The sequence below is a fragment of the Cupriavidus oxalaticus genome (genome assembly GCF_038900635.1).
Lineage (GTDB): Bacteria > Pseudomonadota > Gammaproteobacteria > Burkholderiales > Burkholderiaceae > Cupriavidus > Cupriavidus oxalaticus_B.
In genome coordinates, this window is sequence record NZ_JAYMRX010000007.1 from 113,934 (window position 1) to 169,141 (window position 55,208).

53 protein-coding genes (2 of these 53 cut by a window edge) are annotated in these 55,208 nt (G+C 68.4%); 25 read left to right on the top strand and 28 right to left on the bottom strand.

The features are described 5' to 3' along the window. Positions 1-128, bottom strand: partial view of a carboxylate--amine ligase gene (locus tag VSR71_RS14030; protein WP_342914464.1) — the beginning only. Its footprint begins 1,243 nt before the window's first position; the window shows 128 of its 1,371 coding nt (coding positions 1-128); it begins with the start codon at positions 126-128; the stop codon falls past the left edge of the window. Positions 129-293: 165 nt separating this feature from the next. On the opposite strand from VSR71_RS14030, the gene VSR71_RS14035 reads away from it, so the two are divergent. Next, complete coding sequence (locus VSR71_RS14035) at positions 294-1,862, top strand: glucosamine inositolphosphorylceramide transferase family protein (protein WP_342914465.1); 1,569 nt, start codon at positions 294-296, stop codon at positions 1,860-1,862. Here the strand turns inward: VSR71_RS14035 and VSR71_RS14040 are convergent. From VSR71_RS14040 to VSR71_RS14070, 7 genes are all read right to left on the bottom strand, one after another. After that, complete coding sequence (locus tag VSR71_RS14040; protein ID WP_342914466.1) at positions 1,825-2,943, bottom strand: glycosyltransferase family 4 protein; 1,119 nt, start codon at positions 2,941-2,943, stop codon at positions 1,825-1,827. The two genes, VSR71_RS14035 and VSR71_RS14040, sit on opposite strands and share 38 nt — an antisense overlap. A 12-nt stretch (positions 2,944-2,955) precedes the next feature. Further along, positions 2,956-4,974, bottom strand: a complete 2,019-nt coding sequence (asnB, locus tag VSR71_RS14045) for an asparagine synthase (glutamine-hydrolyzing) (RefSeq protein ID WP_342914467.1) — start codon at positions 4,972-4,974, stop codon at positions 2,956-2,958. A 43-nt stretch (positions 4,975-5,017) separates the two neighbouring features. Further along, positions 5,018-6,103, bottom strand: a complete 1,086-nt coding sequence (locus VSR71_RS14050) for an NAD-dependent epimerase/dehydratase family protein (RefSeq protein WP_342914618.1) — start codon at positions 6,101-6,103, stop codon at positions 5,018-5,020. 48 nt (positions 6,104-6,151) lie between these two features. After that, on the bottom strand, positions 6,152-7,429 hold the full coding sequence (tviB, locus tag VSR71_RS14055; RefSeq protein ID WP_342914468.1) for a Vi polysaccharide biosynthesis UDP-N-acetylglucosamine C-6 dehydrogenase TviB: 1,278 nt from the start codon (positions 7,427-7,429) through the stop codon (positions 6,152-6,154). 151 nt (positions 7,430-7,580) lie between these two features. Then, positions 7,581-8,744, bottom strand: a complete 1,164-nt coding sequence (locus tag VSR71_RS14060; RefSeq protein WP_342914469.1) for a glycosyltransferase family 4 protein — start codon at positions 8,742-8,744, stop codon at positions 7,581-7,583. Continuing rightward, entirely contained in the window at positions 8,722-9,861 is a 1,140-nt protein-coding gene (locus VSR71_RS14065; protein WP_428979403.1) for a glycosyltransferase, read from the bottom strand. The genes VSR71_RS14060 and VSR71_RS14065 overlap by 23 nt, the downstream gene beginning before the upstream one ends. A 176-nt stretch (positions 9,862-10,037) precedes the next feature. After that, entirely contained in the window at positions 10,038-11,273 is a 1,236-nt protein-coding gene (locus tag VSR71_RS14070) for a glycosyltransferase (protein WP_342914471.1), read from the bottom strand. A gap of 198 nt (positions 11,274-11,471) precedes the next feature. Between VSR71_RS14070 and VSR71_RS14075 the strand changes: the two genes are divergently transcribed. From VSR71_RS14075 to VSR71_RS14095, 5 genes are all read left to right on the top strand, one after another. Next, the gene (locus tag VSR71_RS14075) at positions 11,472-12,071 is read left to right on the top strand and encodes a sugar transferase (protein ID WP_342914472.1); all 600 of its coding nucleotides are present in this window, start codon (positions 11,472-11,474) and stop codon (positions 12,069-12,071) included. A gap of 36 nt (positions 12,072-12,107) precedes the next feature. After that, positions 12,108-13,292 (top strand): DegT/DnrJ/EryC1/StrS aminotransferase family protein, encoded by a 1,185-nt coding sequence (locus tag VSR71_RS14080; protein ID WP_342914473.1) that lies wholly within the window; start codon positions 12,108-12,110, stop codon positions 13,290-13,292. After that, positions 13,292-13,960, top strand: coding sequence for a phosphatase (locus VSR71_RS14085; RefSeq protein WP_342914474.1), 669 nt, complete (start codon positions 13,292-13,294; stop codon positions 13,958-13,960). Before VSR71_RS14080 ends, VSR71_RS14085 begins: the two co-directional genes overlap by 1 nt. An 84-nt stretch (positions 13,961-14,044) precedes the next feature. Continuing rightward, on the top strand, positions 14,045-15,085 hold the full coding sequence (locus tag VSR71_RS14090) for a hypothetical protein (RefSeq protein ID WP_342914475.1): 1,041 nt from the start codon (positions 14,045-14,047) through the stop codon (positions 15,083-15,085). A 2-nt stretch (positions 15,086-15,087) separates the two neighbouring features. Then, entirely contained in the window at positions 15,088-16,119 is a 1,032-nt protein-coding gene (locus tag VSR71_RS14095; RefSeq protein ID WP_342914476.1) for a GNAT family N-acetyltransferase, read from the top strand. Between the two features lie 137 nt (positions 16,120-16,256). Here VSR71_RS14095 and VSR71_RS14100 read toward each other — a convergent pair whose 3' ends face one another. From VSR71_RS14100 to VSR71_RS14120, 5 genes are all read right to left on the bottom strand, one after another. After that, entirely contained in the window at positions 16,257-18,299 is a 2,043-nt protein-coding gene (locus VSR71_RS14100) for a nucleoside-diphosphate sugar epimerase/dehydratase (RefSeq protein ID WP_342914477.1), read from the bottom strand. A 517-nt stretch (positions 18,300-18,816) separates the two neighbouring features. Next, a complete protein-coding gene (locus VSR71_RS14105; RefSeq protein WP_342914478.1) occupies positions 18,817-19,764 on the bottom strand; it encodes a glycosyltransferase family A protein in 948 nt (315 codons plus the stop codon). Between the two features lie 85 nt (positions 19,765-19,849). Next, complete coding sequence (locus VSR71_RS14110) at positions 19,850-20,800, bottom strand: helix-turn-helix transcriptional regulator (protein ID WP_342914479.1); 951 nt, start codon at positions 20,798-20,800, stop codon at positions 19,850-19,852. A gap of 713 nt (positions 20,801-21,513) precedes the next feature. Continuing rightward, positions 21,514-21,831 carry a hypothetical protein gene (locus tag VSR71_RS14115; RefSeq protein WP_342914480.1) on the bottom strand — a complete coding sequence of 106 codons (318 nt, stop codon included), beginning with the start codon at positions 21,829-21,831 and terminating at the stop codon, positions 21,514-21,516. Between the two features lie 63 nt (positions 21,832-21,894). Next, on the bottom strand, positions 21,895-22,020 hold the full coding sequence (locus VSR71_RS14120) for a hypothetical protein (RefSeq protein WP_255519748.1): 126 nt from the start codon (positions 22,018-22,020) through the stop codon (positions 21,895-21,897). Positions 22,021-22,597: 577 nt separating this feature from the next. On the opposite strand from VSR71_RS14120, the gene VSR71_RS14125 reads away from it, so the two are divergent. Both VSR71_RS14125 and cynS read left to right on the top strand, forming a co-directional pair. Continuing rightward, complete coding sequence (locus VSR71_RS14125) at positions 22,598-22,735, top strand: hypothetical protein (RefSeq protein WP_165971554.1); 138 nt, start codon at positions 22,598-22,600, stop codon at positions 22,733-22,735. A gap of 67 nt (positions 22,736-22,802) precedes the next feature. Then, positions 22,803-23,246 carry a cyanase gene (gene cynS / locus VSR71_RS14130; protein WP_342914481.1) on the top strand — a complete coding sequence of 148 codons (444 nt, stop codon included), beginning with the start codon at positions 22,803-22,805 and terminating at the stop codon, positions 23,244-23,246. On the opposite strand, the gene VSR71_RS14135 is transcribed toward cynS, so the two are convergent. Together VSR71_RS14135 and VSR71_RS14140 are read right to left on the bottom strand one after the other, a co-directional pair. Further along, the gene (locus tag VSR71_RS14135) at positions 23,240-24,547 is read right to left on the bottom strand and encodes a cyanate transporter (protein WP_342914619.1); all 1,308 of its coding nucleotides are present in this window, start codon (positions 24,545-24,547) and stop codon (positions 23,240-23,242) included. The genes cynS and VSR71_RS14135 overlap by 7 nt on opposite strands. A 10-nt stretch (positions 24,548-24,557) precedes the next feature. Further along, positions 24,558-25,016, bottom strand: coding sequence for a nucleoside deaminase (locus tag VSR71_RS14140; RefSeq protein WP_342914482.1), 459 nt, complete (start codon positions 25,014-25,016; stop codon positions 24,558-24,560). 150 nt (positions 25,017-25,166) lie between these two features. Between VSR71_RS14140 and VSR71_RS14145 the strand changes: the two genes are divergently transcribed. Beyond that, positions 25,167-26,057 (top strand): LysR family transcriptional regulator, encoded by an 891-nt coding sequence (locus VSR71_RS14145; RefSeq protein WP_029045097.1) that lies wholly within the window; start codon positions 25,167-25,169, stop codon positions 26,055-26,057. 8 nt (positions 26,058-26,065) lie between these two features. Here VSR71_RS14145 and VSR71_RS14150 read toward each other — a convergent pair whose 3' ends face one another. Further along, entirely contained in the window at positions 26,066-26,245 is a 180-nt protein-coding gene (locus VSR71_RS14150) for a hypothetical protein (protein ID WP_342914483.1), read from the bottom strand. A gap of 268 nt (positions 26,246-26,513) precedes the next feature. Here VSR71_RS14150 and VSR71_RS14155 point away from each other — a divergent pair, with 268 nt between their 5' ends. Then, positions 26,514-27,209, top strand: a complete 696-nt coding sequence (locus VSR71_RS14155) for a phosphoribosyltransferase (protein WP_342914484.1) — start codon at positions 26,514-26,516, stop codon at positions 27,207-27,209. A 16-nt stretch (positions 27,210-27,225) separates the two neighbouring features. On the opposite strand, the gene VSR71_RS14160 is transcribed toward VSR71_RS14155, so the two are convergent. The 4 genes from VSR71_RS14160 to VSR71_RS14175 form a co-directional block, all read right to left on the bottom strand. Next, entirely contained in the window at positions 27,226-27,759 is a 534-nt protein-coding gene (locus VSR71_RS14160) for a 3-isopropylmalate dehydratase (RefSeq protein ID WP_342914485.1), read from the bottom strand. A 59-nt stretch (positions 27,760-27,818) separates the two neighbouring features. Beyond that, complete coding sequence (locus VSR71_RS14165) at positions 27,819-29,138, bottom strand: 3-isopropylmalate dehydratase large subunit (RefSeq protein WP_342914486.1); 1,320 nt, start codon at positions 29,136-29,138, stop codon at positions 27,819-27,821. Continuing rightward, complete coding sequence (locus VSR71_RS14170; protein ID WP_342914487.1) at positions 29,135-30,178, bottom strand: tripartite tricarboxylate transporter substrate binding protein; 1,044 nt, start codon at positions 30,176-30,178, stop codon at positions 29,135-29,137. The genes VSR71_RS14165 and VSR71_RS14170 overlap by 4 nt, the downstream gene beginning before the upstream one ends. Before the next feature lie 90 nt (positions 30,179-30,268). Beyond that, positions 30,269-31,051 (bottom strand): GntR family transcriptional regulator, encoded by a 783-nt coding sequence (locus tag VSR71_RS14175; RefSeq protein ID WP_342914488.1) that lies wholly within the window; start codon positions 31,049-31,051, stop codon positions 30,269-30,271. A gap of 712 nt (positions 31,052-31,763) precedes the next feature. On the opposite strand from VSR71_RS14175, the gene VSR71_RS14180 reads away from it, so the two are divergent. From VSR71_RS14180 to VSR71_RS14215, 8 genes are all read left to right on the top strand, one after another. Next, positions 31,764-33,284: a hypothetical protein gene (locus tag VSR71_RS14180; RefSeq protein WP_342914489.1), complete on the top strand. Its 1,521-nt coding sequence runs from the start codon at positions 31,764-31,766 to the stop codon at positions 33,282-33,284. Between the two features lie 180 nt (positions 33,285-33,464). Then, positions 33,465-33,899, top strand: a complete 435-nt coding sequence (locus VSR71_RS14185) for a hypothetical protein (RefSeq protein ID WP_342914490.1) — start codon at positions 33,465-33,467, stop codon at positions 33,897-33,899. Next, complete coding sequence (locus VSR71_RS14190) at positions 33,896-34,594, top strand: C39 family peptidase (protein WP_342914491.1); 699 nt, start codon at positions 33,896-33,898, stop codon at positions 34,592-34,594. The genes VSR71_RS14185 and VSR71_RS14190 overlap by 4 nt, the downstream gene beginning before the upstream one ends. A gap of 10 nt (positions 34,595-34,604) precedes the next feature. Beyond that, positions 34,605-35,510 (top strand): flagellin, encoded by a 906-nt coding sequence (locus tag VSR71_RS14195; RefSeq protein ID WP_342914492.1) that lies wholly within the window; start codon positions 34,605-34,607, stop codon positions 35,508-35,510. Between the two features lie 76 nt (positions 35,511-35,586). Next, entirely contained in the window at positions 35,587-37,023 is a 1,437-nt protein-coding gene (locus VSR71_RS14200) for an acetate kinase (RefSeq protein ID WP_342914493.1), read from the top strand. A 226-nt stretch (positions 37,024-37,249) separates the two neighbouring features. After that, positions 37,250-37,762 carry a DUF1269 domain-containing protein gene (locus VSR71_RS14205; protein ID WP_133097127.1) on the top strand — a complete coding sequence of 171 codons (513 nt, stop codon included), beginning with the start codon at positions 37,250-37,252 and terminating at the stop codon, positions 37,760-37,762. 273 nt (positions 37,763-38,035) lie between these two features. Continuing rightward, positions 38,036-39,172 (top strand): ABC transporter substrate-binding protein, encoded by a 1,137-nt coding sequence (locus tag VSR71_RS14210; RefSeq protein ID WP_342914620.1) that lies wholly within the window; start codon positions 38,036-38,038, stop codon positions 39,170-39,172. Between the two features lie 71 nt (positions 39,173-39,243). Beyond that, the gene (locus VSR71_RS14215) at positions 39,244-40,044 is read left to right on the top strand and encodes an SDR family oxidoreductase (RefSeq protein ID WP_342914494.1); all 801 of its coding nucleotides are present in this window, start codon (positions 39,244-39,246) and stop codon (positions 40,042-40,044) included. Positions 40,045-40,108: 64 nt separating this feature from the next. Here the strand turns inward: VSR71_RS14215 and VSR71_RS14220 are convergent, their stop codons facing one another. Then, on the bottom strand, positions 40,109-41,014 hold the full coding sequence (locus VSR71_RS14220) for a LysR family transcriptional regulator (RefSeq protein WP_342914621.1): 906 nt from the start codon (positions 41,012-41,014) through the stop codon (positions 40,109-40,111). Positions 41,015-41,129: 115 nt separating this feature from the next. Here VSR71_RS14220 and VSR71_RS14225 point away from each other — a divergent pair, with 115 nt between their 5' ends. The 5 genes from VSR71_RS14225 to VSR71_RS14245 all read left to right on the top strand — a co-directional run bounded on the left by VSR71_RS14225 (position 41,130) and on the right by VSR71_RS14245 (position 46,038). Then, a complete protein-coding gene (locus VSR71_RS14225; RefSeq protein WP_342914495.1) occupies positions 41,130-42,491 on the top strand; it encodes an acyclic terpene utilization AtuA family protein in 1,362 nt (453 codons plus the stop codon). A 10-nt stretch (positions 42,492-42,501) separates the two neighbouring features. Continuing rightward, positions 42,502-42,858: an AtuA-related protein gene (locus VSR71_RS14230; RefSeq protein ID WP_342914496.1), complete on the top strand. Its 357-nt coding sequence runs from the start codon at positions 42,502-42,504 to the stop codon at positions 42,856-42,858. Between the two features lie 61 nt (positions 42,859-42,919). Then, positions 42,920-43,888: a tripartite tricarboxylate transporter substrate binding protein gene (locus VSR71_RS14235; protein WP_342914497.1), complete on the top strand. Its 969-nt coding sequence runs from the start codon at positions 42,920-42,922 to the stop codon at positions 43,886-43,888. Between the two features lie 289 nt (positions 43,889-44,177). Further along, complete coding sequence (locus VSR71_RS14240) at positions 44,178-45,170, top strand: MBL fold metallo-hydrolase (RefSeq protein WP_428979404.1); 993 nt, start codon at positions 44,178-44,180, stop codon at positions 45,168-45,170. 106 nt (positions 45,171-45,276) lie between these two features. Continuing rightward, on the top strand, positions 45,277-46,038 hold the full coding sequence (locus tag VSR71_RS14245; protein ID WP_342914498.1) for an NADPH-dependent F420 reductase: 762 nt from the start codon (positions 45,277-45,279) through the stop codon (positions 46,036-46,038). 54 nt (positions 46,039-46,092) lie between these two features. Here the strand turns inward: VSR71_RS14245 and VSR71_RS14250 are convergent, their stop codons facing one another. Continuing rightward, positions 46,093-46,482: a GNAT family N-acetyltransferase gene (locus VSR71_RS14250; RefSeq protein ID WP_342914499.1), complete on the bottom strand. Its 390-nt coding sequence runs from the start codon at positions 46,480-46,482 to the stop codon at positions 46,093-46,095. A 188-nt stretch (positions 46,483-46,670) separates the two neighbouring features. Here VSR71_RS14250 and VSR71_RS14255 point away from each other — a divergent pair, with 188 nt between their 5' ends. Beyond that, entirely contained in the window at positions 46,671-48,158 is a 1,488-nt protein-coding gene (locus VSR71_RS14255; protein ID WP_342914500.1) for an AMP nucleosidase, read from the top strand. A gap of 63 nt (positions 48,159-48,221) precedes the next feature. Here VSR71_RS14255 and VSR71_RS14260 read toward each other — a convergent pair whose 3' ends face one another. Then, entirely contained in the window at positions 48,222-48,866 is a 645-nt protein-coding gene (locus VSR71_RS14260) for an OmpW family protein (RefSeq protein WP_342914501.1), read from the bottom strand. A gap of 339 nt (positions 48,867-49,205) precedes the next feature. Then, positions 49,206-49,361, bottom strand: a complete 156-nt coding sequence (locus VSR71_RS14265; RefSeq protein WP_342914626.1) for a hypothetical protein — start codon at positions 49,359-49,361, stop codon at positions 49,206-49,208. A gap of 255 nt (positions 49,362-49,616) precedes the next feature. On the opposite strand from VSR71_RS14265, the gene VSR71_RS14270 reads away from it, so the two are divergent. Further along, a complete protein-coding gene (locus VSR71_RS14270; protein ID WP_342914502.1) occupies positions 49,617-50,927 on the top strand; it encodes a hypothetical protein in 1,311 nt (436 codons plus the stop codon). Between the two features lie 477 nt (positions 50,928-51,404). Here VSR71_RS14270 and VSR71_RS14275 read toward each other — a convergent pair whose 3' ends face one another. From VSR71_RS14275 to VSR71_RS14290, 4 genes are all read right to left on the bottom strand, one after another. Beyond that, positions 51,405-51,719 (bottom strand): DUF6587 family protein, encoded by a 315-nt coding sequence (locus tag VSR71_RS14275; protein WP_342914503.1) that lies wholly within the window; start codon positions 51,717-51,719, stop codon positions 51,405-51,407. 13 nt (positions 51,720-51,732) lie between these two features. Further along, complete coding sequence (gene feoB / locus VSR71_RS14280; RefSeq protein ID WP_342914504.1) at positions 51,733-53,592, bottom strand: ferrous iron transport protein B; 1,860 nt, start codon at positions 53,590-53,592, stop codon at positions 51,733-51,735. 13 nt (positions 53,593-53,605) lie between these two features. Next, positions 53,606-53,935 (bottom strand): FeoA family protein, encoded by a 330-nt coding sequence (locus tag VSR71_RS14285; protein ID WP_342914623.1) that lies wholly within the window; start codon positions 53,933-53,935, stop codon positions 53,606-53,608. A gap of 397 nt (positions 53,936-54,332) precedes the next feature. Beyond that, on the bottom strand, positions 54,333-55,208 hold the 3' portion of the coding sequence (locus VSR71_RS14290) for a LysR substrate-binding domain-containing protein (protein WP_342914505.1). It continues 75 nt past the right edge of the window; 876 of the gene's 951 nt are visible here — the last part of the coding sequence; its start codon lies beyond the right edge, outside the window; its stop codon occupies positions 54,333-54,335.

Sequence of the window (55,208 nt, forward strand, 5' to 3'; positions counted from 1 at the left end):
CAGGTGCGCAGAGGAATGCCGGATCTGATCCGAGCGCCCGTCGGCCGCACACGCTGGAAGGGTGTGCGCCGGGCCGACACCGCAAATCTAGATCGACGCAATCGGGGTATCCGTACGGGGCCCCACATACCCCGGCTTCGCCACGGCAACACGACGCCGCGTGCGCGCCTTGCCGGCCGGCCTCATACCTACCGAAGCATGAATGCGGTTCCACCCTAAGGCTAGTGTTGGCGCCGTGCATGATGGAGCTAAATGCATGCAGTGGCGTTGCACAGTATCGCCAGGGGGAAGACATGTCCGGTCAGTTTCCAGAGGCCGCTGCGCCGCAGGGCCTGGTCATCGTGGTCGCGGCGACCGCGCACGAGCCGGCAGGCTGGGAGGCATCCGTGATACGGCGTCTGCGCGCCTCCGGCACCAGCCGCGTCATCGTGCGCGCGCCGGAAGCGATGCGTCTGCCTGGCAAGCCCGGCGATGCCCCCGATGGCGCGCAGCAGGTGTCCGGGCCGTTGATGTCGCCCGTGGCAATCGTCGATCTCACCGGCGAGCTCGATACGGGCTGGCGCGGCCACGCCGTCGAGGGCATGTGGCGCCTCTGCGACGGGCGGGGGCTCCCGCCGGGTGATCCGCACCACGGCCTGGAGACCCACGCCAACGGCGCCGGCATCGTGCTGGAACTGGTGGCCTGGAAGGACGCGGGCGTGTTCCTGCTTGACACGGCCCGCGGCTATGCCGAACCCTGCGAGAAGATTCCGCAAGAACGCCTTGCCGTCATGGGCGCGTCGCTGCTCGACGGTGCGCTGCGCGAGATCCGTGCCCTTGGCGGCCTGGCAGCGCGTGCGCCGTGGCCGGGTGAGCGGCGAGCGCACGCGCGCCCCGCCGCATGGCAGCGCCTGCTCTGGCGCACGCGCGCGCTCGCCGCCCACGCTGCCATCCAGGTCAAGGGTTTCCTGCTGGTCGAGCACTGGATGATCGGGCTCGTCGACATGACCTTTGCCGAGGCCGTGCGCGCGCAGCGGCTGACGGTGCGCTGGCTCGGCACGCGCGCGGATTCGCATTGCTGGGCCGATCCCTTCGGCGTGCCGGGCAGGCCGGACGAAATCTATTGCGAGGAAGTCGACCTGCGCCGGGGCCTCGGCCGCATCGTCAGGCTGAAGCTGGGCGCGCACGACGCGCCGTCCGCTGCCGGACCGATCGATCTGGGACTGCCGGGGCACCTGTCGTTTCCGTACCTGTTCCGCCACGACGGCGCGCTGTACTGCGTGGCCGAGTCGTCGCAGAGCCGGCGCTGCGTGCTGAACCGCCAGGACGAGTCAGGCGGCTGGCGGCAGGTCGCCGTGCTGCTGGAAGACGTCGCGGCGGTCGACCCGACCATTTTCGAACATGAGGGCCGCTTCTGGCTGCTCTACACCGATGTCGCGATGGGGCAGTTCGACAACGTCTGCCTGTGCCATGCCGACAACCTGCTCGGGCCATGGCAGCCGCACGCGCAGAATCCCGTCAGGTTCGACAACGGATCGGCGCGCGCGGCCGGCTCGGTCGTGCGCGCTGGCGGCCAGCTGCTGCGCGTGGCGCAGGTGTGCAAGAGCGGCTACGGGCAGGCCATCGCGGTCAACCGCATCGTGCATTGCACGCCGGAGTTCTATCGGGAAGAGACCGTGGGGCGCATCAGCCCCGAGAGCGATCGCCTCAACCCGGATGGCCTGCATACCCTGTCGGACTGGGGCGACCGCGTCGTGGTGGACGGCAAGCGCCACCTGTTCCGCGCGGGCCTGCTCTGGCACCGGATCGTGGCGCGTGCCGGCCGCGCCTTGCGCCTGCCGGCGCCTACTCGAAACCCATCTCGCGAAGCATCACGGCGTTGACCTTGTGCACGTCGTACTTGCTCTCCGCGATCTGCCGGGAGCGTTGGCCCATGCGCACGACGCGCTCCCAGTCCTCGATCAGCTGCATCATGGCCTGCTCCAGCGCGCCGACGGACTTGACCGGCACCAGCACGCCGTTGTCGCCGTCGACCACGGTCTCGCGGCAGCCGGGCGCATCGGTGGTGATGACCGGGCGACCCATTGCCATGGCTTCGAGCACCGAGCGCGGCGTGCCTTCGCCGTACGAAGGCAGCACATAGACGTTGCAGCCGGCGATGGCGGGCCGGACATCCGACAGGCGCCCGAGGTAGTCGACCGTGCCGTCTGCGATCCAGGCGTCCAGTTCATGCTGCGCAATGGCATCCGGGCTGGCGTCGATGAAGCCTGCCAGGCTGAAGCGGGCGCTGGCGCCGCGGGCCCGGACCCGCCGGGCCGCCTCGGCATACTCGCGTACGCCCTTGTCGCCAAGCAGGCGCGCGATCAGCAGGAAGCGCGGACCGTCGTCGGGCAGCGGCGCAACCTGGAAACTCCCGACGTCCACGCCCGAGCCATTGACGATGCACGAGCGCTTGCCAGGGGGCAGGATGCTCAGCCGGCGGAACAGCGCCTCGTCGTCCGGATTCTGGAAAAAGGTCGTATGCGCGCGGCTGAGCGCCAGCGCATAGAGGCGCTGTACCACCGCGCGCAGCCCGCTTCTGCCACTGTCCTCGCGGAACGCGTAGCCAAGCCCGGTGATCAGCGCGAAGCGGCGCGGCACGCGCGCCAGCCAGGCGGCCATCAAGCCATAGATCACCGGCTTGATGGTGTAGCACATCACGCTGTCGGGCCGGATCCGCCGCATCAGCCGATGCAGCGCGAGCATGGAGCGCGCATCGGCCAGCGGGTTCATGCCGGTGCGTTCGAGGACCACGTCATGCACGATCACGCCGCGCGACTCCAGCGCGGTGCGCACCGGTGCGCCCGCGGGCAGGCCCGGCGCCGCCACATGCATTTCCATGCCCTTTTCCTGCAAGGCAGCGATGAGCGGTCCGCGAAAATTGAGCAGTGACTCGCCGAAGCTGGCGATCATCAGGAAGCGCATGCCGGTCTCCTGCTAAGCGACGGCCTCGCAGGCCTGTTGTTGGGAGGACTGCTGCGGTGCGCGCTCGTGCGCCAGCCAGGCCTGGAACATCAGCACGCACCACAGCGGATGCTGCCAGTTGCGCCGCCCGGCGAGGTGCTCGGCCCAGCGGCCGCGGATAGGCTCCGGATTCAGGAAGCCCTCCTGGCGCAGGCGCCGCTCGTCCAGGAGATCCTCGGCCCAGTCGCGCAGCGGGCCGCGCAGCCACGCGTCGATCGGAATGCCGAAGCCCATCTTGGGGCGCTCGATCAGCGCCCTGGGCACATAGCGGTCCAGTACCTGGCGCAGCACCCATTTAGTGGTGTATCCGCCGGCTTCCTTGCGCACCTTGCACGCCAGCGGCAGGCGCCAGGCGAACTCGACCACGCGGTGATCCAGGAACGGTATGCGCGTCTCCAGGCTGTGGCGCATTGCCGCGCGGTCCACCTTGGCCAGGATGTCGTTGGGCAGGTAGCCCAGCATGTCCAGCGCCATCATGCGCTCGACATCCGCCAGTGCGCCGAGGGACTGCGCATCGTCCGGCAGCCTATCCGTCATCGTTTCCGGTTCCGTGCCGCCGATCACAAGCGCCTCCGGGTGCTGCCAGTGCGACACCATGCCCCGATACAGCTCGGTCGACGAGTGCGCGGCCATGACGCCGGCGCCCTTGTGGACCTTCTCGCCGAGATTGTTCCAGCGCGAGGCGATGGGCAGCGTGGCGGCGAGCTGGTCGATGCGCTGCGGGGAGAAACGCGTCAGTCCCCATGCCGCGGCGGCGCGCATCGGAGCGGGGATGCGCGACAGCCGTTGCCACAGCTCCGCGGTGATCTGGTAGCGGTTGTAGCCGCCGAACAGCTCGTCGCCGGCGTCGCCGGACAGCGACACGGTGACGTGGCGCCGCGCCAGCTGGCTGACCAGCAGCGTCGGGATCTGCGAGGAGTCGGCGAACGGCTCGTCGTAGCTGCCGGGCAACTCAGGGATGACCGCCATCGCGTGTTCCGGCGTGACGTATAGCTCGGTATGGCTGGTGCCCAGGTGCCGCGCGACCGCCTTGGCGTACACCGCCTCGCTGTAGTCCGAATTGTGGAAGCCGATGGAAAAGGTGCGCACCGGCTGCGGCGATTGCGCCTGCATCAGCGCCACCACGGTCGACGAATCGACGCCGCCGGACAGGAAGGCGCCGAGCGGCACGTCCGCCATCATCTGGCGGCCCACCGCGTCGCGCAGCAGCGTCTCCAGGCTGTCCACGGCTTCCTCGGGCGTGCCGGCGAACGGATGCCGCACGCCATCGAGCGCCGCCGCCGCGCCCGACCAATAGGGCCGCAGCACGGGATCAGGAGCCCGCAGCGAGAGCGTCAGCAGATGCGCGGGCGGCAGCTTGGCGATGCCCTGGTAGATCGAATGGCTGCCGGCTACATTGTTGTGGCGCATGAACAGGCACAGCGCGTCGCGGTCGATGCGACCCTCGAACGCCGGATGGCGCCGCAACGCCTTCAGCTCCGAGCCGAACAGGAAGGTACGTGCCTGGCCTGTCCCCTGCCAGCCGTAGTAAAGCGGCTTCTCGCCGAGGCGGTCGCGCGCCAGTGTCAGGGTGCCCGTCTGCCGGTCCCACAACGCAAAGGCGAACATGCCCTGCGCACGCCGCACCGTGGCATCGGCGCCCCAGGCGTCGATGCCGGCAAGCAGCGTTTCGGTGTCGGAGTGCCCCCGCCAGCGCGGGGCGGCCCCCGCACGCTCCAGCTCGGCGCGGAGTTCCAGGTGGTTGTAGACCTCGCCGTTGTACGCAATCACATAGCGGCCGCTGGCTGCCGTCATCGGCTGTTGCCCGGCAGCGGACAGGTCGACGATGGCCAGGCGCCGGTGCGCCAGGCCGAACGGCTTGTCCGGATCGCACCAGGTATCGCCGTGATCCGGTCCGCGATGGCGGATCTGCCTGGCCATCGCGGCGAGCAGCGCCGCGCGGTCGGCCGTGGGGGTGGGTGAGCCGCCGAGGAATCCTGCAAGTCCGCACATTGTCGTGTTCCGGTTGCGTGGTCGCGTGGTCGCGTGGTTGCGCTCAGGCCTTCAATGCCTGCTGCCTCTGCACGTACCAAAGCATCGCCTCGGCCAGCCCGTCGCGGATGCGGTGCGTGGGCTGGTATCCCAGCAGGCTCTGCGCCTTGCTGATGTCGGCCTGGCTGTGGCGCACGTCACCTGCCCGGAAGCCGCGATAGACCGGCTGGGTACTGGCGGGCACGCCGTAGGGCTGCAGTCCGTCGCGAAGCAGCTCGAACAGCGTGGTCAGCGTGGTGCGATCGCCGACCGCGACGTTGTAGACCTGGCTGGCCGACTCGCGGTATTCGCTGGTGGCGGCCAGCAGGTTGACCTGTACGGCGTTGGCGACGTAGCAGAAGTCGCGGCTGGTCTCGCCGTCGCCGTTGATACAGACGGCCTCGTGCCGCAGCAGCGCGGCGATCCATTTCGGAATCACGGCCGCGTAGGCACCGTTCGGATCCTGGCGCGGCCCGAACACGTTGAAATAGCGCAGGCCGACGGCATGCACGCCATAGCAGCGGTGGAACACGTCGGCGTACAGCTCGTTCGCGTACTTGGTGACCGCATAGGGGCTCAACGGCTTGCCGATCAGGTCTTCCACCTTGGGCAGGCCCGGATGGTCGCCATAGGTGCTGCTGCTGGCCGCATAGACGAAGGTCTTGACCTGCGCGTCGCGGGCGGCGACCAGCATGTTCAGGAAGCCGGTGATGTTCACGCTGTGGGTCGAGACCGGATCCTCGAGGCTGCGGGGCACGGAGCCGAGCGCCGCCTGGTGCAGCACGAAGTCCACCGGATGCAGCGCCGCGGCCGTCCCTGCGCGCGCGGGCGCACGGAACAGCATGGCGTTGCGGCAGTGCTCGGGGTTGCGGATATCCCCTTCGACGAACTGGAAGTTGGCCCACTGCCTGGGCGGCACCAGCGACTCGACCTCGCACAGGTTGCGGCGGTGCCCGGTGGAAAAGTTGTCCAGGCCGATCACGCGCTGGTCGAGCCGCAACAGCGCTTCGAGCAGGTTGCTGCCGATGAATCCGGCGACGCCGGTGATGAGCCACGTGCGCGGCGTGGCGGCCAGGCGTGTCTTCAGGTGCGCGTAGGCGCTCTCATGCATGAGCTGTGACTCCATGGCGCGGTTTTTCCGGTGGTTTTGCGTGGCAGGCTACAGGCGTCCGTCAACCTCGGTGCGCGGCAGGATGCCCTTCACGTCGAACAGCACCGCGTGCTCCTTGCCGAACGCCTTGATCGCGCGCACGCCCATGGTGACGAACTGGTGGTGCGCGACCGCCAGCACGATGGCGTCGTAGTGGTCGTGCCGTGGGGGCTGGCGCAGGCATGCCAGGCCGTATTCCTCTTCGGCGTCCTCGACATTGATCCAGGGGTCGTAGACGTCGATCTCGGCGTTGTAGCCGCGCAGCGTCGTCACGATGTCGACCGCCTTGGTGTTGCGCACGTCAGGGCAGTTTTCCTTGAACGTCAGGCCCAGCACCAGCACGCGGCTGCCAAGCACGGGAATGCCCCGGCGCAGCATCAGTTTCACCACCTCGTCGGCAACATGGATCGCCATGCGGTCGTTGATGCGCCGGCCGGCAAGGATGACCTGCGGGTGGTAGCCGACCTCCTGCGCCTTGTGCGTCAGATAGTAGGGATCGACGCCGATGCAGTGCCCGCCGACAAGGCCAGGACGGAACGGCAGGAAGTTCCACTTGGTGCCGGCGGCCTTGAGCACTTCGAGCGTGTCGATGTCGAGCTTGTGGAACAGCAGGCTGAGTTCGTTCATCAGCGCGATGTTGACGTCGCGCTGGGTGTTCTCGATGACTTTCGCGGCTTCCGCCACGCGGATGCTGCTGGCCCGGTGCGTGCCGGCCACGATGATCTTGCGGTAGAGCGCGTCGATGGCTTCGCTGACCTCGGGCGTGCTGCCGCTGGTGACCTTGCGGATATCCGGCAGCCGGTGCTCCTTGTCGCCGGGGTTGATGCGCTCCGGGCTGTATCCGCAGAAGAAGTCTTCATTGAATTTCAGGCCGCTGTGCCGCTCCAGCACCGGCACGCAGATTTCCTCGGTAGCGCCGGGATACACGGTCGATTCATAGATCACCACCGCTCCCGCCGCCATCGCCTTGCCCACGGTCTCGCTCGCCAGGATCAGCGGTGTCAGGTCGGGGCGCTTGGCCCGGTCCACCGGCGTCGGCACGGTCACGATAAAGACCTGGCAATCCTTCAGCGCGGCGGGATCGCTGCTGTAGCGCAGCTGGCGTGCGCTGCGCAGTTCGTCCGTGGTGACCTCCAGCGTGGCGTCATGGCCGTTGCGCAGTTCTTCGATGCGCGCGGCATTGATATCGAAGCCCACGACCGGCTGCTGCTTGCCGAATTCCACGGCGAGTGGCAGGCCGACATAGCCCAGCCCGATGATGGCGACTTGTGCGTGACTGAAGTCCATGACAGTGATCTTCCGAGTTTTTGCGAGCCTGCCGACGACGGCGTGAAAAGCCAGATTCGTGAAAATTATCGTGCGCGGCCAGCATGCCGTGCGCGGGGTTTCGTGCCTTGGCGTACACAGGCGCGCACGCGCGCGGGAGCCGCGGCGCGCGTCATGCCACGCCGATATTGTTGCGGCCTGCTTCTCCTGATATGCGGGACAGCAGGCCTTCCCAGCGCACGGCGATCTCGGCCGGCGCGAACTTGTGTACGTTGCGGCGGCCGGCGTCGGCCAGGCGGGCGGCAAGCTCGGGACTGTCGATGACCGCCGCGATTTCGCGCGCCAGTGCGGCGGGATCGTCGACCGGGCTGAGCCGGGCGTTCTCGCCATGGGTGAGCAAGGCCCTCACGCCCGTCTCGCAGTTGGTGGCGACGATCGGCAGGCCGTAGGCCATGGCCTCCACCAGCACCAGCGAGAAGCCCTCATACCGGGAACTGAGGCACAGCATGGCGGCGTCCCGGTACACCGATTCGATATCGCTGCGCGCCGGCTCCAGGCGCACGCATTGCTGCAGGCCAAGCCGGTCGCGCTGCTGCGTCAGCGACGCCAGCAGCTCGCCGTTTCCCACGATCCGCAGCCGCCAGTCAGGAAAGGCACGGGCAATTGGCACCCACGCCTGCAGCAGCACATCGAAACCCTTGACGTCGGTCAGGCGCCCGACGGCGACCGCGGTACGCGAGGTGCGCGCGGCGGGCTCGGCGGGGACGGGAAACGTCAGCGAATTGGGGATGACCTCGACATTGCTGCAGCGCAGGCGGCGTACCCATTTCTCGCGGTCCAGTTCGGTCAGCACCACGATGCGCTCGCACGTGCGCGCGCTCAGGCGGCGCGCAATGCGGCGCCACCACAGACCCAGGTCCTGGTCGAAGTTGCAGTGTTCCCAGGCAACGCGGCGTACCCCGAGCCCCAGGCACGCCGGCAGCGTGAACAGAGTCAGCAGCGGGTCGACTTCCACCAGCAAGGCAATGCCATGCTGCCTGATGTAGCGGCGAATGCCGGCGACGGTGTGCAGGAAGTGCGTGCGGAAGGAGGGAGACTGGTCAAACAGCGCTTCATGCCGGACCGCGGGGTCAAGCGGGAAGCAGCTGCGGCGATCGCTCAGGCTGAGGATGTGAATGCAGTGTCCGCGCCGGGCCAGCTCGTTCGCCACCGTGGCAGTCATGCGCTCGGCGCCGCCGAAGACGTTCAGCGTCCCGGTCAGGAAGCAGATCGCCGGCCTTCGTGTGGCGCCGCCTTGCGGCTGGCGGCCGGCCTCAGCGGTAGCGTGCGATGGCATCGGGAGCCTCGGATTGTGCCGGTGCGCTGGCGCGTGCAAACCTGGCGTACATGCGCAGCCAGTCGCGCGCGATGCATTCGATATTGAACTTTGTCGCAATATGCTTGTGGCGCGCTGCCTCGTCGGCGGGGCCTCCCCGGCCTTGCGAGACGGCGTCGCGAATGGCACGAGCCAGCGCTGGCGTATCGCCCCGCGGCACCAGCGTGCCGATCCCGCGGGCCATGGCGGGGACACCCGAGGCATCCGTGGCAACCACCGGGCAGCCGCTCGCCAGCGCCTCGCCCACCACCAGCGGCATGCCTTCGATCAGGGATGACAGCACGAACAGGTCCGCCGCATTCAGCAGCGCCGGCACGTCCATCCTCTTGCCAAGCAGAATCACGCGTCCGGACAGCCCGTGCTGCTCGATGCGCCGCGTCAGTGCGTCGCGCTGCGGTCCTTCGCCGGCGATCATCAGTACGGTGTCGTCCCCGAAGGATGCCTGCGCGAAGGCATCGACCAGGGTGGTCTGCGCCTTGTCCGGTACCAGCCGGCCCACGTTGAGAATGAGCCGGTGGTCCGGGCGCAGGCCGAGTTCGGCACGGGTGGCGGTGCGCTGCCCGGCGTCGGGCCGATAGCGCGTCGTATCGAAACCGTTGGGCACGTAGACGATGCGCGAGGCGGGCGCCGCACGCACGTCGATCATGCGCTGCCGGCCTTCTTCGCTGACCTGGGTGGTGAGATCGGCCCAGCGGTCTGTGAGGCGATACCCCAGCATGCGCAACGCCCCGCCCTCGAAGTAGTTGTGCGCAGTACAGATCGTCGCCGGGACCGTACACACCCGCGTCAGCAGGCGCGCCATCAGGTTGGCGTGAACCAGGTGGGAATGGACGATGTCGGGGCGCCAGTGCAGCACGAACTGCCGGATCTTCATCAGCGTGGACAGCAAGGCCGCTGGCGTCTTGCGCATGTTCAGCATCAGGATTTCGATGCCTTCCGGAAGCGTCAGCTCGCAGCCCGGCATCAGGCTCACCACAGAGACCGCGTGTCCCAGCGATCGGTACTGCATCGCGAGCGCGGCCACCTGCTGCTCGGCGCCGCCCAGTTGCAGGCAGGTAATTAGCAGCATAATTCGCATTGGGATGGCAGCGTTTGCGTTTTGACTCTGGTCCATCTGGGCTCCGGCGGGAGGGTTTGTGCAGTACCAGTTACGCTATCGCACTCGCACCGCAGCATCCGTTCGGCGTCGAACGCATGACCCGTCCGGTGTTGCGCTTTCTGTCGTGGCTGGAATGAAGGCGGCGGCGGACAGGTTCACCGTGGCGGCCAGTAAGCCGGGCGCCGCCCCGTGCGCGGGCCGGCGGAAGACGCCGGATCACGGTCCGTGCGCAGTGGCATGGGGGACGCCAGGTGGAATGCCGCGCCGGAGCGGGTGCAGTCCGCATACAGCCGCAGCCAGGTGCGGGCGATGGCCTCGATGCTGAAACCGGAATCGATGTGCCGATGCCGCGCCGCTTCGTCCGCGGCCGCACCGCGTCCACGCGCGAGCACGTCACGCATGGCCCGCGCCAGTGCGGCCGGATCCCCGCGCGGCACGACGGTGCCAACGCCGTCCACCATCGGCGCCACGCCGGCGGCGTCCGTGGCCACGACCGGGCAACCGCACGCCAGCGCTTCGCCCACCACCAGCGGCATCCCTTCGACCCGTGACGACAGCACGAACAAGTCCGCAGCGTTCAGCAGGGCCGGCACGTCGTGGCGCCTGCCCAGCAAGCGCACCCGGCCTTCCATGCCATGTCCGGCGATGCATTGCGCCAGCGTGTCGCGCAGGGGGCCGTCGCCGGCAATCATCAGCACCGTGCCCGCCGCGGGGGACAGTTGCGCAAAGGCATCGATCAGGTCCGTCTGCGCTTTTTCCCAGACGAGCCGACCTACGTTGAGGATGAGCCGATCGTCGTCATGCAGTCCGAGCGCGGCCCGCGTGGCGGACCGCGCCTGCGCGTCCGGGCGATAGCGAGCCGTGTCGATGCCGTTGGGGACGACGATGATCCGTTGTCCTGGCGCCGCGCGGGACTCGATCATGATCTGGCGGCCCTCGGCGCTGACGTGGGTGGTGAGATCGCTCCATCGATCGGTAAGGCGGTAGGCCAGCATGCGCAGCGCGCCGCCCTGGAACACGCTGTGCGCCGTGCAGATCGTTGCCGGGACCGGGCAAACGCGCGTCAGCATGCGGGCGAACAGGTTGGCGTGAATCATGTGGGCGTGGACGACGTCCGGGCGCCATTGCTGCACGAAGCGGCGCACCCGCATGAGCGCAGCGAGCAATGACAGCGGCGTCTTGCGCATCGACAGCATCACGGTTTCGACGCCTTCAGGTAGCGCCACCTCGTTGCCCGGCAACAGGCTGACCACCGATACCCGGTGTCCCAGCGCCACGTACTCGCGCGCGAGCGCTGCCACTTGCTGCTCCGCTCCGCCCAGCTGCAGGCAGGTGACGAGCAGCATGATCCGCATCGGTCCGCTGTGCTTCCCGTGTTGGCGCTGATCCATTTTGTCTCCCGCGGCATGACCCTGGCGCCACGCACCCTATCGCACCGCAGTGCCCGCATCTGTACGCTGCCGAACCCACGCGCGCGACCGGCTGAAGATTGTGGTGCAAGCCACGTTCCGACGGTCCTGGCCGCTTCACAGTGGCGGACGAATCCGATTAGATATCTCCTCGATACTGTTCAGAAGGTAGGAAGGATCATGAAGCGTGTCCTGGATATCGTCCTTGCGTCGCTGGCGCTGCTGGTGCTGGCGATTCCTCTTCTGGTCGTGATGGCCCTGGTGCGCTCCAGGCTTGGCAGTCCGGTCTTCTTCCGGCAGACGCGGGCCGGGCTCGATGGCAAGCCCTTTGAAGTCATCAAGTTCCGCACCATGACCGACGAGCGCGGCGCCGATGGCGAGCTGCTGCCTGACGCGCAACGCATCACGCCGTTCGGCTGGGTGATTCGCCGTACCAGCATCGATGAACTCCCCGAACTCTGGTGCGTGCTGAAGGGAGAGATGAGCCTGGTCGGGCCGCGCCCCTTGCCTGTGTTCTACCTGCCGCTCTACTCGGCGGAACAGGCGCGTCGGCTGGCCGTCAAGCCGGGCATCACGGGCTGGGCCCAGGTGAACGGGCGCAATTCACTGAGCTGGGAGGAGAAATTCCGGCTGGACGTCTGGTACGTGGATCACCAGTCGACCTGGCTGGATCTCAGGATCCTGTGGCGCACGATCGGTACGGTGCTTGCCAAGGAAGACATCAGCGCCGAAGGCGAAGTTTCCGCGACCCGCTTCTGCGGGAGCGAGAAGACACCATAGGCCCGTGGCCCGCATCGCAAACCTTGGAAATCGGCAATGCTCAATACCGGATTCTCACCCTGGCCGAGCTTCAGCCAGGAAGAGGCGCAGGCAGTGCAGCGCGTGCTGCTCTCGAACCGCGTCAACTACTGGACCGGCACCGAGTGCCGCGACTTCGAAAAGGAGTTCGCCGCCTGGTGCGGCGCCGGGCACGCCATCACGCTGGCAAACGGCACGCTGGCGCTCGACGTGGCGCTGCGCGCGCTCGATATCGGCCCGGGGGACGAGGTGGTGGTCGCGCCCCGGACCTTTCTCGCCAGCGTTTCCTGCGTGGTCAATGCGGGGGCGACGCCGGTGTTCGCGGATGTCGATGCCGACAGCGGCAACCTCAGCGCCCGAACCATCGCCGCGGTGCTGACGCCGCGCACGCGCGCGCTGATCTGCGTGCACCTGGGGGGCTTGCCATGCGACATGGACCCCATCATGGCGCTGGCACGCGAGCACGGGCTCAAGGTGATCGAGGATTGCGCGCAGGCGCACGGGGCCGCCTACAAGGGACGCATGGTTGGCACCATCGGCGATGTCGGGGCCTGGTCCTTCTGCCAGGACAAGATCATGACCACCGGTGGCGAGGGTGGCATGGTCACGACCAACGATCCCGTGCTGTGGTCGCGCATGTGGTCGTACAAGGATCACGGCAAGAGCTGGGAGGCCATGTATGACCGCGCGCATCCGCCGGGCTTCCGCTGGGTGCACGATTCCTTCGGCACGAACTGGCGCATGACCGAGATGCAGGCCGCGATCGGCCGCATCCAGCTGCGGCGCATGGCGGACTGGCACGCCCGGCGTACCGCCAATGCGATGGCGCTGGCAGACGCGCTTGGCGCCTGCGACGGCCTGTACGTGCCGTTGGCGCCTGCGGGCGTGCGGCATGCCTGGTACAAGTTCCATGCGTTCGTGCAGCCGCAGCGGCTTGCCGAAGGCTGGAGCCGCGACAGCGTCATGGCTGCGATCAACGCGGCGGGGGTGCCTTGCTATACGGGCGGCTGCGCCGAGGTCTACCTGGAAAAGGCTTTTGACGGAACCGGATGGCGCCCGGCCGCACGCTTGCCGGTGGCGCGCGCGCTGGGCGAGACCAGCCTGATGTTCCTCGTGCATCCCACGCTGACGGAAGAGGAAGTGCACAGGACCGGGCAAGTGGTGCTCAGCGTGATGGAGCAGGCGACGCGCGCGGCAGCTTGATGGCGAATTTCCTGTGGAACCATTACCTCTATTTTGGCGAGAGCCGTGTGGCATTGCCGCTGGCGGTCTGGATCGCAGTCTGCCTGGCGGTGGCCGGCCAGGGCGCGCGCGCGCTGCGCTGGACGGTATCGTTCGGCATCGGTGCCGCGCTGGTGATGGCGGCCAAGTCCGCGTTCAGCTACTCCGGCTGGTCGCTCCCGTCGATCGGCGTCTACAGCTTGAGCGGGCATGCGATGCTGACAGCCGCGCTGTATCCCGTGCTGCTGATGCTGCTGGGCTCCGTGCTGGGCCGGTACGCGGCCTGGCTCGGGCTGGCCACGGGAGTGGGGCTGGCGCTGTTCATGCCGGTGGTGCTGGTGATGGATTTCCACCATACGGTGGGCGAGTCGCTGATCGGGCTGTGTGTCGGCTTCGCGGTGGCCGGCATGACGCTGTGGCGCTGGCAGCCGGTGCGGTTGCGCCACGCCGGCGCGACCGTGGCAATGCTGCTGCCGCTGGCGCTGCTGTTCGATCCGCGCGACGCCGTGGAAGACATGCGCGACGCGCTGCACAGCCGCACCATGCAATGGACCGGGGCAAGCGGCGAATACTGGCGCAGCATTGACCCGGATCCTGCAACGGGGAGGCGGGTTGTCTCCGTCGGGTTTTTCAAGGCGGGAGGCGCGTGAGGCCAGGCAGGTCATGCGCCGCATGTCCCAAGGCACATCGCGCGCCTGGCACGGATTTTTCATCGAGCACGCGGAATGGCACCCATGAAACCTGCGCCGGAATTCGGCTCATACTTTCACCTCGATCCGGCGGCCCCCCTGGGCGGAGCGCCGTGGCTGCGTCCGGGCGACCTGCTCACCGGCAGCGGCCGCGACGCGCTGCGTGCGATCGTGGCGCACGGGCGCTCGCGCGGCTGGCGTCGGCTCTACGCGCCCAGCTACTACTGCCATGCGGTGCTGGACGACCTCGCGGGCGACATCGACGTGCGCATGTATCCGCACGCCCCGTTCGAAGACCTCACGTCGCTCTTGCTGGCGCCGGACGAGGCTGCGATCGTTCCCGAATATTTCGGCCTGCGGGCGGGGGTTGAAGTTCAGGGCGGCAGCGTCCTGCTCGACCGCTCGCACGACCTGCTCGCCGACTGGTCATATGACCGTGCGCCGGATTACGTGTTCGCGTCGCTGCGCAAGACCTTGCCCGTGCCCGACGGGGGGCTGGTGCGGCCGCCGGCCGGGCAGCCGTTCATGCATGCCCTGGCGCCTGCTCCGGGGCATGCGCGCGCAGCGGCGGGCATGGCCGCTGCCATGTCGATGAAGGCGGCTTACCTGGCAGGTACGCAGGTCGCCAAGGCAACCTTCCTGGCACTGGCGGGCGAAGCGGAAGGCAACCTGCGCAGCGATGCCGAGATCTCCGGACCTTCGGCGCTCACGCGCGCGCTGGCCCCGGCGCTTGATCTCGCCCGGATGCGGCAGCGCCGGCGCGATAACCTGGCGCTGCTGGGCGCCTGCATGGCCGGCCTGCCAGCGGGCGTGCAATGGCGGGAAACGCCGGCGTACGGCATTCTGCTGTGCGCCGACGCGCCACAGCGCGACCGCATCCGGCAACGGCTGATCGCGAGGGATGTCTACCCGGCGGTCCTGTGGCCCATGACCTGGCCCGCCGCCACCGAGGACAACCGCCGCCTGTCCGGGCGCATCCTGGTCGTGCATGCCGACCATCGCTATGGCCCGCGCGACATCGAGCGCCTTGCCGAAATCATTCTGTACATTGCCACCAATCCCGATACTTCCGACGAGGATCGATGATGATGAAGACCAATCTTCTGGAGACTTCCAGCGCCGAATGGCTCGCGGTGCTCCAGCGTTGCCGGCATGACAGCCACCACATGCCGGGATGGCTGCGGGCCTCGCAGCATGAAGGCGGCGGCCAGCCGTTTGCCGTCCACGTCACCGACGGCAGCCACGAGCTGCTGGTGCCGCTGCTGAACCGCGACATCAACGGCAAGGACTGGGACGCGAGCTCGCCCTACGGATTTGCCGGCCCGCTCGTCAGCGACGACGTCCCGGACTCGTTCGTCGACGAAGCCATGACGACGGCGATGGAGGCGCTGCGCGGGCAGGGATGCGTGTCGTGCTTTATCCGCTTGAATCCGATCGTCAACGCGCAATGGCGCAGCGCCGTCGGCACGCTGATCGAGCATGGCCTGACGATCTCGATCGACCTGTCCAAGAGCGAGGCCGAGCACTGGCGTGACACCTCGCACGGGCACAGGCTGGAGATTTCCAAGGCCATGCGCGCCGGGGTCACGGTGCGCATGGACGAGACGCTGGAGACGCTGCCGCATTTCATCCGTCTCTACAACGCGTCGATGGACAGGCTGCGTGCCTCCGAGTACTACTTTTTCGACGACGCCTACCACTACAGCCTGGCCGAGGAACTCGGCGACCGGCTGCGGCTGTTTGTGGCGGAAGAGGAAGGCGTCGTCATCGGCGGCGCGACGATCACGGTGTCCGGCGAAGGCGGTATCCTGCAGGGCCACCTGATGGGCATCGACGCCCGCTACCGGCACCGGCAGCCCAGCAAGATCCTGCTGCACGCCATCCGGCAGTGGGGGCGGGAGCAGGGGCACCGGTACTACCACCTCGGCGGAGGCCTGGGCGGATCGGCGGAGGATTCGCTGTTCCGCTTCAAGCGCGGGTTTTCGCCGGACACGCACGTATTCTGCACGCAGCGCGTGGTGGTGGACGCCGGCAAGTACCAGGCGCTGTGCGGCGGCACGTCCACGGTGCTGGAGGACCTGAGCGGGTTCTTCCCGGCCTATCGCAAGTCCGGCGAATAGACGTCGGCGCCCGGCAGCAACAGAAAGGCCGCCCGTTGAGGCGGCCTTCTTGTTGTGCGCGTGCCAGGAAGACTTGGGCCCTGGCAGCGTGCGGATCAGAACAGCTTGCCCGAGCCCGGCAGCCGCGCCGGTGCGACTCAGCTGCCGGCTTCGGGCGGGCTCCCCGCCTGGAACGCGACCCGGTGCAGCGCGACCGGCCGCGGCCCAAGCTGCCGCGGCGCCCGGGTTTCGTCCTGCACGTCCTGGCTGCCGTGGCTGCCGTCCGCCGGCGCGGGCCGCTGTGGCTTGCGCGAGGAATCGCCGAGCGACGAGTACGGGGCATACTCCGGCACGATCGACTGCACCACCGTCTGTATGCTTACCTCGTCGCGGGAGTCGCACGCCGCGTAGAGCCGGTTCAGCTTTTCCCGCAGTTCCGCTTCCTCCATGCGGGGCTCCTCCGAGCACATGATGCGTTCATGCTCGCTCGGCGTGACGTTGCCGCCGATCAGCAGCTCTTCGTAAAGCTTTTCTCCGGGGCGCAGGCCGACGAACGCAATCTCGATGTCCCCGCTCGGGTTCTTGCTGGAGCGTTCCACCAGCCCCGCCATATCGATCATGGTCCTGGCCAGGTCCACGATCCGCACCGGCTGCCCCATGTCCAGCACGAACACCTCGCCGCCGCGCGCCATGGCGCCCGCCTGGATCACCAGCTGCGAGGCCTCGGGAATCAGCATGAAGAAGCGGATCACATCGGGGTGGGTGATCGTGATCGGCCCGCCTGCTTCGATCTGGCTGCGGAACAGCGGAACCACCGAGCCGGAAGACCCGAGCACGTTGCCGAAGCGGACCATTGCGTAGACCGTGCGGGTACCGGGCCTGGCCGCGGCGGCCTGGAAGATCAGCTCCGCGATGCGCTTGCTCGCGCCCATCACATTGGTGGGCCGGACGGCCTTGTCGGTCGAGATCAGGACGCACGTCTGCACGCCGAAGCGGTCGGCCATGTTGGCGATGGTGAGCGAGCCCAGCACGTTGTTGCGGATGCCTTCCGGCATGTTGTCTTCGACCAGCGGAACGTGCTTGTACGCCGCGGCGTGGTAGATCGTGTCGACCTGCTGGCCCTGCATGGCCGCGGCCACCGCATTGGCGTCGCAGACCGAACCGATGCGCGCCATCAGCGGCACCCCGGGGAAGTTGCGGCGCAGGTCCTGCTCGATCATGTACAGCGCCCACTCGGAATGGTCGAACAGGATGATCTTGCTCGGCTGCTGCGAGGCGACCTGGCGGCACAGCTCGCTGCCGATCGAGCCGCCTGCGCCAGTGACCATGACGACCTTGCGGTGCGTGCACTTGGCGAACAGCGCCTCGCGCGGCGGCACGGGAGCCCGGCCGAGCAGGTCCTCGAGCTTGACTTCGCGGATAGACTGCATGGTGATCTTGCGGTCCACCAGTTCCAGCAGTGTAGGCAGGGTGCGCACGCTCACGCCACACCGGTGCAGCTTGTCCAGGATCCGCTTGCGCTGCTCCGGCGACAGCGATGGAACAGCCAGCACGACTTCGTCGACTCCCAGCCGCTGCAGCTCTGTGCGCAGGCTCGAGGTATGGAACACCGGCAGATCGGCGAACGTGTGGTTGCCGAGCGAGCGATCGTCGTCAAAGAAGCAGACGGCCTCGTGGTCGACGCTGGCACGCATGGCGCTGGCAAGCTGGAAGCCGGCCTCGCCGGCACCGTAGATGGCGACACGCCGGGCCGGATGGCCGCGGGAAGTGCGCCACAGTTGCGTGCGCCGCACCAGGGCGCGGATCAGGAAACGCGAGATCACCACGTAGGCGAACGCGATAAACCAGTAGATCAGCAGGCCGGCACGCGGCAGGCGGCTATCGTTGATCAGGAACGAAACCGCGTAGGTCAGCCCGACCAGGGCCGCCATGCTGATGCCGGCCGCCCAGAGCACCTTCAGGTCGATATACCGCAGCACGGTCCGGTAAAGCCCGCTGAAGGCAAGGACCGGAATCGTCAGCACCGCGATGAACAGCGGCGGCAGCATCCCGTACTGCAGGATCAGTCCGGCGTCGCCGGCACGCAGCAGCAGCGCCAGCGTGAAGCACAGCGGCAACGCGAGCAGGTCCACCGTCATCATCACGACGATTTTCTGCCGGCGCGTCAGGGACACGGGACTGGGCAAGCGCAGGCCGGTCATGGGCGCACCTCCTGCCACGTCAGACGGACCACGCCGGACGGCCTGGACCTCGACATCGTCACTGCTGTCCGCGCGCCCTGGGACCGGCAGGGGGCGGTTTCCGCTCGAAGCATCCATATTGGTGTGTTCATGGCACGGCTCTTCTTCTTCCCGTCAGCACGCACGCCGCCCGCCGGCATGTTGCATGCCGTGGTAGTGGCGACGTTGCACGCGGCACGATGTGCCGGTGTGATTCGCTTACATGGAAAGCTATCGTGTCTGCACGGGGGGGCGCAATCAGGCTACGTGCGCTGCCGAACGCGGTTTCGGCAATGGGTGGCAGGCGGCGCTGCGTGCGCAGAAACGGGTACGCATGCCTGCCTGGGGAGGGGGCGCCGGCAAGCCACGGTGCGACGATGCAGGCACTGCGGGCAGGGGAAAAGGCATCGCCGCTGCATTGCCGGCTCGATCCGCAAGGGGCGCTGGTGTATCCGCAGAAATGGGTACGCCCGGGGCAGGGCCCGGGCTGGCGCGTTGCTCAGTCGCGCGGCAGCGGTACGCCCAGGCCCCCTGCCGACGCACCCTCGCCAAGGTCGGCGCGCGGACCGCGCAGCAACTGCCACAGGCAGCCCGCGGTGGCATAGAAATCGCCGGCACCGCGTGCGCCTGCGGCGCGCAGGTCGCGGCCCAGCGCGTGCGGCAGCGCCAGCAGCAGGAACAGGGCCGCCTTCACCGGGCGCTGGTGGCCGCGCCGGTAGCGCTGGCAGGCCACGTACAGGCGCGCGGCGTCGCACGCCGGGCCGGCGCGCTCGGCGCGTGCCATGGGGCGGGGGCCTGCAGGCAGGCGCTGGTTCACGGCGCTCGCGACCAGTTCGATGCGATAGCCCAGTTCCTGCACCGCTCGGCCAGTCAGTTCGAGCTCGTCGTAGCCGCCGGCCAGTTGCTCGTCGAAGCTCGCGTGCTCGAACAGCGCGCGCGGGAACACCGCGCTGTGCAGCAGCACCGAGCGCAGGCGTTCGCCGCGCCGGTAGTCCTGCGTAGGATCGCCCAGGAAGGCAGGCTTGCGCGGGCGCCCCGGCTGCCCCTGGCACACCTCGGTACCGGTCAGGATCAATGGCGTCGCGCAGCCGGCCGTGGCTCGGCGGATATGGTCGTCGGCAATGCACTCGGCCATCTGCTGGAGGAAGGTGGGTCCCAGCAAGGTCTGGTCGTCAAGGAACAGCACGTGCGAGCCGGTGGCCGCGCGCAAGGCGCGATTCCGGTTGGCAGCCCTGCAGCGGCGCGGCCCTTCCAGGTACGTGATGTCCGGATGGTCGCGGCGCATCATCTCGCGCGTGGCGTAGCCGCTGCTGTCGTCCGTCACGATCAGCTGGTGGGGCGGCATGGTGGAGTCTGCGACCGCCTGCAGCGCGCGCTGCAGGCCCTCGGGATGGTCGCACGTGAGGATGCACACCGAAAAGGTGGGCAGGAAAGTGCTTGCCGGCATGGTTGACCCCTCCGATGTTCGGCGTGAAGCTGGCACGCGCGCCGGCGCCGTCTGCGCGGGGCATGGCGCGGTGCCAGTGATGCTGCTACAGCGTCTGGCCGGCGCTGCGGAAGTCGGCGTCGGCGCGCGGCGAACCCACCACCGTGCGGCTGCTGTCGCGGGTGAACGGTTCGTCGCCGCTGACCCACTCCAGCGTCGCGCCGCGCTGCAGGGCGGCGTAGACCGCTTCGCCCTTGTTGCGCACCTTGAGCCGCTGGTACAGCGTGCAGGCGTGGCTCTTCACCGTGGCCACCGAGATATTCAGCATGCGGCTGACCGTCTTGATCGGGTAGCCCCGTGCCAGCAGCACCAGCACCTCGTACTGGCGCGGCGTGATCTTGAGCATTTCCGCTTCGCCGTAGCTCGGTTCTTCCTCGGCGATCGGCACGGCACTGGCGGCAGCTGGCGCTGGCAACGGCTGGCCCGGCCTCAGGTCAGTCAGGTCGCGCACCGCCACGGCAGCGCGCGGCGTGCTGCGCAGCGCGCTGGCGCATGAGGCGAGCGAGAGCGATTCGGTGGGCAGGCTCGCCGGCAAGGGCAGCGGCGCGGCCGAGGCAAGCGATTGCACCGCCGGCATGGCCGAACGCGAGGCGGAAGGCGTGGTCCCGGTCTCGGCCGAGAACAGCAGGCCTTGCACGCCAGAGATGGCCAGGCGGATGGCCGCCTCGATCACCGCCAGCGAGGCGCTCTTCGGCAGGCAGCCGCACACGCCGCGGGCGCTTTCCGGATTGGGCACGTGCAAGGGCAGTACGTCGGCCAGGATCAGCACGCGCTGCGGCTGCAGCACGGCCTGGGCCTGTTCGAGTTGTGCCCAGCCCGGACCGGATTCGGCGGGCATGCCGAACACGAGCAGGTCTGCATGGTGGTGCCGGCTATCCAGCCTGGCGATATCCGCGGGCGCAATGGCTGCCACCTGGGCGGATTCCTGGATGTTCTCGAGCATCTGCAACAGCCCGAGCCGGAGCAGCGGATGCTCCTCGATCAGCAACGCGTTCATTGACTTCACTCCCCGTTTACTCGGGAGCGGACTGCGGGACGCTTTGCGTATGGAGGGCAGTGCAGGACGGCAGCCACCATTGGTGTCTGGCCGCGTGTGTGACCCCCATGCTTCCATGCCCCGGCAGTCCCGTTCTTCTGGATGGAACTTGTCGATGGCTGGATGGTTGACCCGAACCCGAACCCGAAAGATTCTCGCTCCTAAATCGGCTTAAATTCATCTTATGGGCTGGTTGGGTGGATTGCAAGCGAGGGGAATCGGGACGAGACAGGGTGGGAATGACAGGCCCGTCATAATCCTTTAAGAATTCACCCAAATGCGCCATCCCAGGTTTCGCAAACGCCGCCCTGGCGCTGGGTTTGGGCAGTTTCACCGATGTGACACCCGAATTTAAAATGGTTGCAGCGCTGAAACAGATCGCATTATCAGAAGCCCCCGTGAGAGGAGTGGCTAACCCCATCGTGGGGTGTACGGAATATATGGCGCATGCAGATGGCCCAATTATGAAACGGCAGCTTGATAGAGCGTTCCGTAATATATCTGCGCGATTTATCTCGTGCTCGGGCGCATGGCCTAATGCTTCTGGATGAGGTGTGGCTACACCCTCGGAATGAGACCTGGGAAGGGCGCTGCACCGGTCTGCATCCGGTTTGCATCCGGCTTGCCACCAACTGTGTCCGCCACGGTGGCCAGCCGGTTTGAGCTCCTGTCCGTCAGCGGGTCCAGTAGCCGGGGCGCATCACCCAGCCATGCGGTCCGCGCACCCAGCGGTCGGGCACGAAGCGGTGGCCCGCGCGCTGCGCCTGCCAGTAGCCGGGGCGCCAGTCGTAGCGGCCGCGCGCGCCGACCCAGTGGCCGGGCACCCAGACCTGGCCGCGGCGTGCGGCGGGATGCGGCTCATAGCGCGGCGGCGGCGGCGGATGGCCGTAGCCGTGGGCCACGGCCGTGGGATGGGCTTCGGCGGGGGCGATGAGTCCGAAGGCGCCGCCCGTGGCGAGGACGGCTGCGGCAAGCATGAGCTGGCGTTTCATGGAATGGCTCCTTGTGGGCGGTGGTTGTCAGGGCAATCAGGCAATCGATCATCGATCCAGCGATCAATACCGGTCGTAGTGATGGTGATAGCGGGGCGGCGGGCCGCCGCGCGGCGGCACGACGATGCATGCGGAAAGCAGTGCGGCCGTGGTAGACAGCAGCACGACCAGGGAAAGGGCTCGCTTCATTTCTGGGCTCCTGGCGGGATCGCGTTGGACACGGCTTCAATGTAGCGACCGGCCCCCTCGCTGCGTGCTTGCACTTGTAAGGCCGTCTCACATGGGGCTGAACCGTACGGGATCGGGCGCGCGCTGCGTGGCAATGCTGCGGAGCCTTGTGCGGCAAGGCGCGCCGGACACCGGAGCGGCACCGCGGATGGATGCAGCCAGCCCTCTGATGGCGTAATGTGACGTTACATCGGAAATAGATCTCGCAAGCAAACGCGAGCGCCGGGGCGCCGCCAGCGTGCCGGCCCGGCGGCAAGCGCACTGCCGCGCTGACGCAGAAACGGGTACGGCCCGCGGCAATGCCGATGGCTTGCGCCGAGTCCTTGCCGCGGCCGAGACGGTGCAGCATGCTTCAAGATGGCTCGCACAGCGTGCCGGGCTGGCTCGTTACGGTGCGTGCGGGATGCCGGTACGGCCGCTGCGGGGCACTGCGCCAATGGCATGAAGCTTGCGCCGGGCGGAGTGCCAGGCGGAGTGCCAGACGGAGTCCGGTCGGGCCAGGAAGCGGAATCTGACACGTGTGCTTGAAGGAGGCGCCATGCCAATCATGCTCATCGTGCTTGCCTTGCAGTTTTTGCAGGGGCTGTCGCCTCCCGCCGCGGCGCTGTTTGCGCTGCCGCAGGAGCTGGAGACGCCGGATGCCACGGCCACGGTCGAAACCGCACTGACTCGCTGACCTGCCGCCAACGCGCGGCGTCGCTCCGCATGGCTTCCATCTTTCACGCCATTGTCATGGAGGCAGCATGAACCGCAGCGACGTCACCGATCTCATCATCGAAGCCAAGGTCAGGCACGACATAACCTGGGCGCAGGTTGCCGAGCGCATTGGCCGCAGCAAGGAATGGACGACGGCCGCGTGCCTGGGCCAGATGGCTTTCGACGAGGCCGGAGCGCGTGCGGTGACGGAAATCTTCGGGCTGCCGCCCGAAGCCCAGGCCTGGCTGCGCGAGGTGCCGTACAAGGGTACGCTGCCAACGGCGGTGCCGACCGATCCGCTGATCTACCGCTTCTACGAGCTGGTCAGCGTGTACGGCACCACCTTCAAGGCACTGATCCACGAGGAGTTCGGCGACGGCATCATGAGCGCGATCGATTTCCGCATGGACCTGCGGCGCGAACCCGATCCCAACGGGGATCGGGTGCGCATCGAGATGTCGGGCAAGTTCCTGCCCTACAAGAGCTACTGAGGGCTTGCGGGGCCGGTCGCCGGCGGCTTGGCCGCGGAGGCCGGCGCGGCATCAGGTCCATAGGCCGCGCCGTAGCTGGCCGGATTCAGGCGTAGCGTCAGCGCACACACCAGCGTGGCGCAGCCGAGGTGGTACCACCAGCCGGCGGCGAAACCGCCGGTATGGGCCTGCAGCATCGCGGTCAGCCACGGCGCCAGTGCGGCCAGCAGGAAGCCGCCGCCCTGCATCAGCGCGCTCAGCGCGCCGGCGCTGTCCGGGTCGGGCAGGTGGTCCAGCGCGACTACCAGGTACAGCGCAAAGCAGCCGCCCAGCCCGGCGCCGCCGATCACGGCCCATGCGTACGGCGCCGCGTCGGGCCAGAGCGCGAGCCCGGCAAAGCCGGTCACCTGCAGCGCCAGCGCCAGCACCATCCACGCGCGCCGATCGACCCGCCGTGCCGCCAGCGCCGGCAGCAGCAGCGCCGCGCCGGCCTGCGCCACCGCCATCAGCGCCACCAGCGCGCCGCTGGCGGGCGCGCTCCAGCCGTGGCCCTGGTAGAACGGCGCCAGCCATGCCACCAGCGAGGCATAGCCGCCATTCATCACGCCAAAGCATCCCATCAGCAGCCACGTGCGCGGCCGGCGCAGCAGGGCGCGCGCCGCGCCCGCGGACTGGCTGCGCGACGCCGTGTGGTCCGGCAGCCGGTGGTTGCGATGCGCGCGCGGCAGCGCCACCCAGGCCAGTGCCAGCGCGGCCAGCGCCGGCAGCGCCCACAGCGCCAGCGCCTCGCGCCAGCTGCCGGACAGCGCCGTCACGTAGGGAGAGAGTTGCGCGCCCAGCGCGCCGCCGCCCATCAGCGCGGCCGAGTACAGTCCCATCACCGGGGCCACGCGGCCGGGGAATTCCTGCTTCACCAGTCCCGGGCAGGCCGACTGCACCACGGCCACGCCCAGCCCGCACAGCGCCGCCGAGGCGATCAGCCAGCCACCGTCGGTCACGCCGAGGCGCAGCGCGCAGCCCGTGCCCAAGAGCGCCAGCGCACCCAGCACCGCGTTGCGCGCGCCCAGGCGGGCACGCAGCGCGGGGCCGAAGAACGCGCCCACGCCCATCAGCAGCATCGGCAGCAAGGTCAGCCAGGCCATGCCCTGGTACGTGAGCCCGGTGCCGGCGCGGATCGACGGCGCGAGCGGCCCCACCGCGGTCAGGAACGGCCGCAGGTTCAGGCCGATGCCTGCCACGGCGGCCAGCACCAGCCAGCGCGCCGGGGCCCTGCCGCTGCGCGTGCATGCCGCGGCGGCGGCGAGATCGGGCGCCTGTGCCATGTCCGCCATGTCAGCCGCGCGGTGCGCGCGGGCCGTAGAGCTGGGCGGCGGACAGGTCTGCCGGCACCCGCGTGAGCGGCAGCGGCGGCGGATCCAGCGGCAGGCGCAGCGCCTGGTATGCGGCTTCGCTGGACAGGCCGTAGGGCGCGGCGTCGTTGTTGTCGAAGGCGTAGTAGACCGCCTGCACACCGGCCATGGTCATCGCTGCCAGGCACATCGGGCAGGGGTGGCCGCTGGCGTAGACCACGCTGCCGCGCAGGTCCGGACGGCCCAGCTTGCGCGCCGCGGCCCGCACCGCTTCCATTTCGGCGTGGGTGGTCGGGTCGTGGCTGTGCACGATGTCGTTGACGCCGGTGGCAACGGCCTGGCCGTCAATGGCCAGCACGGCACCGAAGGGACGCCCGCCGCGGTCGCGGTTGGCTGCGGCAAGGCGCACCGCCTCCCGCATGAATTCCTGGTGAGTGGTCATGGTTTGTGCAGGGATTCTGATAAGTGAGTCCACGCTCGCATCACTTGCGACGTGGCAGTCGGCAGGCTGCACACTGTACGCCGGGGGTTGGTGATTGGGAAATTAAATGATGAAATCGCCGGCAGTGGAAAACCCAATGGAAGACCGGCCATGCAGGACCCCCGACTCGATCCCGTGCTGTTGCAGAGTTTTGTCGCCGTGGCGGAAAGCGGCAGCTTTACCCGTGCAGCGCAGCGCGTGCACCTGACCCAGTCGACCGTCAGCCAGCAGGTGCGGCGGCTTGAAGACCAGCTTGGCTGCGTGCTGCTGGACCGCGGCGGTCGTTACGTGGTGACGACGCCGGAGGGTGAGCGCCTGCTGGGCTACGCGCGCCGGCTGCAGCAGCTGATGGCCGAGGCGGTCGGGCAACTGCGCCAGAGTGCCGGCCAGGGGGAGATCCGCATCGGCGTGCCCGAGGATTTTGCCGCGCGGCCGCTGACACCGGTGCTGGCCGGGTTTGCCGACGACTGGCCCGGGGTGCGCCTGGAAGTGACCAGCGGCATGAGCCACGAGCTGTGGCAGCGCTTCCAGGATCGCGAGCTCGACCTGGTGCTGGTCAAGCAGCGCGTAGCGCAGGCGCCGGGGATGGCCAGCTGGCCCGAGCCGCTGTGCTGGATCGACAGCCGCAGCCGCCCGGCGGTGGCGCGCGACCCGGTGCCGCTGGTGGCGTTTCCCGCGGGCGGGCTGTACCGCGGCGAGATGACGCATGCGCTCGACGCCGGCGGGCGGCGCTGGCGCATCGCCTTCGTCAGCGCGAGCCTGGCCAGCATCCTGGCCGCGGTGGCCGACGGCCTCGGCATCACGCTGCTGCCGCGGCGGCTGGCCACGGCGCATCACCAGGTGCTGGACGGCGGCGGCTGGCCGGCGGCGGTGCCGGACGTCGAGCTGAGCCTGCACGCGCAGCCCGATCTGCCGGCGCCGGCGCGCGACATGGCCGCGCGCCTGGCCGCCTTGTGCGAGCGCGTCATGAGTTCCGGCGCGGCGGCGCCGGACGCAGGCTAGCGCAGGCGTCAGCCGAAGTATTCGTTGTAGTAGCGGGTGCAGGTGCCGGACGGCCGGAAGGTGTATGGCAATTCGGCCAGCGCGGCGGCTTCGAGCGAGCCGAAGGGGATGTCGGGGGTGTTCAGGCTGGCCGCTTCGGTGGCGTCGGACTGATGGGCGGGATGCTGGGCGTGGGCTTGCGAAGTCATTTTGCGGTACATCGAAAGGCCGGGCGGGCCGGCGATTGGCAACGCAACCATCCTAAAGCGCCCGCGCGCCGCGATCAGCCCCCCTGCGTTAAACACACTGTTGCGGAATCGCGCTCAATCGTGGCGGCTTGCGTGACGTTGGCGGCGGATGAACGCAACTCGCCGGTTGCGCCGACGCCTTCCTCGGCAAGGTCTATATTGGCCGAGGGGCACCACCGTGCGGTGCCCCGGCCGGGAACCTGCCGGCCTGCCAAACCGGGAGCGCGCCATGCCAGTCCCACCGTGCTTTGCCGATCGCCGCGAAGCCGGCCATTACCTTGGCCGCCGCCTGGTGGAGCTGGGCTTCGGCGCCGACAAGCTCGACCAGCCCGCGCTGGTGCTGGCGCTGCCGCGCGGCGGCGTGCCGGTCGCCTTCGAGGTGGCGCGCGCGCTCGGCGCGCAGCTCGACGTGCTGCTGGTGCGCAAGATCGGCGCCACCGGCTACCCGGAGCTGGCGCTGGGCGCCGTGGTCGAGGGCGATGCCGGCGGCGGCGGGCCGCATACGGTGGTGAACGATGATCCCTGGGCGCGCCGCGCGGTGGAAAGCGGCAGCTTCGATGCCGAACGCGGGCGCCAGCTCGACGAGATCGCCCGGCGCCAGCAGCGCTATCGCGGCGGCGCGCCGGTGCCGGCGCGGGCCGGGCGTACCGTGATCGTGGTCGATGACGGCGTCGCCACCGGAGCGACCATGCGTGCCGCATTGGAAGGCGTGCGCATGGCCGGTGCCGCACGGGTGATCGCGGCCACGCCGGTCGGCGCGCAGGAAGGGCTGGCCAGCCTCGAGCAGGCGGCCGACGAAATTGTTTGCCTGAATACGCCGCCCAACTTCGGCGCGGTCGGCTCCTTCTACCTGGATTTCACGCAGACCAGCGACGACGAGGCGCTCGGGCTGCTGCGCCAGGCGGCCAGCACGCGCGCGGGCTGACGCGCCAGCGGCAGCGTCAGGCCCGGGCGGCCAGGCGCCGCTTCAGGTGCGGCACCAGCCCGCCGGCGCCGAGGATTTCGCGCAGGAATTCAGGGATCGGCTCGCACGCCACCGTGCTGCCGTCGTCCAGGCGCAGCAGCGCCGTCTCCAGGTCCAGCGCCGCCCGGGCGCCGTCGGCCAGCCGGGCGGCCTCCGCGCACACCAGCACCGGCAGCCCCAGGTTGATCGCGTTGCGGTAGAACAGCCCGCCGAACGACAGCGCCACCACCGCGCCCACGCCCAGCTCGCGCAGCGCCTGCGGCGCCTGCTCGCGCGAGGAGCCGATGCCGAAGTTGGCGCCCGCTACCAGCACATCGCCCGGCCGCACGCCGGCGGGAAACTCGGGGCGTAGCGACGCCAGGCAGTGCCGCGCCAGCACGGGCAGCGGCGATTTCATCAGCACGGCGGGGGCCATGGCATCGGTGTCGACGTTGTCGCCGAAACGCCAGATGCGGCCGGCCGGGGTCGGGGCCGGAGCCGTGGCCGGGGTGGGGGCACTGGGAGCAGTCATGCAGAAGGTCTGGCCCGCCCGCGCGGGGGCACGGGGTCGGGCCGCGTGTTGTTATGTTCTTATGGCAGCAAGCTGCGCGGGTCGGTAATGCGGCCGGTGACGGCGCTGGCGGCCACCGTCATCGGCGAGCCCAGCCACACCGCGCTGCCGGCATCGCCCATGCGGCCGGAAAAATTGCGGGCGGTCGAGGCGATGGCGCGGCTGCCGGCGGGGAAGCGCGCGGCGCCATAGCCGGCGCAGGCGCCGCAGGCGTTGGGCAGCAGGCTGGCGCCGGCCTCGGCCAGGATGGCGAGCGTGCCTTCGCGTTCGGCCTGCTGCTGGTCGCGGCGCGAGGCGGCGGCCACCTGCAGCGTGACGCCGGGCGCGACCCGGCGTCCGCGCAACACGCGCGCGGCCATGCGCAGGTCTTCCAGCTTGGCGCCGGTGCAGGCGCCGAGGTAGGCGATCTGCACCGGCTCGCCGGCGGCCTGGTCGACCGGCGCGCTATTGGCCGGCGAATGCGGCGCGGCCACCTGCGGTGCCAGCGCCGCGGCATCGAAGCGGTGGTGCGCCAGCACCGGCGCCTGCGCGTCGGTGCGCCAGTGCGCCAGGTCGATCTGCGCCAGCACCTGCGCCGGCACGCCAGCCTGTGCCAGCCAGTCCAGCGTGACCGCATCGGGGGCGACCAGGCCGGTCTGCGCGCCCAGCTCGGCGCTCATGTTGGTCAGCGTCATGCGCTCCTGCATCGGCAGCGCGGCGACGGCGCTGCCGGTGTACTCGATCGCTTCGTAGCGCCCGCCGCCCAGGCCGAGCGTGGCGCACAGGAACAGGTTGATGTCCTTGGCGCAGACCCCGGGTGCGAGCATGCCGTCCCATTCCAGCCGGATCGTGTCCGGCACGCGCAGCCAGATCTCGCCGGTGGCCAGCACGCCGGCCATTTCGGTGGCGCCCACGCCGAACATATAGGCGCCGAACGCGCCGCCGGTCGGGCTGTGGCTGTCGCCGCCGACGATCAGGCGACCCGGCAGCACGTGCCCCCGTTCAGGCAGCACCACGTGGCAGATGCCTTCGGCATCGATCAGCTCGGCGCCGGCCTGGCGCGTCCAGTCGCGGGTGAAGCGCAGGATCGATTCGGCCTGGGCATCGCCGCCCGGCACGAAGTGATCGGTCACCACGACATAGCGCGACGGGTCCCACACGCTCACGCCGAGCTCCTGCAGCAGCGGCGCGACCCGGCGCGGGCCGCTGGAGTCATGCGACATGGCCAGGTCGACCTGGCAGATCGCCACCGTGCCGATCTCGGCATAGTCCAGTCCGGCCGCACGGGCGACCAGCTTCTGGGCCAGCGTCGCCGGCCTGGCCGTTGCCTCGGCGCAAGGCGAGTCCGCAGGCACGCTCATTCCGGCGATGCTCCCGAATACTTGACCACCGAGGCCCAGCGCTTGACGTCTTGCTTGACGAAGGCAGCAAACGCCTCGGGCGCCATGCCCACCGGCTGCGCGCCGTCGTTCTCCAGCCGCTTGCGCACCCCGGGTGACTCCAGCCCCTTGCGGGCCGCCTGGTAGAGCGCCTGCGTGACCTCCGCGGGTATGCCGGCCGGCCCGAACAGGCCGAACCACGCGCTCGACTCGAAACCCTTGACGGTCGCGCCGATCGGCGCGACGCCCGGGAACTGGGGCAGCGGCGCGGGGCTGGTCACGCCCAGCACCTTGAGCTTGCCTGCGCGCACGTGCGGCAGCACGTTGATCGTGCTGGCGAACATCAGGTCGCACTGTCCGGCCAGCACGTCGGTCAACGCCGGCGCGGTGCCCTTGTACGGGATGTTGACGATATAGGTGCCGGTCATCATCTTGAACATGTCGCCGGCCATGTGCAGCGACGATCCAACCGAACCGATGGCGAAGTTCAGCTTGCCCGGCTCCGCGCGCGCCAGCCGGATCAGTTCGGGCACGTTGTTGGCCGGCAGCTTCGGCGTGGCCACCAGCACGCTGGGCACGGTGGCGACCAGCGTGACCGGCGTGAAATCCTGCACCGGGTCGAAGGGCAGCTTCTTGTACAGCGTGGCGTTGATGGTGTGGCTGGTGAAGCTCATCAGCAGCGTGCTGCCGTCCGGCGCGCTCTTGGCGACCATATCGGCGGCGATATTGCCACCCGCGCCGGGCCGGTTCTCGACCACCACGGGCTGCTCCAGCAACTGCGACATCTCCTGGGCGATGGTGCGCGCCAGCGTGTCGGTGGTGCCGCCGGCGGGGGCGCCCACCAGGATCCGGATCGGCTTGCCGCCGGCAATCCCATGCCCCTGGCCCTGGGCCGCGGCGCCAAGCGGCAGGATCAGCCCGCAGGCGGCCAGCGCGGCAACCCGGCGCAGCGCGGTGCGGCGAGCGGGCACAGGCGGAGACTGACGGGTCGGGCTGGACGAAACCAGGCGGAACACTGGCATGACGACTCCTCGCTAGATGTGATCGGGAGTGCGCAGTATCGCCCGAAGCGGGTGTCCGCGCATCCCTTGCGTCGCGGGGGCTCGGACGCGTCAGTCGCGCAGGCCGGGGCGGGTCTCGCTTTCCACCCAGACGTTGGCGCTGTCCACGCCGGCGGGCGACAGTTCCATGCGGTATTCGTAGCGGTCGGGACGGTACTGGCCCAGTAGCAGTTGCACGGGGCGCCCGGCCTGGTCTTTCACCACGCGGCGCACCGCCAGCAGCGCGCCGCCCACCGGCACATCCAGCAGCGGCGCCACCACCACGTCGGCAAGGCGCGCCGACAGCACCTGGCTGGCGCGGCCCAGCTTGACGCCACCGGCTTCGAGCAGGCGCAGCACCGGCGTTTCCTCCAGTGCCTTGCGCGAGATCTGGCGGCCCAGGTCCGCAGGCAGGTAAACCGTGATATGCGACAGCGGCCGGTTGCGGTAGTGGCGCACGCGCACGATCTTGACCACCGGATCACCCGGCTGGATCCCCAGCGACTCGGCAACGTCGGGCGTGGCGTGGACTTCGTCGATCGAGATCACCTTCACCGACGTCTTCTGGCCCATGTCAATGATGTTGTCGAGCAGGCTGGAACCGCGTTCCTCGGTGGCCGACGCGGGACGCACGGGGTGCGGGTTGACGAAGGTGCCGAGCCCGCGATGGCGCCGCACCAGACCCTCCTGCACCAGTCGGTCGAACACGCGTCGCATGGTCACGCGCGAGGCGTGGAACTGCTTGGCCAGGTCGATCTCTCCCGGCAGGGGACCCTGGCCGAAGCGTCCTTCAACGATCTGCTGGCGCAGTACCACGTAAATCTGGTGATACAGGGGAACGACGGCTTCACTCATGGTTTCCCTTGTGGAGAGATGACAAGTCTGTAATGCCTCTAATGTACTTTAAATCAGACATAGAGCCTAGCAAGGATAGCGGTTGAGACGCTTCGGATACAACGCAAGCGCGCGGCCCTGCAGCTTGACCTCCGCTTTGCGCCAGGCCGGTGGCCGATCACACGGCGGTATCCGCTCGCGTGCAGGTGCCGCCGCGCCGGGGCCGGGCGGAAGGGCCGCTGATCAATGCACCGATGACCGGAAGCGGGCGGCGAAAAACGGACATTGGTGCTATGTGAGGCAGCCCACATGGGAGACGGCGGCGGCACCTCGAGGTTCGTGTTTCAGGGCCGATACGTGGCATGGCGCTTCGGGCAATTCCTAGGTCTATTCGCAAGACCTTGAAAACTAATGGATTTTTTTAGGGCCTTGACGTTGCCCGTGAGTCGCCTTGGGGGGCGCTGTCACAGCGGTGTGACATGTCGTTTGGCGTGCACAGCATGCAGGCCCCGGTTGTTGGCGCAAGCGGCCAGAAAGTTCCCCGGCTGGCACCGGGCAGGCCTTGTATCACAAGGGTTTGCCGTCTCGCGTGGCGAAGCTGGCACCGATTATGCGCTAGGGCTGGTCGGTTTGGCAGGATGCCGGACCTGAACCTCCAGCCGTCGTTCCGGACTTGAGCGCCGGCCGGAGGCTGAGCCGCAGTGACACTGTGAAATTATCCTGGGAGCTAGGAATGAAAAAAACCTTACTGGCGTCGGCGATTGCCATGGCATTTGCGGGGCAGGCCTGGGCGAATCCGGTCAACAACAATGATGATGTAAAGGGAGGCGGAAGCAACACCCAAACCGCCACGGCAACCTCGACCCAAAGTGGCGCCGGTCCGCAGGCGAATGAGTATTCGACGGCCATCCAGAAGAGCGACAGCAGCACGAACACCAAGACCACGACGGTTACCGTCGACAAATCCAAGAACAACTCCAACAACAAGACCAAGACCGATTCCGACAACCACCTGAAGGCCGTGGCGGCTGGTATCGGTAGTGCCGCCGCCGTGGGCGGGGCCGCATCGTCCACCATCTCCGACTCCTTCAACAAGACCACCGCCATCGCGGTGAGCAAGCTGAGTGGCACCGTGAGCGGCAACTATGTCCACGGCATCGGCAACTTTGCGCAGAACAACGGCAGCACCCAAGGCGGCGCCGGCTACGGTGGCAAGGGTGGCACGGGTGGCAACGGTGGTACTGGCCAGGGCGGCTCGGGCGGAGACGGTGCGCAAGGCGCAGTCGGTGCGCAGGCCTATGCCTCCAACGGCAGCGCCACGGCCGGTGACGCCAGGAGCGGAAAGGCCAACGCCGGCGATGGCGGAAACGGTGGCAAGGCCAGCAACTGGGGTGCCAATGGCGGCGATGCCTATGGCAAGGGCGGCAGCGCGCTTAGCGCGGCGGGCAGCAAGGGTGGTAGCGGCGGCGACGCCTACGGCAAGGGCGGCGGCGCACTGAGCGCGTCGCTTGGCGCGGGCGGGCGCGGCGGCAGCGCCGGCGCGATCGGCGGTGATGCCCTGGGTGCCAGCGCCGCCCTTGGCGGACTTGCCGGCTCGGCTGGTGGATCGGGCGGTTCCGGCGGTCGTGCCAACGGTGCGGGCAATAACGACACCGGTGGCGCTGGCGGCGCCGGTGGCGGCGCCGGGGCGGCGAGCGCAAGCGGCACGGCCGGTGCGGGCACTGGCACGGGCGGCGCGGGCACGGCGACCGGCGGTGCGGGCGGCGCCGGAACCTCCGGCGCGACCGCGAGCGGCGGTGCAGGTAGCGGCACGGGCGGTGCCGGTGGCTCAAGCGGTGCCGCTTCGACGGCAACAGCCGGCGCGGGCACGGCAACTGGCGGTGCGGGCGGCACGCAGACTGCCACGGGCGGCGCCGGCGGCGCTGGTGGTGCGGCGACTGCGGGCGCTGCCACCACGACTGCCTCGAACGGCAGCGCAACTGCCGGCGACGGCGGTAGCGGCGGCAACGGCGGCAACGGCGGCGCGGCAACCGGCGGTACTGGTGGTGCGGGCGGTGTCGGCAACGGTGGCCTTGGCGGTACTGGCGGCGCAGGCGGCTATGTCATGGTCGACGCAGGGACGTTCAATATGTCCAACGCCATGGCGAGCGTCGGCCAGTCCGCAGCGGGCGTCATGATGGCGAGCCAGAACAGCGGCGCCGCCTCGCTGACGCAGATGAGCGTGAACGTGCAGGCCAACGTCAACGCCAGGTAAGGCGCGCGGCATCGGCCCGGCCTGAGCCTTGTGCCCGGGACGGGCCGGCACTTCGATACCGACAGGACCGGCACCCGCACCCTGCGTGCGGGCGCCCGGCCCCTGTCCATGCCTACGCAGCCTAAATGTCTTCGCTGCCGCCCGGATGGGGGCGCGCGCGGGGCAGGGGAGGATGACACCATGCAATCGGTCCGCTTTGCCGTCGGGACACTCGCGACGGTCCTGCTGGCCTGGCCAGCGCTGCAGGCTCACGCGGAGCCGCCGGGGCTGGAAACTGCCATGGCCGCCGCGCGCAGTGCCGCGGCAGGCACTCAGGAAGTGGCGGCAGATACGACGCAGCCTGCCGCAGTCAATCATTTGTTTGGCGGGGTGGCGAAAGCTGTACCCGTGTCTAAACTAGACGATATCCGCGGTGGCGCGGAAGTCACCGTCAACGACATGCGCCTGCACGGCACGGTCGCCGAAAACGCCGCGTGGGATGTCGTGACTGGCACAAACCGGATCACCGAAGGCGCGTTCGCCAACGCGGCCGGGATACCCACCGCGATCCAGAACTCCGGCAACAACGTGCTGATCCAGAACGCAACGATCGTCAACGTCCAGTTCAGACCATGAAGCTGCTGCGCAACCTGTTGGCGTCTGTACCGTTCCTGCTGGCAGCGGGGGCCATTCCCTGTGCCAATGCCGCGGATGTCTATCTCTACGGTCCGGTCGGCGAACCTTACAGCGTCAGGGTCACCAGCGTTCGCGAAGCGCGCTTCAAATCCACGATCCGGCAGCAATACGACTTCAGCTGCGGCTCGGCCGCGGTGGCCACGCTGCTGACCTACCAGTACGGCCATCCGATGAACGAGGCCACCGTGTTCCAGACCATGTACCTCAACGGCGACCAGGCAAAGATCCGCGCCGAGGGGTTCTCGCTGCTGGACATGAAGCGCTTCCTGGCTGCGCTCGGTTATGAGGCGGACGGCTATGAACTGCCGCTGTCCAAGCTCGAGGAAACGCAGATCCCGGCCATCGTGCTGATCGTGGAGAACGGATACCACCATTTCGTGGTGGTCAAGGGTGTGAAAGGCAACCGCGTGCTGGTCGGCGATCCCGCCCGGGGAACCCGTGCCATTTCACGCGAGCATTTCGAGAAGATCTGGCAGAGCCAGCTGTTGTTCGTGATCCACAACCGCACGGACAACGCCCGCTTCAACCTGGCCGCTGACTGGCGCCTTGCGCCCCACGGCCCTTACTGGATGGGAGTCAACCGGGATAGCCTGTTCTTTACCGTCATGCCCAAGCATGGCGTTGGCGATTTCTGAGGAATGCATCATGTTGCAGACTTCCCTCCCGACCCCTGCAGCGCCTCGCACCGCCACGGCGGCGGCCGCGATGCTGCTTGGTGCGGGTCTGGCCTGTGCCGGCGTGGCACATGCCAGTTCGCTACCCCAGCCCGACAGCCTCGACCCGTCGGCGCTGCCCTCGCAGGCCGCTTCTGCCGGCGACCGGGACCCTACACCAGTGGCTGCCGCTCGCGGCAGCATGGCCGGCTGGAAACCGGTCGCACATGACAAGCTCGACGAAATGCGGGGCGGCTTCGAGGTGCCGGGCCTGCAGGTTTCGTTCGGTATCGAACGCGCGGTGTACATCAACGGGGCCCTGGTCGTCGCAACCAGCATTAACATCCCGGACGTCGGACGCATCACCGCGGACCAGGCGGCGCGCCTGGCGACGACGCTGGGCCCCGCCATCGTTGCTTCCACTAACGCAGCGGTCGATAGCGCGCTGGCGGGACTCACGGGCGGCGCTAACGGCTCCGCCGGTAGTTCGAGTGCCGGCAGTGCGAGCGCAGGCAGCGCGAGCGCCGGCAGCTCGGCGTCGGCCAGCGGTGCGGAAGGGGCTGCCTCGGCCACGTCGGCTGCGGCCAACGGCGGCAGCGCCAGTGCCAGCGGTGCCGCGGGCGCGGCCGGCCTGCCCGCTACCGTGGTGACGACCGGCACCGGCCAGGTGGTGACCAACGGCTTGCTGAACGTGATCCAGAACGGCCCTGGCAACGCGGCCGCGGTGGGATCGCTAGCCGGCACGCCCACCACGGTGATTCAGAACAGCATGGACAACCAGAGCATCCGGAGCCTGATGACAATCGACGCAGGCGTGAATACGCTGCAGGCTTTCCGGTCGCAATTGGCCAACGCAACGCTGCAGGATGCGTTGATGCGGGCCGCCAGCATGAGGTGATCGTAGCGCAGCAGAGAGCAGTACAGGTCGCGGGCTCCTGACCAACAGCCCGCCCGTCCCGGGGGAGGAAGACGTGATGAAGAAGCGGTCGATGCAGGGCATCCGGAATGCCGGGTGCTCGACGTTGCTGTTGCTCGGCGGCCTGGCGCAGGCCCAGGCGCCGGATGCGGGGGGACCCGCGGCAGGCCTGGAAACGCTGCAGAGGGAACTCGCCGAACAGGCCACCCAGCTCGACGCCATGAAGCGGGCGCTGGCCGAACAAGAGGCAGTCATCCGCGAACTGCGCAGCGTCATCAGCAATGAGATACTGGCCACCAAGCGCGGCGGCCAGGGTATCGGGGGCGGTGTGTCGCCGGCCAATAACGCCACCAATGCCGCCACCGCTGCGGCGGCGGCCAGCGCGACGCAGAGCCCGCCCAACGCGGTCAACAACCCGCAGCAGATCACGCTGCAGCCGCCGCAGGATGTTGCCCAGGGCCCGCAAGCGGGCGAGTCAGCCAACCCGCAAACCGTGGCCGTGGAAGAACCCGTGGGCCGTCCGCCCGAGCGCGAGACCCGGCCGCCCGAGATCGCGCCGATCATCGACCAGCCCGGCGTGCTGACCGCGCAGGGCAAGCTGGTGGTCGAACCTGGCTTCCAGTACGGCTACTCGTCCAACAACCGCGTGGCGCTGGTCGGCTACACAGTGATCCCCGCAATCCTGATCGGCCTGCTCGACGTGCGCGAGGTCAAGACCTCGACCTACATCCCGTCGATCGCGCTGCGCTATGGCGTGACCAAGCGGCTGGAAGTCGAGGCCAAGGTGCCTTACGTGAAGACCTCGGGCTCGACCATCAGCCGTGAAGTCTTCACAGGCACTGCCGTCGATAACGTATTCAATGCCAGCGGCGCCGGCCTGGGCGATGTCGAGGCGACGGTGCGCTACCAGCTCAACTACGGCAACGAGAAGATGCCGTACTTCGTCGGCTGGCTGCGCTACAAGTCGGCCACCGGCAAGGATCCGTTCGAAGTTGTGACGGATTGCGTGACACGCTGCGTGGGCAATACCACCGGCACGGGCCTGCCACTCGGGCTGCCGACCGGCACCGGCTTCCAGGCAATCCAGCCGGGTATCACCTGGCTGCTGCCGACCGATCCGGCGGTGTTCTTCGGCACCTTCAGCTATCTGCACAACTTTGCGCGCGACAACGTCAGCCGTACCGTGCTCAATGGCCAGACGGAGAACCTGGGCAAGATCGCCCCGGGCGACATCTTCGAGTTCAGCTTTGGCATGGGCCTGTCGCTCAACGAGAAGGCGTCGTTCAGTATCGGCTATGACCAGGCCATCATCTGGCCGACCAAGCAGAACGGACAGACCGTGCCGGGCTCGGTGCGCATCACGCAAGGCACGCTGCTGGTGGGCTACTCGTACCGCTTCAACGACCGCTACACGCTGAACCTGTCGGTGGGTGCGGGCCTGACGCGCGACACGCCCGACCTGCAGGTCAACCTGCGCCTGCCGATCACTTTCTGAGGCGGCTTTCGCCGCGCTTTTCCAGGCGTCTTTTGCGCACGTGACGCGTGCCTTGCACCGGCAGGGCACGCGCGCGCCTCACGTGCGCGCGTGCGTGCAGAGCGCCCCCGCGGTTGCCTTGCGCTTGCCCCCTGAACGGCGTACAACGAAATAACCCCGCGCCGTCAGCGGTACTTTCTCACCGGTCTACCCACACCATCGGCGCGGCCTGAACAAGGAGAGAGACATGCGCAAACGCATCTTCTGGTTGTTGCCCGACGTGGCGAGCGCCCGCCGCACCATGGACGACCTGCTGCTCGCCCGCGTCGAGAACCGCCGCATCCACTTCGTGGCGCGCGACGGCGAAGACATGACGGGGCTGCACGAGGCCAACCTGTTCCAGACCTCCGACATCGTCCATGCCGCGGAAATGGGCCTGGTGGTCGGCGGCGGCGTGGGCGTGGTCGCCGGTGCGGTGGTGGCGATGTTCCCGATCGTCAGCGATACGCCGCAGTGGGGCCTGGTCGGGGTGCTGGCGGTGCTCGGCGCGGTGTTCGGCGCATGGGCCGCGAGCATGATCGGCAGTTCTGCGCCCAACAGCCGCCTGCGCGCGTTCGAGAAAGACATCGAGGCGGGCAAGATCCTGCTGATGGTCGACGTGCCGCGCGGCCGCGTCGAGGAAATCGAAACGCTGCTGCAGAACGCGCATCCGGAAGCCCGTTTCGCCGGTCTCGATCCGGCCGTGCCGGCCTTTCCCTGAACCGTCCGCCGCAAGCCTTGCCGTCGCGACGGCAAGGTCATTCGCAGTCTCTCTTGCGCGCCCGCGCGGCGCGCCTTGACGCGCATCCCTTAGCGCGTAGGTGGCCACACCGGAACCGCTCTCCGGTTCCGGTGTGATGCCGCTGCAACACCCCCCTCCCTCTTGTTTGCCCTGACGTGACGCATGCGGTAATTTGCGCAACGGCGCATGGTGCTTGCCGTGTGCAGCGCCTCGGGCGCGCAACAGAAGAACGACATACAAGAGGGGACAATGATGAAGGCGAAATGGATCGCGTGCGGCGTGCTGGCCGCCACGCTGGGATGGGCCGCGCAAACCGCGCAGGCGGAACCGGGCGTGACCCGCAACACCATCCGCATCGGCCAGTCGGCCGGCATCACCGGCCCGGTCGCCGGTTCGGTCAAGGAACAGATCGCCGGCGCGCAGGTGTACCTGCGCACGGTCAACGCCAGCGGTGGCGTGGCGGGTCGGCGTATCGAACTGGTCACCTACGACGATGGCTTCGATGCCAAGCGCACGCCGGACAACGTGCGCAAGCTGCTCGACGACGACAAGGTGTTCGCGCTGTTCATGGTGCGCGGCACGCCGCAGAACGAAAGCATCCTGCCGATGATCGCCGAGCACAAGGTGCCGCTGGTGGCGCCGCTGACCGGCGCGATCACGCTGCACCGGCCGGTGAATCGCTACATATTCAACGTGCGCGCCAAGTACCAGGATGAAGTCGCGCGCGCGATCAACCACCTGGCCACCACCGGCATGAGCCGGATCGGCATCTTCCACACCACCGATGGCTTCGGCCAGGACGTGCTCGAAGGCTATACCACCGCGCTGCAGGCGCGCGGCATACAGCCGGCAGCGACCGTCAGCTTCGCGCGGCCGATCGGCGACATCAGCCAGGGCGTTGCCACCATGAACAAGGCCAACCCGCAGGCGGTGCTGGTGATCGGCTCGGGCTCGGAAGCCGCGCGCATCATCCGCGAACTGCGCCGCGCCGGCAGCCAGGCGCAGTTCGTCACGCTGTCGAACAACGCCGCCGATTCCTTTATCCGCGAGCTCGGCGACGATGCGCGCGGGCTGATCATCACGCAGGTGGTGCCGGGAACCAACTCCAGCCAGATGACGCTCGCCAGCGAGTACCGCAGCCAGGCGCGGCAGCAGGGCGTGGAGCCGTCCAACGCCGGCATGGAAGGCTTCATGTCGGCCAAGGTGCTGGTGGAAGGCCTGCGCCGCGCCGGGCCCGAGCCGACGCGCGAGCGCCTGGTCAGCGCGCTCGAAGGCCTGCGCGACTACGATCTTGGCGGCATCCTGATCAGCTACAGCCCGACGCGCCATACCGGCTCGTCCTTCGTCGAGATGTCGATTGTCTCGTCCACCGGCAAGCTGATCCGCTGAGCGCGCGGGTGGGCGCCTGGCAGGCCGGCTCCGCGCAACGTGGGCCGGCCTGCTGCGGTATATTCGCCCGCATGGCTACTCCTACCCCATCTCCCGACGCCGCCGCGCGTACCACCCCATTCTCGTTGCATGGCCGCGTCGCGCTGGTGACCGGCGGCGCGCAGGGCCTGGGCCTGGCGATTGCCGCCGGGCTGGCCGATGCCGGCGCCCACGTGCTGGTGGCCGCGCGCAGCGAGGCACGCGTGCATGACGCGGTCGCCACCCTTGCCGCGCGCGGCGGCAGCGCCGAGGCGCTGGTGCTGGACATCACCGATGAAGAGGCGGTCGAGGCAGCGTTCGCGCGGATCGATGCCGCCCACGGCCGGCTCGATATCCTGGTCAACAACGCCGGTGCGCGCAACCGCAGCTCGATGGCGCATCTCGATGCCGGTGACCTGCGCGCCATGCTCGAGACCAACCTGGTCGCGCCCTACACGCTGTGCCGCCACGCCGCGCAACGGATGCAGCGCGGGCAGTACGGCCGCATCGTCAATGTCAGCTCGATCGCGGGCCAGGTGGCGCGCGCGGGCGACGTGCTCTATCCGGCCACCAAGGGAGGGCTGGATGCGCTGACGCGCGCGCTGGCGGCGGACCTGGGCCGCTTCGGCGTCACCGTCAACGCGATCGCGCCCGGCTACTTTGCCACCGAACCGAACCAGCCGATGGTCGACGACGAGAGCGTGGCCGAGTGGCTGCGACAGCGCACCTCGCTGGGCCGCTGGGGCCGGCCGGATGAGATCGCGGGCGCGGCGGTGTTCCTGGCATCGCCGGCGGCCTCGTACATCACCGGGCACGTGCTGGCGGTCGACGGCGGTTACCTCGGCCACTTCTGACACGCCGCCAACGGCAAAGCGTACCCAATTCTGCGTGCCATTCCGCGACGGCGGCGGTGGCGTTTCAGCGCCGCGCCGGCGCCTTGCCGCCGCGGTAGAACGTCTGCAGGCTTTCGATCATCGCCGCGGCGGCCGCGGAGTCGCCGCGGTCCTTCATCCGCACCAGGCAGATATCGCGCACCAGTGACGGCAGCTGCAGCGGCCGGATCGCCAGGCCCTCGCGCCGGAACTGGAACAGCGCCAGCGACGGCACCGCGCTGATGCCGAGTCCCGCCTGGACCAGCGCCGCCACGGTTGCCAGGTGCTCCACCTCCATCACGCTGTGCAGCCGCAACGGATGCAGCGCCGCGTCGAGATGCTGGCGCACGCTGGTCGTGCGCGACAGCTGGATAAACGGCTCGCCCGCCAAGGCTTGCGGCGCGATGCGGCGCTTGCGCGCCAGCGGATGGCCGGCCGGGCATACCAGGTGGAAGGTGTCGCGCACCAGCGGCTCGACGCGCAAATCATCGTCCTGCGCCGGCGCGGGTGCCAGCGCAAAGTCGGCGCGGCCTTGCCGGACCAGTTCGATGCAGCCATCGGCAAGCTGATCGAACAGCTCCAGCACGATGCCCGGGTAGCGTGCGCGGAACTGTGCCAGCAACGGCGGCAAATCGCCGCCCGCCAGCGACGGCAGGGCGGCTATTGACACGCGGCCCTTGCGCCGCTCGGCGTGCGCGCGCAGGTCCTCGAATGCCGCTTCGAAATCCGCCAGCAACCGGCGCGCGGTCTGCTCGAAGCGCACGCCGTCAGTGCTCAGCTCCACGTGGCGCGTGGTGCGCTCGAACAGGCGGCTGCCCGCCTGCTCCTCCAGTGTCTGCACCAGCGCGCTGAAGGCCGACTGCGACAGGTGGCAGGCGCGCGCGGCGCGGGTGAAGTTGCGGTAGGACGCCAGTGCCACGAAGGCGCGCAGGTGCTTGACCGACAGGTTCATCGAGAATGCGAATTTATCCAGCAAGTCGATAGATTAATCCAAATAATCCGTTTTTTGGCTGGACGGGTGCGGCCTAGAATGGCTTCGACCCAGCCATCAACCTTTGCCCCCGACCATGACTGCTCCCTTGCTCATCGGCTCCGGCGCCGGCTTCTCCGGCGACCGTACCGACGCCGCATTGCCGGTGGTGCGCACGCTGATCGCCGCCGGCCAGCCCGCGGCGCTGATCTTCGAGACACTGGCCGAACGCACGCTGGCGCTGGCGCAACTGGCGCGGCGCAACGATCCCGCGCACGGCTACGAACCCCTGCTCGATGCGCTGCTGGCGCCGGTGCTCGGCCTCTGCCTGCAACATGGCATTGCCATCGTCGGCAATTTTGGTGCGGCCAATCCGCACGCGGCGGCGCGGCGCGTGCTGCAGCTGGCGGGCGAACTCGGCCTGCCTGCGCCGCGCGTGGCGGTGGTGGAGGGTGACGATCTCTCGCACGATGCCGGCCGCTCGCTGCTGCAGGGCATTCTTGGCGACGCCTTCGACGCCGGCCGCTTTGTCTGCGCCAATGCCTATATCGGCGCGCAAGGCATCGCCGCTGCGCTGGCCGACGGCGCGCAGGTGGTAGTGTGCGGCCGCGTCGCCGACCCGGCGCTGGCGGTCGGGCCGGCGATGGCGCATCACGGCTGGTCGTGGGACGACTGGGACCGGCTCGCCGCCGCCACCATGGCCGGCCACCTGCTCGAATGCGGGGCCCAGGTCACCGGCGGCTACTTCGCCGATCCCGGCATGAAGGACGTACCCGATGTCCACGCGCTTGGTTTTCCGATCGCGCAGCTCGCCGCCGACGGCAGTATCGAGATCTCCAAGGCAGCCAATACCGGCGGCTGCGTCGACCTGCGCACGGTCAAGGAGCAATTGCTGTATGAAGTCCACGATCCGGCCGCATACCTGACACCTGACGTCGTGGCCGACATCAGCGCCGTCACCGTCACGCAGATCGGCCCGGACCGCGTGGCGGTGCGCAACGTGCGCGGCCACGCACGGCCGGCGCAGCTCAAGGCCAATGTGTTCAGCCACGGCGGCTGGCTGGCCGAAGGCGAGATCTCCTATGCCGGCCCGAATGCCGCCGCCCGCGCGCGGCTGGCGGCCGACATCCTGCGCCGGCGCATGCAGATGCTGGGCCATGACGTGCCGATCCGCTTCGACCTGATCGGCGTGCTCAGCGTATTCGCCGACGACGCCGGCACGATGCTCGCCCGGCGCCAGCCGCACGAGGCCGAGGCGCAGGACGTGCGCCTGCGCGCGGCGCTGGCGCATGACGATGCCACGGTGGCGCAGGCGCTGCTGCGCGAGGTCAACGCGCTCTACACCTGCGGCCCCGCCGGCGGCGGCGGCGTGCGCACGGGACAGCGCGCGCGCCTGAACGCGGTGTCGTGCCTGGTGCCGCGCGAAGCCGTCACCGCCACGCATCGCTTCATCGACTGAGGACGACGCCATGACCACGATCGATACTGCCACCGCCGCGCTCTACCAGTTCGCCCACGGCCGCACCGGCGACAAGGGCGACCGCTCCAACATCAGCGTGATCGCCTACGACGCGCGCGACTACGAGCACCTGGTTGCCCACGTCACCGAGGACGCCGTGCGCGCGCTATTCAGCGGGCGCCGGCCCAGCGCCGTCACGCGCTACCTGGTGCCGTCGCTGCACGCCATGAACTTCGTCATCGACGGCGTGCTCGACGGCGGCGTCAATGACGCGCTCAACCTCGACACCCACGGCAAGGCGCTGTCGTTCCGCCTGCTGCAGCTGCAGATCCCGCTGCCACCGCGGCTGGTGCCGGCCGCACCCTGAATCTGCGCCAACAACGCGCACCAACAACGCGCACCAACAACGATTTCGACAGGAGACAACGATGCACCGATTCCTCAAGCCACTGGCCGCCGTCGCGCTGTGCGCACTGGTCCTGCCCGCGGGACAGGCGTGGGCCGAGTTCCCCGACAAGCCGATCCGCTTTGTCGTGCCGTTCGCCGCAGGCAGCGCCACCGACCAGCTCGCGCGGGCCATTGGCCAGGCCATCACGCTGGACAGCAAGGTCACCGTGGTGGTCGACAACAAGCCCGGCGCCAACGGCTTTATCGCGGCGTCTGACGTCGCCAAGGCCGCGCCCGACGGCTACACCGTGCTGATCAGCACCAACACCACGCATGCCGCCAACGAGCACCTGTTCAAGAAGCTGCCCTACGACCCGGTCAAGGACTACGCGCCGGTGACCGCGCTCGGCCGCGGCGGCCAGATCATGGTGGTCAATCCGCAAATGCCGGCCAAGACCGTGGGCGAGTTCATCGCGCTGGCAAAGAAGCAACCGGGCAAGCTCAGCTTCGGCAGCGGCAGCTCGTCGTCGCGCATCGCCGGCGAGCTGTTCCAGCAGATGGCGCACGTCGAACTGCTGCACGTTCCGTACAAGAGCAACCCGCTGGCGATCACCGACCTGCTCGGCAACCAGATCCAGATGATGATCACCGACACCGCCACGGGCCTGCCGCAGGTCAAGAGCGGCAAGCTGCGCGCGTTGGGCGTATCGGGCAAGGCGCGCTCGCCGCTGGCGCCCGACGTGCCGACCATCGACGAGGCCGGCGTCAAGGGCTACGAGATGAGCTATTGGTTCGCGGCATATGCGCCGGCGGGTACGCCGCAGCCGGTGGTGGCCAAGCTCAACGCGATGATGGTGAAGGCCGCGCGCAGCGACACTGCGGCCAGCTTCTACCAGTCGACTGGCACCGAAGTGTTTGCCAGCACGCCCGCCGAGCTCGCGAAATTCCAGGTGCAGGAGTCCGGCAAGTGGGGCCGCATCATCAAGGCGGCGAATATCCAGCCTGAATGACGGCGAGCCGCTGCAAGCTCGCATGAATGGAAAACGGGGCCATATGGCCCGTTTTTTTACGCAGAAGTAGGTACGCTTTGGTCGGGCGTACCCATTTCTGCGTGGCTTTTTCTGGGTCGTTTCGCGTTGTTCATTTGCAGCGCTTCCCGGCGTCCTGCGTGCTTTTCCGGTGTGTCGGCATCCGGCTTAACATACGCCTTTGTCTCCCTCGACAACAACCAACAACAAGGAACCAGACATGAAGCTGCAGTCCGCCGCGCGCCACGCCGTCGCCCGACCTGGCCACGCCATGCACAAGGCGCTGCGCCTGCCTGCCATGGTGCTGGCCGCGGCGATGGCAACGGCCTTGCTGCCGGCCTCGCTCGGCAACGCCCATGCCGCCGCGGCACAGCAGAAGACGCAGGTGCCGGGCTACTACCGCATGATGATCGGCCAGCTGGAAGTCACCGCCCTGTATGACGGCTACATCGACCTCGACCGGAAGATCCTCAAGTACACCAGCGCCCGCGAAGTGCAAAGCCTGCTGGCACGGATGTTCGTCGAGTCGACGCCGGGCATGCAGACCGCGGTCAACGCCTATCTGGTCAATACCGGCAGCAGCCTGGTGCTGGTCGATACCGGCGCGGCGGCATGCTTCGGCCCCACGCTCGGGCGCATCGGCGACAACCTGCGCGCGGCGGGCTATGCGCCGGAGCAGGTCGACGCCGTGCTGCTGACGCACCTGCATGGCGACCATGCCTGCGGCCTCGCCGTGAACGGTCAGCCGGCCTTCCCTAACGCGACGGTCTTTGTCGACAAGGCCGACGCGGACTACTGGCTCAACGAAGCCAATGCCGCCGCGGCGCCGAAGGAAGCACAGGGGCTGTTCGCGATGGCACGCGCCGCGGTCGCGCCGTACCAGGCGGCGAACCGGTTCCGCACCTTCAACGGCGGTAACGGCGCCGAACCGGTTCCGGGTGCGCGCGCGCTGCCCGCCTACGGACATACGCCGGGCCACAGTGGCTACCTGTTCACCTCGGGCAAGGAAAGCCTGCTGCTGTGGGGCGACATCATCCACAGCCATGCGGTCCAGTTCCGCCGGCCGCAGGTGGCGATCGAGTTCGATACCGACAGCCATGCCGCGGTGATCATGCGCAAGCGCATCCTGGCCGATGCGGCCAAGGGCAAGCTGTGGGTGGGCGGCGCGCACCTGCCGTTCCCCGGGCTGGGCCACGTGCGCCGCGACACCGCCGGCTACACCTGGGTGCCGGCCGAGTACGGCCCGATCCGCGCGGACCGATAGGCGCGGACCGATAGGCGGGAGCGCACGCCGCGTTTTTTCGCCTAGAGTCATGCCATGGGCCCGCGCCGGACCGGCATGGGCCGCCGTCCCATGCCGGAGGCGCGCCATGGCAACCCCTGCAACCCCTGCATCCCCGCTCCATCCCAAACGGCGCCTGTTGCTGGGCGCCGCGGCCTGCACAGCGCTCGCCGCCAGTCTGCCGCGCGCTGCGCGGTCACAGGCCGCCGGCGGCAATGCTGCGGCGCAGCCCATTGGCGTGATCGGTGCAGGCCGCATCGGCGGCACCATTGGCGGGCTGTGGGTCAAGGCCGGACATCCCGTGCTGTTCTCCTCGCGCCACCCCGAAGCCCTCAAGCCGATGGTCGCAGAAATGGGTACGCTAGCCCGGGCCGGCACCGTGGCCGAGGCCATCGCCTTCTCCGATGTGCTGTTCCTGGCCACGCCCTATGGCGCCCTGCCGCAGCTCAGCCGCGACCACGCCGAGGCGTGGCGGGGCAAGATCGTGCTCGACGCCACCAACGCCTTCGACCAGCGCGACGGCCCGATTGCCGAAGAGACCAGGCGCGACGGCATCGGCCTGACCACGGCGCGCTACCTGCGCGGCGCGCGCGTGGTGCGGGCGTTCAACTTCATGGGGGCGGCGCAGTTCGCCAGCGAGCACCACCGGCAGGGCGGGCTGGTCGCGGTGCCGATCGCGGGCGACGACAAGGCTGCGCTGGACGTGGCGGCGCAACTGGTGCGGGATGCGGGCTTCGAGCCGGTGGTGGTGGGTCCGCTGTCCAGCGCCGACCGCTTTGCGCCGGGCGGGCCGCTGTTCAGGCAGGTCGGTACGGCGGAGGAGTTCCGGCGCAAGATGGGCGCGCAGTGAGACGCGCGCGAGGATCAGTCAAGGGGGGCGGAACAGGCCGGCTGTCACGCCGGCTCAGGGCCGGCGCCGCTCCATCGCCACCATCGACGGCGTAAAGCCGAGCTGGCCGAAGAACGCCGCTTCGGAAGAGCGCGCCGCGCGCAGCACCCAGGTGATATCGGGATCGTTGCCCATGACGAAGCGCACCAGCCCACGGCCGATGCCGCGCCGGCGGTGGCTCGGGGCCACGGCAACCATCGACAGGAAGCCGTCGGAGACATCGTCGCACAGGGCCCGGGCGAAGCCGACGATCTCGCCGCCTTCCACCGCCACGGCCACGCGCTGGGAATTGGCCACCAGCCGCGCGAATCTGTCGGGACCGCCTATCCGGTTGGACCAGCCATTGGCGATCAGTAGTTGTCTGGCTGCCTCGATGTCCCCGGGCAACAGGTTACGGATTTCCATTGGCGGCTCTCCCAGTAAAGCATGTACGGCCCCTCGCCGCCCCTTGCCACCAGGGGCGCCGCGAGTCGAGAACGGCACGGGAACCCGCGCCGCACAATTGGCGGAGTGTAGCGAGCGGGCGCGGGCGCGTCAATTTGGCTTCCGGGTGGGTGGGGGTGTCGCTCACGCCAGCGCGCAGGCGGGGTATCATGGCCTGCATGAATGCCCCCGTCTTCTCCTCAGCCCATCCGGCCGACCAGCTCGCCGAATTTTCTGACGCAGATGCGGCGCTGGCGCGCATCCGCGAGATCTACGACGCCTCGGTCGGCGCGGTGCGCGCGCGCTTCGATGCATTCGCCAGCGGCAAGCCGCTGCCCTCGGCCGCGCACGCCTGCTATCCGTACCTGGGGATCTCGGTCAACATCGAGACCATGGTCACCGACAGCCGCCCCTCCTGGGGCACGGTGGCCTACCCCGGGGTGTACGGCACCACGGTGACCCGCCCCGACCTGCTGGCGGACTACTACCGCGACCAGATCGAACGGCTGATGCGCTACCACCGCGTCCCGGTGGTCGTTGGGCTGAGCCGGCGCCCGATCCCGCTGCCGTTCGTGATCGAGGCCTCGACCACCGACATCAGCTACACCCAGGCGCGCGAGCTGGAGGCCTCGTTCGTGCTGCCCGAGCTCAGCCGCATCGACGACGGCATCGCCAACGGCACCTACGAGCCAATTCCGGGCGAGGCCTGGCCGCTGTCGCTGTTCTCCGCGGAGCGCGTGGACCTGGCGCTGCAGCGGCTGTACCACTACACCGGCACGGCGCCACAGCACTTCCAGCGCTTCGTGCTGTTCACCAACTACCAGCGCTACGTCGATGAATTCGTCGCGCTGGGCCGTGCGCTGATGAGCAGCAGCGATGGCGGGGGCTACACCCGCTTCGTAGAGCCCGGTGACTTGGTGCAGGACCTCGGCGGCGCCGAGCCCGAAGACACGACCCGCCCGCGCGCGCTGCCGCAGATGCCGGCCTACCACCTGGTGCGCGAGGACAAGCTGGGCGTGACGCTGGTGAACATTGGCGTGGGCCCGTCCAACGCCAAGACCATGACCGACCATCTTGCCGTGCTGCGCCCGCATTGCTGGCTGATGGTCGGCCACTGCGGCGGCCTGCGCCGCTCGCAGCAACTCGGCGACTACGTGCTGGCACACGCCTACGTGCGCGACGACCACGTGCTCGACCACGACCTCCCGCCCTGGGTGCCGGTGCCGCCGATCGCCGAGATCCAGGTGGCGCTGCAGGAAGCGGTGGCGCGCGTAACCGGCCTGTCCGGCAGCGAGATGAAGACGCGCATGCGCACCGGCACCGTGGTCTCCACCGACGACCGCAACTGGGAGCTGAAGTCCAAGTCGCTGTACGCGCGCTTCAACCAGTCGCGCGCCATCGCCATCGATATGGAAAGCGCCGCGGTGGCTGCCAACGGCTTCCGCCTGCGCGTGCCCTACGGCACGCTGCTGTGCGTCTCGGACAAGCCGCTGCACGGCGAGCTCAAGCTGCGTGGCATGGCCAATGCGTTCTACCGGCAGCGCGTCAGCCAGCATATGACCATCGGGCTGGAGGCAATCCGCATCCTGCGCGAGAACGGCGTCGAGCAGCTGCATTCGCGCAAGCTGCGCAGCTTCGACGAGCCGGCGTTCCGCTAGGCCGCGGCGTTCCGTCGCGCCGGCGCCCGATGGCGCCGGCCTTTCTCATGGCGAACCGCAGTATCAGAAGCGATAGCCCACGCCCATGCTGAACACCCACGGGTCCAGGCTGACTTGCGACACCTTGACGTCGCCGGCCTTGACGTCGCTGCGCAGCCACATCTTCTTGATATCGGCGTTCAGGAACCAGTTCCTGGTCAGCTTGTAGTCCATGCCGATCTGCAGCGCCGGGCCCACGCTCCAGCTGTCGAGCTGCAGCGTGTCGTTGGCAATGTTTTCGCCATAGATGCGGGTGAAGTTCAGGCCGGCGCCGATATACGGGCGGAACGTGCCGTTCGGAATCAGGTGGTACTGGAACAGCAGCGTCGGCGGCAGGTGCTTGAAGGTGCCGATCTTGTTGCCGTCGAGATAGACGTTCTGCTTCTGCGGCACGGTCAGCACCAGCTCGGCGGCAAAGTGCGGCGTGAAGAAGTAGGTGACGTCGAGCTCGGGGATCCACTTGTTGTTGACCGTGATGCGGTTCGAGGCGCCCACGCCGCCAACCGGATCGGAGCTTTTGCTCATGTCGAGATAGGTGCCGCGCAGGCGCACCATCCAGTTGCCCTGGCCGTCGTCGGCTGCCAGGGCGGGTGTGGCAAAGGCGCCGAGCATGGCGCAGGCGGCGATGGCGGAGCAGGTGACCCGGGTACGGAGAGAGAGCTTGTTCATGATGTTTTGTCTTGGTCTGGTAAGGAGTCCGCGGCCAGTTTGGCCGAGCGGGTCCATGCGGACCTTGATGCAGAACAAGTCGGGAAGCCGCCACACGCGGTGCGTCGCGATCGCACGACAACGCTGTTGCGGCAGCATTCCTCCGCTAATAACCACATGCGGAATCATTCGTGGCACGCCGGCGCGCCAGCCCTTACGCTGTGCAGGAGATCAGCGCCCGCAAGCTTCCACGCGAAGGCGGGCGCCATGGCACCGGGCATGTCGTGGGCGTCCGCAAGGGCGTCTTTCCGGGTGTGCCCCGTGGGGGCGGGGCACACCGGTTTTCTTCGGATCCCCTTGCTACAAGCCGCCGAAGCCCGTCGGCGAATCACCCACCCGCACTTCCAAGTAGCAAGCCGCGCGCGCATCGGCGTCGGCATTCATCGCGTAATCGCGGTAGTCCATCCCGCGCACCATCCGCACTTCGATCTCCACCGCGCCGCCGCTGTCCGACATCGATCGGGGTAAAGGCTGCACCAAACGGCGGTGTCGCGCCGGTCCGCCACATCCGTCACGCCAGTTCGTCTCGACCGAACGACGGCGCGTGTGCGCTGAAAGGATGAGCCACGCGCCGGTCCGTACGTTATCCCTCAGTCATCTGGCCGGTATTGCGCCGGCACCATTGCACCTAGGCTGGTAGCGCGGGAAAAAAACACACGGGGGAACATCATGAGACCAAGGACGTGGGCAACCTGGTTGGCAGGTACTGCCATGACATTCATGCTGGCCGCTTGCGGCGGTGGTGGCGGTGGCTCGAGCTCGCCCGCCACGCCTGCCGCGGCCACGCCGCTGACCTTCACCGTCAAGATGAGCACGACCTCGGGCGAGGTAGGCGTGGGCCGCACGCTCACCATCAGCGCGCTGGCGGTGGACAGCAACGGCGTCGATGTCAGCGGCAATACGGTGTTCACCTGGAGCAGCGCCGACAACGGCGTCGCCACGGTCGAACCGGTCGCGGCCACGCCGGCCAATGCGGTGGTTCGCGGCATCGCTACCGGTACCACAAACGTGCAGGTGGTCGCGACCGTCAAGAACGCCGACAACACCACTACCACGCTGCCTGCGCAGACCGCCACCATTACCGTGGTGCCGGCTTCCGCGGTCAGCTACAGCCTGTCGATTCCCAATAACAATCTGTCGATGAGCGATGGCCAGGAGCTGCCGGTCAAGGTGTCGCTGATCGACAGCAATGGCAGCGACGTCTCGGCCAGCGTCAACAGCTGGGCGTGGGCGAGCAGCGCCACCGCGGTCCAGGTCTCGGCCAGCCAGAACAGCGCCACGCTGAAGGCGAGCAACAGCTCGACCACCGCGGCGGTGACGGCTGACGTGTCGGTGTCGGTCACGGCGCCGGATGGCCGCGCGATCGGCGGCGTCATCGTGGTAACGGTCGCGAAGAACGGCTCGGCCACTTATCGCGTGGTGACCACGCGCTCTGGCCAGCCGGTGGATGCGCTGCAGGTGCTCAACGACCATCCGGCCAAGTTCACCTCGCGCGTGCTGCGCAACGACGGCCAGGATGTCACGGCGGACTTCGACGGCACCTGGACCTACACCGACACCTCGGCGACGCTGTCGACTGCCGAAGCCGCGGGTACGCACGACGCCACGGTCAGCAGCAGCCTGGCCAAGGGTACCGGTCCGGTCCAGAGCACGTTGACGGTGACCGCCGTGAGCACCAAGCTGGCGGCCCGCCCCGTTGCTGCCCTGTCCGTGACCGAAAATCCGACCTGGTCGCTGGTCGACGACAACCAGCAGCCGCTGACGCTGCTGCTGATGCCGGCGATCCCGGTGGAAGTCACCGCGCGCATGCGGCACCTGGGCGATGATGCGCAGTACACCCAGTGCAAGGACTGGAAGTGGACCAGCACCGGTCCGGTGTCGCTGACGCCTAGCATGTTCATGTTGCCGCACCAGGTGCAAGCGACCGGCACCGCCGCCGGCGACTTCACTATCACCGCGACCTGCACGGTGGTCGCGGACAACACGCCGCTGAAGCTGGTCTTCGTAGGTACCGTCAAGTAAGCAGCAACGTTCCCGTGCGCAAGTAAAACGCCCTCCGATCCGGAGGGCGTTTTGCATTGGGTACGCTCCCTGTGGCGCGCGTCAGCGCCGCTTTGCGCCTCACTCCCGCAAGCTGAGTGGGGCGTAAGTGGAGCGTGAAATTGGGCGGGCAGCTCCACAAGCCACGCCATCCTTCCCAAAGCGTACCCATTTCTGCGTAGCAAGGACAAAGCCGTTTTCCGCGGGCAATGCCGTCCCGGAAGCCACCCCATGACCCCGCGTCCCGCCAATGCCGTGGCCCGCACCGGCCATGTTCCGCACCCAAAGCGTACCCATTTCTGCGCGCCGCTTCACCGGCCTTCATTGCCTCCGACGCACCGCCCTCAGCCCGCGCACAGACGAGCGCATCCCGCTGCCAGCGCATGCCGCGCAAGCAGTCGGCGTACCCGTTTCTGCGTGAAGAGCCCCGAAGGGAAATGGTGGGAAAAGACGCGCCGTTCAGCGCTTGCGCACGAAGCGCACGACCTGCTCGGCAGGCTTTCCTTGCGCGTCGGTGGCGTTGGCGGTGTTGGATCCGCAGGTGTTGCAGCCCCCGTCGTCGCAGCCGCTGGCGCAGCCCGAGGCCGCCTGCGGGGCCAGCCAGCGCACCAGCCGGCCGCGCCAGCCGCTCGCGGCACCGCCGCCCAGGCGTGTCGCGAGCGCGGCCTTGGCGCGCTCGCGCGTGCGCGGCGCATAGCGCGCCACCACCGATACCGCGCACGCCAGCACGATCAGCGGGACCAGCAGCGTTTCGATGGCGTGGTAGAGCGTCATGGCAGCGTTGGCGTCAGCTGAGCAGCAGCGCGACGCGATAAGTGACAAACGCGGCGAGGTAGGCCAGCCCGGTCAGGTACACGATCGAGCCTGCCATGACCTTCCAGGAGTTGGTCTCGCGGCGGATCACCGCCAGCGTCGAGATGCACTGCGGCGCGAACACGAACCACGCCAGCAGCGCCAGCGCGGTGGCCAGCGACCACTGCGCGGCGATCATCGGCGCCAGCTGCGCGGCCACGGCGTCTTCACTGCCAGACAGCGCATACACCGTCGCCAGCGCGCCCACCGCCACTTCGCGCGCGGCCAGGCCCGGCACCAGCGCGATGCAGATCTGCCAGTTGAAGCCCACCGGCGCAAATACCTTCTGCAGCGCGTGGCCGATCATGCCGGCAAAGCTGTAATCGATGGCCGGCGCGGTGGCGCCTTCCGGCGGCGCCGGGAAGGTCGACAGGAACCACAGCAGCACGGTCAGCGTCAGGATCACCTTGCCTACGCGCGACAGGAAGATCCGGGCACGCTCCCACAGGCCGATGGCCACGTCGCGCACATTGGGGATGCGGTACGACGGCAGCTCCATCAGCAAAGGATGATCGGTGCGGTCGCGGCGGAAGAACTTGAGCGCATAGGCCACCACCAGCGCGCTGACGATGCCGGCCACGTACAGCGCGAACAGCACCAGCCCCTGCAGATTGAACAGGCCCATCACCGTGCGTTCGGGGATAAAGGCGCCGATCAGCAGTGCATACACCGGCAGCCGTGCCGAGCAGGTCATCAGCGGCGCCACCAGGATGGTGGTGAGACGGTCGCGCGGATCCTGGATGGTACGCGTGGCCATGATGCCGGGGATCGCGCAGGCAAAGCTCGACAGCAGCGGAATGAACGAACGGCCGGACAGCCCCGCGCCCATCATCAGGCGATCCAGCAGGAATGCGGCGCGCGGCAGGTAGCCCGATTCTTCCAGCGTGAGGATGAACAGGAACAGGATCAGGATCTGCGGCAGGAACACCACCACGCTGCCCAGGCCCGCGATCAGGCCGTCGACCAGCAGGCTCTTGAGCAGGCCGTCGGGCAAATGCGCGCCAAGCAGTTCGCCGGCCCAGTGCACGCCGCCCTCGATGCCGTCCATCAGCGGCTCGGCCCACGAGAACACTGCCTGGAACATCAGGAACAGCAATACCGCCAGCAGCAGCAGGCCGAACACCGGGTGCAGCACGATGCGGTCGAGGCGGTCGTCCAGCGCCGCGGTGCGCGCCGGCATGCTGACCGCCGCGGCCAGCATGCGGTTGACTTCGGTATGCACGTCGATATCGCTTGCGGGCTCGGCCGTGGACGGCGGCGCGGCGGGCAGGGCGCCGTCGAGCAGCGCCAGCAGTGCCGCCGCGCCGTCGCGCTTGACCGCCACGGTGCTGACCACCGGCACGCCCAGCGCGGCAGCGAGCTTGTCGCTGTCGATCCGGATGCCGCGGCGCGCGGCGGCATCGCTCATGTTGAGCACCACCACCATCGGCAGGCCCAGCCGGCGCAGTTCCAGCACGAAGCGCAGGTGCAGGCGCAGGTTGGTCGCGTCCACCACCGACACCAGCAGGTCCGGACGCTGCTCGCCGGCGCGCACGCCCAGGCAGACGTCGCGCGTGATCGCTTCATCCAGGCTGGCCGCGTGCAGACTGTAGGCGCCCGGCAGGTCCAGGATGCGGACCTGGCGTCCGGCGGGCGAGACGAAATGGCCTTCCTTGCGCTCGACGGTCACGCCGGCGTAGTTGGCCACCTTCTGCCGGCTGCCGGTCAGTCGGTTGAACAGTGCGGTCTTGCCGCAATTGGGATTGCCTACCAGCGCGATGCGCAGGGCAGGAGTGGGGGAAGCTGCTGCAGACATATTCCGGATGGGCTCAGGCGGTCCGCTTGGCCCGCTCGTTCGGTGTGGGCGCCGTGGCGCCGGCCTGTTCGCCCGCTTCGGCGGGCGCGATGCTGGTCACCGAGGCGCTGGCAAGCTCGACGCCGATACGCGCCGCTTCCACGCGGCGCAGCGCGAAGCGCGTAAAGCCGATCTGCGCGACCAGAGGATCCATGCCGAAGGGCCCATAGGCGATGACCTGGACAATTTCGCCGGGGACAAAGCCAAGCTCTCGCAGGCGGCGCGCGACCGGGTCGTCGGGCGTGGCGTCGTCCACCGATTGCACTACGGCGGGCGTGCGCCGTGGAAGTTCAGACAACCGCATCATGCTTCCAGTCCGTGGGCGCGGTCGTCCAACGCGGCCGTAATGCGGCCGGCATGACCTCGCCGGGTACGTAAATGAAAATCGTTTTCATTGTATCGCAAATAGGGCAGGACGACGCCCCACAAGTGCCGGGCACGCCAGCCGCCCTGCCGCTGCGCGGCAGGAGGCGAATGATAACCGGTGACGGCACTTGCGAAGAGGTCAAGCTTAGGGCGGGACAGCGGTCACGTCCGCGCGGTGGCACACATGCGCGCGACCTTTTCATAGTTCGGCTGTCCAAAACCTAATGCAACAGGTTTCATGCAGCTTGATGCAATTACTGCATTTGCGTTATTGGATGCCGCAAGCCTGCGGCGTTAAGCTGCAAGCACGCTGAACACCCCGTTCCACGCGTACTTCACAAGCCATCGGCCGCAGTGCCGGTGGCTTTTTCTTTGGGCGTTGCCTCTTTGGACGTCGCCTCATTGCGCGCCGCCTGCGCCGCGACCATCGCCACAAAGTTGTCGCGGGCGGGATGGTCGGGCGCCGTCTTCCACACGCAATAGACTTCGGAGCGCACCGCCGTGCCTGCCAGCGGCCGGAACGCCGCGCCCGCCATGCCCGAACGCGCCAGCGCCGCCGGCACCACGGCCACGCCCATGCCCTGCGAGACCAGCGACACCACCGAGAGCCAGTGGCGCACCTCGTGCCGGATTTGAGGATAAAACCCCTGGGCCGCGCACATATCGAAGATACGGCTGTAGTAATCGGGCGACGCCTTGCGCGAAAACAGCACGAAGGCCTCGCCGCGCAGGTCCGCCAGCGGCAACTCCGGCTGCGCCGCGAGCGGGTGGTCCGCCGGCAGGCAGCAGACGAACGGTTCGGCGTGCACCCGCGTGGCTTGCAGCGAGTCGGGCACCCGGCCGGTGTGGATAAAGGCCGCGTCGAGCTCGTCGTGCAGCAGCGCATCGATCTGCTCCTGCGAGTTCAGTTCGGTCAGCGCCACCTGGATGCCAGGATAAGCCGCCTCAAAGCCGCGCAGGAGCTGCGGCAGGCCCCGATACAGCATCGAGCCGACAAAGCCCACCCGCAGCCGGCCGATGGCGCCCGCCTCGATCTCGCGCGCCAGCAGCCGCGCCGCCTCGGCCTGCGCCAGCAATGCCGTAGCCGATTCACGGAAGGCGCGTCCGGCCGCGGTCAGGCGCACGCCGCGGCTGTCCCGGTCGAACAGCCGGGCGCCGACCGAGGCTTCGAGCTGCTGGATGTTCAGCGACAGCGGCGGCTGCGAGATGGC

What these genes read in the sequence shown, in the direction of transcription:
- VSR71_RS14135 (WP_342914619.1), bottom strand. Translation starts at nt 24,547, where the DNA reads ATGGCACAGGCGCCCGATCTCGCCGCCGCCGCGGCATGCACGCGCAGC.
- asnB (WP_342914467.1), bottom strand. Translation starts at nt 4,974, where the DNA reads ATGTGCGGACTTGCAGGATTCCTCGGCGGCTCACCCACCCCCACGGCC.
- VSR71_RS14230 (WP_342914496.1), top strand. Translation starts at nt 42,502, where the DNA reads ATGACCACGATCGATACTGCCACCGCCGCGCTCTACCAGTTCGCCCAC.
- VSR71_RS14285 (WP_342914623.1), bottom strand. Translation starts at nt 53,935, where the DNA reads ATGCGGTTGTCTGAACTTCCACGGCGCACGCCCGCCGTAGTGCAATCG.
- VSR71_RS14040 (WP_342914466.1), bottom strand. Translation starts at nt 2,943, where the DNA reads ATGCGCTTCCTGATGATCGCCAGCTTCGGCGAGTCACTGCTCAATTTT.
- VSR71_RS14085 (WP_342914474.1), top strand. Translation starts at nt 13,292, where the DNA reads ATGGCGAATTTCCTGTGGAACCATTACCTCTATTTTGGCGAGAGCCGT.
- VSR71_RS14225 (WP_342914495.1), top strand. Translation starts at nt 41,130, where the DNA reads ATGACTGCTCCCTTGCTCATCGGCTCCGGCGCCGGCTTCTCCGGCGAC.
- VSR71_RS14235 (WP_342914497.1), top strand. Translation starts at nt 42,920, where the DNA reads ATGCACCGATTCCTCAAGCCACTGGCCGCCGTCGCGCTGTGCGCACTG.
- VSR71_RS14120 (WP_255519748.1), bottom strand. Translation starts at nt 22,020, where the DNA reads ATGAAGCGAGCCCTTTCCCTGGTCGTGCTGCTGTCTACCACGGCCGCA.
- VSR71_RS14255 (WP_342914500.1), top strand. Translation starts at nt 46,671, where the DNA reads ATGGCCTGCATGAATGCCCCCGTCTTCTCCTCAGCCCATCCGGCCGAC.
- VSR71_RS14050 (WP_342914618.1), bottom strand. Translation starts at nt 6,103, where the DNA reads ATGCATGAGAGCGCCTACGCGCACCTGAAGACACGCCTGGCCGCCACG.
- VSR71_RS14270 (WP_342914502.1), top strand. Translation starts at nt 49,617, where the DNA reads ATGACATTCATGCTGGCCGCTTGCGGCGGTGGTGGCGGTGGCTCGAGC.
- VSR71_RS14105 (WP_342914478.1), bottom strand. Translation starts at nt 19,764, where the DNA reads ATGCCGGCAAGCACTTTCCTGCCCACCTTTTCGGTGTGCATCCTCACG.
- VSR71_RS14200 (WP_342914493.1), top strand. Translation starts at nt 35,587, where the DNA reads ATGAAGAAGCGGTCGATGCAGGGCATCCGGAATGCCGGGTGCTCGACG.
- VSR71_RS14100 (WP_342914477.1), bottom strand. Translation starts at nt 18,299, where the DNA reads ATGACCGGCCTGCGCTTGCCCAGTCCCGTGTCCCTGACGCGCCGGCAG.
- VSR71_RS14080 (WP_342914473.1), top strand. Translation starts at nt 12,108, where the DNA reads ATGCTCAATACCGGATTCTCACCCTGGCCGAGCTTCAGCCAGGAAGAG.
- VSR71_RS14140 (WP_342914482.1), bottom strand. Translation starts at nt 25,016, where the DNA reads ATGACCACTCACCAGGAATTCATGCGGGAGGCGGTGCGCCTTGCCGCA.
- cynS (WP_342914481.1), top strand. Translation starts at nt 22,803, where the DNA reads ATGAACCGCAGCGACGTCACCGATCTCATCATCGAAGCCAAGGTCAGG.
- VSR71_RS14170 (WP_342914487.1), bottom strand. Translation starts at nt 30,178, where the DNA reads ATGCCAGTGTTCCGCCTGGTTTCGTCCAGCCCGACCCGTCAGTCTCCG.
- VSR71_RS14275 (WP_342914503.1), bottom strand. Translation starts at nt 51,719, where the DNA reads ATGACGCTCTACCACGCCATCGAAACGCTGCTGGTCCCGCTGATCGTG.
- VSR71_RS14095 (WP_342914476.1), top strand. Translation starts at nt 15,088, where the DNA reads ATGAAGACCAATCTTCTGGAGACTTCCAGCGCCGAATGGCTCGCGGTG.
- VSR71_RS14125 (WP_165971554.1), top strand. Translation starts at nt 22,598, where the DNA reads ATGCCAATCATGCTCATCGTGCTTGCCTTGCAGTTTTTGCAGGGGCTG.
- VSR71_RS14195 (WP_342914492.1), top strand. Translation starts at nt 34,605, where the DNA reads ATGTTGCAGACTTCCCTCCCGACCCCTGCAGCGCCTCGCACCGCCACG.
- VSR71_RS14060 (WP_342914469.1), bottom strand. Translation starts at nt 8,744, where the DNA reads ATGCCATCGCACGCTACCGCTGAGGCCGGCCGCCAGCCGCAAGGCGGC.
- VSR71_RS14190 (WP_342914491.1), top strand. Translation starts at nt 33,896, where the DNA reads ATGAAGCTGCTGCGCAACCTGTTGGCGTCTGTACCGTTCCTGCTGGCA.
- VSR71_RS14065 (WP_428979403.1), bottom strand. Translation starts at nt 9,861, where the DNA reads ATGCGAATTATGCTGCTAATTACCTGCCTGCAACTGGGCGGCGCCGAG.
- feoB (WP_342914504.1), bottom strand. Translation starts at nt 53,592, where the DNA reads ATGTCTGCAGCAGCTTCCCCCACTCCTGCCCTGCGCATCGCGCTGGTA.
- VSR71_RS14160 (WP_342914485.1), bottom strand. Translation starts at nt 27,759, where the DNA reads ATGACTGCTCCCAGTGCCCCCACCCCGGCCACGGCTCCGGCCCCGACC.
- VSR71_RS14145 (WP_029045097.1), top strand. Translation starts at nt 25,167, where the DNA reads ATGCAGGACCCCCGACTCGATCCCGTGCTGTTGCAGAGTTTTGTCGCC.
- VSR71_RS14115 (WP_342914480.1), bottom strand. Translation starts at nt 21,831, where the DNA reads ATGAAACGCCAGCTCATGCTTGCCGCAGCCGTCCTCGCCACGGGCGGC.
- VSR71_RS14070 (WP_342914471.1), bottom strand. Translation starts at nt 11,273, where the DNA reads ATGGATCAGCGCCAACACGGGAAGCACAGCGGACCGATGCGGATCATG.
- VSR71_RS14240 (WP_428979404.1), top strand. Translation starts at nt 44,178, where the DNA reads ATGCACAAGGCGCTGCGCCTGCCTGCCATGGTGCTGGCCGCGGCGATG.
- VSR71_RS14075 (WP_342914472.1), top strand. Translation starts at nt 11,472, where the DNA reads ATGAAGCGTGTCCTGGATATCGTCCTTGCGTCGCTGGCGCTGCTGGTG.
- VSR71_RS14110 (WP_342914479.1), bottom strand. Translation starts at nt 20,800, where the DNA reads ATGAACGCGTTGCTGATCGAGGAGCATCCGCTGCTCCGGCTCGGGCTG.
- VSR71_RS14155 (WP_342914484.1), top strand. Translation starts at nt 26,514, where the DNA reads ATGCCAGTCCCACCGTGCTTTGCCGATCGCCGCGAAGCCGGCCATTAC.
- VSR71_RS14250 (WP_342914499.1), bottom strand. Translation starts at nt 46,482, where the DNA reads ATGGAAATCCGTAACCTGTTGCCCGGGGACATCGAGGCAGCCAGACAA.
- VSR71_RS14175 (WP_342914488.1), bottom strand. Translation starts at nt 31,051, where the DNA reads ATGAGTGAAGCCGTCGTTCCCCTGTATCACCAGATTTACGTGGTACTG.
- VSR71_RS14090 (WP_342914475.1), top strand. Translation starts at nt 14,045, where the DNA reads ATGAAACCTGCGCCGGAATTCGGCTCATACTTTCACCTCGATCCGGCG.
- VSR71_RS14180 (WP_342914489.1), top strand. Translation starts at nt 31,764, where the DNA reads ATGAAAAAAACCTTACTGGCGTCGGCGATTGCCATGGCATTTGCGGGG.
- VSR71_RS14215 (WP_342914494.1), top strand. Translation starts at nt 39,244, where the DNA reads ATGGCTACTCCTACCCCATCTCCCGACGCCGCCGCGCGTACCACCCCA.
- VSR71_RS14245 (WP_342914498.1), top strand. Translation starts at nt 45,277, where the DNA reads ATGGCAACCCCTGCAACCCCTGCATCCCCGCTCCATCCCAAACGGCGC.
- VSR71_RS14260 (WP_342914501.1), bottom strand. Translation starts at nt 48,866, where the DNA reads ATGAACAAGCTCTCTCTCCGTACCCGGGTCACCTGCTCCGCCATCGCC.
- VSR71_RS14210 (WP_342914620.1), top strand. Translation starts at nt 38,036, where the DNA reads ATGAAGGCGAAATGGATCGCGTGCGGCGTGCTGGCCGCCACGCTGGGA.
- VSR71_RS14205 (WP_133097127.1), top strand. Translation starts at nt 37,250, where the DNA reads ATGCGCAAACGCATCTTCTGGTTGTTGCCCGACGTGGCGAGCGCCCGC.
- VSR71_RS14220 (WP_342914621.1), bottom strand. Translation starts at nt 41,014, where the DNA reads ATGAACCTGTCGGTCAAGCACCTGCGCGCCTTCGTGGCACTGGCGTCC.
- VSR71_RS14265 (WP_342914626.1), bottom strand. Translation starts at nt 49,361, where the DNA reads ATGTCGGACAGCGGCGGCGCGGTGGAGATCGAAGTGCGGATGGTGCGC.
- VSR71_RS14150 (WP_342914483.1), bottom strand. Translation starts at nt 26,245, where the DNA reads ATGACTTCGCAAGCCCACGCCCAGCATCCCGCCCATCAGTCCGACGCC.
- VSR71_RS14035 (WP_342914465.1), top strand. Translation starts at nt 294, where the DNA reads ATGTCCGGTCAGTTTCCAGAGGCCGCTGCGCCGCAGGGCCTGGTCATC.
- VSR71_RS14165 (WP_342914486.1), bottom strand. Translation starts at nt 29,138, where the DNA reads ATGAGCGTGCCTGCGGACTCGCCTTGCGCCGAGGCAACGGCCAGGCCG.
- VSR71_RS14185 (WP_342914490.1), top strand. Translation starts at nt 33,465, where the DNA reads ATGCAATCGGTCCGCTTTGCCGTCGGGACACTCGCGACGGTCCTGCTG.
- tviB (WP_342914468.1), bottom strand. Translation starts at nt 7,429, where the DNA reads ATGGACTTCAGTCACGCACAAGTCGCCATCATCGGGCTGGGCTATGTC.